This is a genomic window from Chryseobacterium sp. NRRL B-14798 (genome assembly GCF_050470705.1).
Taxonomy (GTDB): Bacteria; Bacteroidota; Bacteroidia; order Flavobacteriales; family Weeksellaceae; genus Chryseobacterium; species Chryseobacterium cupriresistens.
The window spans coordinates 57,187-113,370 of sequence record NZ_JBFLUL010000005.1; the positions used below are offsets into that span (position 1 = coordinate 57,187).

Genomic DNA, 56,184 nt, shown 5'->3' on the forward strand with positions numbered 1-56,184 from the left:
AACAAATTTGCATTACCTGCAGTAAACGTAATTGGATCAAGCAACATAAACGCTACGATGGAAACTGCAGCGAAATTAAACGCTCCTGTAATTATTCAGTTTTCAAATGGTGGAGCTTCTTTCAATGCAGGGAAAGGATTAAGCAATGACGGACAGAAGTCTGCTATCTTAGGAGCTATCGCTGGAGCAAAACATATTCATACGCTTGCAGAAGCTTACGGAGCAACTGTAATTCTACACACAGACCACTGTGCAAAGAAATTACTTCCCTGGATCGACGGATTGATGGATGCTAACGAAGAATTCTTCAAGCAGACAGGAAAATCCCTTTACTCTTCTCACATGTTAGACCTTTCTGAAGAGCCTTTAGAAGAAAACCTTGAAATTTCTGCTAAATATTTCGAAAGAATGGCTAAGCTACAGATGACTCTTGAAGTAGAAATCGGGGTAACAGGAGGTGAAGAAGATGGTGTTGACAACTCAGATGTTGATAACTCTAAACTATATACTCAGCCTGAAGATGTAGCTTATACATATGAAAAATTAAAAGCTATTTCTGATAACTTCACAATCGCTGCTGCTTTTGGTAACGTACACGGAGTTTACAAGCCGGGTAACGTAGTTCTTACGCCGAAAATCCTTGACAATTCTCAGAAATATGTTCAGGAAAAATTCGGAACAGCTGCCAAGCCTATCAACTTCGTATTCCATGGAGGTTCAGGATCTACTTTAGAGGAGATCAGAGAGGCTATCGACTACGGAGTTATCAAAATGAACATTGATACTGACCTTCAGTTTGCATACACAGAAGGTATCAGAGATTATATGGTAAACAATATTGATTATTTAAGAGCTCAGATCGGAAACCCTGAAGGAGAAGAAAAACCTAACAAAAAATTCTATGACCCAAGAGTTTGGGTAAGAAAAGGTGAGGACACATTCTCTGCAAGATTGGTGAAAGCATTTGAAGATTTAAATAACGTAGATACTTTAAAATAAGAACTGTACATTTGTACCAATGTAAAAAGTATTCATAGAAATGCATTTACATTGGTACTTTTTACATTTATACATTAATACAAGCAAAAATGGCATTCGACTGGTTTAAAAGAAAAGCAAAAAACATTACCACTTCTACTGATGAGAAAAAAGACGTTCCCAAAGGCCTTTGGCATCAGACTCCATCCGGAAAAGTAGTGGAACATGATGAACTAAAGAGAAATAACTATGTTTCTCCTGAAGACGGATTTCATGTAAGAATAGGAAGTGCAGAATTTTTTGACATCCTTTTTGACGGTGGTAAATTTACCGAACTGGATGCCAATGTTGAAAGTATTGATATCTTAAACTTCAAAGATACAAAGCCTTATAAAGACCGTCTGAAAGAAGTAAAAGCTAAAACAAAGCTTACAGACTCTATCAGAAACGCTGTAGGAACCGTAAAAGGAACTGAAATGGTAGTTTCATGTATGGATTTTGCTTTCATCGGTGGATCTTTGGGTTCTGTAATGGGAGAAAAGATCAGAAGAGCAGTAGATTACTGTATTGCACACAAACTTCCGTATATGATTATCTGTCAGTCCGGAGGAGCAAGAATGCAGGAAGCGACTTACTCTTTGATGCAGCTGGCAAAAGTTCAGGCTAAATTAGCTCAGCTTTCTGAAGCTGGACTTTTATACATCGCTTACCTTTGCGACCCTACATTCGGAGGAATCACTGCTTCTTTCGCAATGACCGCTGATATTATTATGGCAGAACCGGGAGCACTGATTGGTTTCGCAGGACCAAGAGTAATCCGTGAAACGATTGGTAGAGATCTACCGGAAGGATTCCAGACATCAGAATTCTTACAGGAAAAAGGATTTGTAGATTTCATCGTAAAAAGAACTGAAATTCAGGATACGGTTGCCAAAACAGTTAATTTATTAACTGTAAAAGCATAGTATCTGTAACAAAAACAATACAATCTCTCTCTAATTAGGGAGAGATTTTTATTTATGAGGACTTTTAAGATATTTTTCAATACCATCAGAAGCATGAGTTTTAAAAAGATTATGCGTCTTTTATCACTGATCCTTCCCCATCCTCTTTTCGCTTTACTGAGTTTTTATGCAACAGTAAAAGCGTTTTCCATTGCACAGAAAAAATTCCCTGATACAGCCTCCAACAATGGAATTGGAAACGCCTTCAGACATGCGCTGTGGTGCTGCTTCATTATGATGTACTGCTGTAAAATTTCTTCTCCGAAAAAAGCACTGGATTTCTGCAAAAGAATAACAGATATGCATGAAGAGCTTTTTCCGAATGAACCTTTGGAAACCAAAATGGATCTCCATAACAACAAAATCGGAATGGATTATTTCATGGAACTTTTACCGGGAATTCACCGCCAGTTTTTTGAAAAAAGCTTCTTTGTAGATGCATTAATCAAAAAAATGGATGAAGCTAAGGTTCTGAAAAATCTGGATGATGATTTTGAAGGTCATCTTGTTTACCTGAAGGAGTAAATAAATCATTTTATTTTAAACGCTGAGGATCGCAAGGAAAATTTAAAAAATTTATGCATATTTCCGTCCGCAAGGGCATTTGATTCAGCTATGTTCCATGAATGACGTTCTCTTTGCTTAGTACTAACGCCTTTGCGTGCATTGCGTTAACAATATATTTTAAGATTAGAAGCCATCATTAGTTCTCTTTGGCACCGGAATAACAAAAGACTTTAGTTATTTTTGTGGTTTAAAGTATTTTTGATAAGTTTAAACAATTAAATCAATCAGATGGTTCTCAGCAGAATTTGGTCGGCTTTCATTATCATTGCCATTGCCATTGCCAGTATAAAATACGTTTCGTCAGGTAACTACAAAACCATTTTCAATGATATGGTGGTGGGAAAAGGAGGTGATACAGTAAAGATTGCATCACAACCTATGAGCAGCCTCTCTCCTGTTGTAAGAGACAGCCTGATGAAAAAGAATGATTTTGCAGACAGCAGAATTCATTATAAAACTGATTCTTTAAAACAAAATGTAAATGTTTATCGTGTTCAGGAAGCCGATGGAGTGATCGGAACTTCAGAAACAGCAGTGAAGATCTGTCTTGGTCTTATCGGAATCATGACTTTATTTATGGGATTCATGAGCATTGCTGAAAAAGCAGGTGGCATCAATCTTCTAAGCCGTCTGATTCAGCCTTTTTTCTCTAAGTTATTTCCTGATATTCCTAAAAACCACCCTGCATTCGGACATATGCTGATGAACTTCAGCGCCAATCTTCTGGGACTGGATAATGCAGCAACCCCTTTTGGTTTAAAAGCCATGGAAAGCCTTCAGACCTTAAATCCTAATAAAGATACCGCCAGCAATTCACAGATTATGTTTCTGTGTCTTCATGCCGGAGGTATGACCTTAATTCCCGTGTCAATTATTGCCATCAGAGCCTCAATGGGATCTAAAACCCCTACAGATATTTTCCTGCCATGTATGATTGCCACTTTTGCCGCTACACTGGCTGCAATGATTATCGTTTCTTTGTATCAGAAAATAAATCTTCTCCGTCCGGTAGTAATCGCTTATGTAGGCGGAATTTCGGCTATTATTGCCCTTTTGGTACTGTATCTTGTACAATTGAGTAAAGATGAACTGGATGATTTCAGTAAAGTATTAAGTAATGGTTTAATTCTGTTTATCTTCCTTGCGATTGTATTAGGAGCCGTTTATAAAAAGATCAACGTTTTTGATGCCTTTATAGAAGGGGCAAAAGAAGGGTTCACCACCTGTGTTAAGATTATTCCTTATCTGGTTGGAATGCTGATTGCGATTTCGTTACTAAGAACTTCCGGTGTATTTGATGTAATCATTGATGGAATGAAGTGGGTCGCCAATGTTGCCAATATGGATCCCAGATTTGTGGATGGACTTCCAACTGCATTGATCAAACCTTTATCCGGTTCAGGAGCCAGAGGAATGATGGTAGATACGATGACAACATTTGGAGCTGATAGTTTCCAGGGGAAATTAGCCGCAGTGCTTCAGGGAAGCTCAGATACGACGTTCTACGTGATTGCAGTATATTTTGGTGCCGTAGCCGTTAAGAATACAAGATACACGGTAATTGCCATGCTTCTGGCCGATTTAGTCGGCGTTATGACTGCCATTGCATTAGCTTACTTATTCTTTGCTTAATGAAATCTGCAGGTTGAGCAGATGCTATTAACTTTAAACATTAAACTTAAAACTTTAAATCCATTATGATCACAGATAAAGAATTCACCTTAAGACTCATCCGCCAATTAACCCAGGCATTGGAAAAATTGATTCTGGATAAACCTGAAGAAAGTCTAATGCAGAAAGAACTGGATTTTGACACATTGATGAGAGACATTTTCAAAATGAACTTTACAGAAGTTGCTTCTAAAACCAAGGAAGAAATGATTGCCATCGTCAATGAAAGACAGGAAAGAGATCACAAAGATTATTATGAAATGCTGGGAAATCTTTTCTACTTTAACAGCAAACACGATCAAAACAAAGATTTTCAGGATAAAGCAAAGACATTCTACGAGCTTTATCTTCAGACAAGCGGTATTTTTGCCCTTCCGGTCATCAACAGAATAAATGAATTGAAAAAAGCACTTGAATAAAGTGCTTTTGTATTGTTAGAAGGTAATTTTGTAAGTTCCGGTTGAAGATGTATTGGCTTTTTCTGCTTTTACATATTTCTTAACCCAGGCCACAGATGTGGATGAGACACAAGGATCTGAAATCCCGCCGGCTCTTCTTGCGGATACTACATTCCCTGCTTTATCTACAGTGTAAGCAATGGTAATTGATCCGCTTGCTGTACAACTGTGTGAGGGCTGCGCTCCGCCTCTTCCCATTGTTCCCGGAATATAACCAACCAATTTTCTGTCGATTCCTACTTTACTGTCACCGTTTCCGTCACCGCCTAAAGGATCTCCCGCATTTCCGATACCATCACCGGTTCCCTGGCTTCCGGCTTTAGTTCCTCTGCCTTTAATCAGGTTGCCTATGGCTGCGGTTCCTTTTCCGTCACCATTTCCTGTTTTTGAATTGGCAGTGGTCGCTCCGGATTTTTTAGTATTTTTAGAAGCACTTGTGCTGGTTGCTTCTTTTTTCTCAGCTTTTTTGGATTCCTCTTTTTTAGGAACGGTTGTTTTTGAATTGTTTCCTGTAATAACCTTCTCTTTAACCTCTGTTTTCTTTGGCTCCAGAGTTGGTACTGGTTCTGGTTTTATAACTGTTTTTGTTTCCGGAACCGGAGTTTCTGCAGGCTCGGGTGCCACTTCTTCAGTTGCAGCGGCAAGGCTTCCCGGCTGTTCGGCAGGTTCTTCAATTCCCTTTCCGTTTCTGTTATCTCCAAAGTTCACCAGCATGGTAGTAACCACCTCAGGATCTTTATCCAGTTCAGGTTTTAATTTATACAAAAAAACAAAAAGCAGAATAGCAGCCCAGATGAGAATAGAAAGCAATGCGCTCTTTACTCTGTCTTTATTTTCTTCGTTTCTGTTTGCTGTATAGCTTTTCATCTTAAAACGTAATTCTTTCCGGAAATCCGGATATGTTATTTGTCTTTAACGGTTGCAATAGCAATATTAAATTTATGTTTCTCAGCAATTTCCATCACAAAAACAACATCTTTATGCAATGTGTTTTCATCAGCTCTGATCGTAAATGATTTATTGGTCTGGCTGGCTAATTTATCTACAATAATTTGCTCCAATTCTACTTTATTGGCAGGATTATCATCTACAAAAAATGAACCGTCCGGCTTGATGCTTACCGTTAAAGGATTGGGAATATTATCATCAACTGCTCCGGCTTTCGGAAGATTCACATCGATGGCGCTTTGATTGGCCGCCGAAGAGGTAATCATAAAGAAAATCAGCATCAACAGGATAACGTCTGTCATCGCTGCTAAACTGAATTCCGGATTCGCTTTATTTCTTCTTTGAATTTTCATCGTAAGAAAGATTTATAAAGGTTTGTTGATAAGGTCTAAAAATTCTCCTGACATATTCTGGGCTTTCAGGACAAATTTATCAATTCTTGTCAGTAGAATATTATAACAGAAGTTGGCGGGAATCGCTACAGCCAAACCTACAGCGGTCTGCCCTAAAGCGGTATAAATACCTTCTGAAAGTGTTTTCGGAGAGAATGATCCTGTTGCGTGAGATAGATTAAAGAAAGCAATAATCATCCCGATTACTGTTCCGAGAAGTCCCAGCATTGGTGCGATACTCGGTACGACAGCCAAAAGGTTCAGGTTTTTTTCCATATTGGCAACCTCTACCTGCGCCTGTGATTCCATAGCACTTACAATATCAGAAACGGGACGTCCTAATCTTGAAATTCCTTTTTCTAAAATTCTTCCTTCCGGAGAGTTCTGGGTTTTGCAGTAATCTGCTGCTGCCTCTATTTTTCCGGCCTTGATGAAGTCTTCGATATTGTTCATGAAGTTGGAATCTGTTTTTGATGTCAGCCTTTTGATAAAGAAAAACCTTTCAAAAAACAGGTATAGAGAAAACACTCCCAATAGTAATACAGTGACCATCACTATTTTAGCGAAAGCTCCTCCATGGAACATAATTTTCCAGAATGAGAACTCCAAGTTGTCTGCAGCAACTGCAGGGGTATTGATTTGTGCGAATAAAATCTGAGAAAGTTCCGTTAACAGCATTAAATGTAAATTTTATTAAATTTCAACGACAAATGTAGGAGAATATTATGAATTGAACTCTTAAAAATTGCTTAAAAACAACTTAAAATTTGTTACAGTTTTACAAACAGCAAATTTCTTTCCAAAAATAATTTGAAAAGAAATGTACAGTTAAAAAGGCAGAAGCTCGTTAGTCTTCTTCTACCTCAATATCATCTTGTTTAAATTCGCATTTTAATCTAAAAGGGATCGGTGTATCTGATCCGGTATAGAAATCATCAATAGTTCCTTTCCAGATAACCTGAAGCTCTCCTTCTTCGTTTTTTTCAAAAAGAAGCTCATTATCATAGATATAGGCATCTTCGTCATCAAAAAGGTCTACTTCTGTATAGGTTTCTTCATCAGAGTCATTGATGATGATGGTCTTCCCTTCTATTTCCGCCGATTCGATAGGAAAATCAAAAACTTCAAGTGAAAGCTGCGGAAAGTTGTACTGTAATGAATCATCGTCCACGTGATCCAAACTGTCATCCGTAATCACTTCAACCTCTAAAAAATGTTGCTGGTTGCTGTAAACGGCCTTACAATAAGTATTTCTGATATTGTATTTTAGCGTTTCGTCCGGATGGTAAATTTTTAAAATCCCTTTCATTTTTTCTTAAAAAAGAACTGTAATAATATGATTGTTAAACGTTTTAGACAAAGATAAAAAATTGATTCAAAGTTAAAAGGATTTTGAAAATAATTTTTTAAAATCAATGCATTCAATAAGCATGAATATCCCAATAATACTTACTTTTGTTTTCATAAAGATTGTGAGATGAAAAACATTTTATCAAAAAGTATTCTGGGATTAGGGTTGATGATTGGTCTTGCTTCCTGCAAAAAATCGGATTCTCCCCTTACAAAAGTGACACCCAGCAACCTGGATTCTATCGCTTCGAACTATTATGAGCAATATCTTAAGTTATATCCTTTAGATGCTACAGCACAGGGAGATACAAGATATAACGACCAGCTTCCGATTAATATTGATAAAGATTTTATCTCAGGAGAAGTAACATTCTACAATTCTGTACAGAAACAGCTGGAACATGTAGATTACAAAAGTCTTTCTGATGAGGATAAAGTGGTATATGATGTATTGGATTATACTTTAAAAGATAAAATTGAGGGCTATGCCTATCATCCGGAATATATTCCTTTCACTCAGTTTGGAGGGCTGCCGCTTACTTTTCCATTGTATGGAAGCGGACAGGGCAATCAGCCTTTTAAAACAGAAAAAGACTACAGCGACTGGCTGAAAAGAATGGAAAAATTTCCGGAGTGGATGAATGCAGCTGCGGACAACTTCCGTGAGGGAATCAACAATAAAATAGTGCTTCCTAAAAAACTGGTTGTCAAAATGATTCCTCAGATGAGAGCAGAGGAAATCACTACTTCCGATATGGAAAAGAATATTTTCTACGGACCTATTAAAAATTTCCCTAAAAACTTTACAGAGGCTCAGAAAGAAAAATTCTCAGCACTTTACAAAGATGCTATTACAAAAAAAATCATCCCGGCTTATACTAAAATGGGAACATTTTTAGAAAAAGAATACCTGCCAAAAGCAAGAGATACAGACGGATACAACAGCCTTCCTAACGGCAATGAAATCTACAACTATTATGTAAAAAGCTGGACTACCACAAAGAAATCACCTGAAGAGATCAATAAGATCGGGCTTCAACAGGTTGCAATGCTTCGCGCAGAAATGGAGAAAGTAAAACATCAGGTAGGCTTTACCGGATCTCTGGAAGAATTTATCACTTTTGTTAAGACGGATCCAAAGGCAATGACTTTTAAAACATCTAAGGAAGTTTTAAATGCATTCAACGGGATCTTAACGAAAATTACACCGAAGCTGAAAACAATGTTTAATGTAACGCCAAAAACAAAGTTTGAGATCAGACAGACGGAGAAATTCAGGGAAGCAAGTGCCAGCGCAGAATATATGCCGGGAACTCCGGATGGAAAAAGAGCAGGTATATTTTATGTTCCGCTTCCTGATCCTACCAAATTTAATGTTACTTCGGGAATGGAATCTCTTTTCCTTCATGAGGCGATTCCGGGGCATCACTATCAGGTTTCTCTTCAACAGGAAAATACAAGGCTTCCTAAATTCATGAGATTCGGATGGTTGGGAGCATATGGTGAAGGATGGGCTCATTATTGTGAAACATTAGGCCCTGAATTCGGTTTATATACTGATCCTTACCAGAAAATGGGATATTTAAGCGATCAGATGCTGAGAGCGGTAAGACTTGTAGTAGATACGGGACTTCATACCGGAAAAATGTCAAGAGAAGAAGCGATCAGATATTTCTTAAGCAACATTTCTTATGATGAAGCATCGGCCACTGCAGAAGTAGAAAGATATATGGCGATGCCGGGTCAGGCCTTAGGCTACAAAATAGGGTCTTTAAGAATCCGTGAGCTGAGAGAAAAATATCAGAAAGAACTGGGAAACAAATTCAATCTGGCAAGCTTCCATGATGAAGTTTTAAGCCAGGGATGTCTTCCGCTGGACGTTCTGAACAGAAAAATGGAGCTTTGGGCTCAAAAACAAAAATAGTTTCATATGAAACTATTTTTGTTTTTTTCAGGTATTTTATTGATGGCTTTGAGTTGTCAAAAAGAGCAGAATTTTGGAAATTTTACTGTTGATAGTAGCTTACCTAACCATGATAGTATTCTAGTTCTCTCAAAATATCCGGAACTGAAGCTTTATAATAGTGAAGTTGTTGAAAGCAAAACAAGAACAGCACATATTGTTCAAACTGCAAGTTATTCGGATGGCTTTCGTAAGGGAACGTTTTTATTCAATGATTATAAATGTAAAGCTCAATACCTGAATGACTCTCTTACTATCAAATTGAATAACAATAATGGATATTTTGGAAATGGTATTTTGATTAAAGTTTTTAATAATCAATTTTACATCAGAGATATTGATCCTAAAACCTTAAAAAAGGAAGAAAAATTCATAAAATCTGAAGTTTACAGTCAAAAATTAGTTCTTAACAGCCATAAATTCGCCACAAATGACAGCATATATGGTTTTATAGATTACAAATGCAATATTGACAGTTTGGTTGACAAACACTTTAAAGGATATTTTAAAACTATAATACAATAATAACTGGTATGATCACAGAAAGTCTAAGATCTCTTTACAACAGAGATTTAAATAAGTTAAAAACGGAACTGGAAGCCTATCAAAGCGAAGAAAATCTTTGGAAAACGGATAAAAACATTGCCAACTCTGCGGGTAACCTTGCCCTTCATCTGGTCGGAAATCTTAATCATTTTATCGGAACACACCTTGGAAACACAGGATACGTAAGACAGCGTGACCTTGAATTTTCGTCAAAGGATATTCCCAAAGCGGAACTTATTGAAAAGGTGAAAGCCACTGCGGCAATGATAGATTCGGTACTTTCCCAATTGTCCGATGAAGACCTGAAAAAAGAATATCCATTGGTTGTTTTTGAAAGTGCCATGACAACCGATTATTTTCTGATCCATCTGCTTGCTCATCTGGACTATCATCTGGGGCAGGTTAATTATCACAGAAGGCTGTTGGACATTTAATCTGATTTATTTATTTTTATTAAAACTAATTTATCCTGAAAACCCAATCATTATGAAGAAAATATTTGTTTTATCTTCAAATCCTGAAAAATTTTCTGGTGCCTTAGAACATTATACAGAGAGAAATTTTACACCTGAATTTATTGTCACAGATGAACATTTAAGTTTCACAGAAGGAATACAAAAGGTAATAAAAGAAAGTGATGATGAAGACTATATCATTATTTCAACCTCTCAACATCGGTTTTGTCCTAGTTTTTCACAAGATCATCTTGAAAAATGTATTGAAAAGGTAAAAAGACTTGACGGTAATTTATTGCTTGGAGGTCTCCTAAGCTTTGAAAAAGTGATCGAAGTTTCTGATCATATATTCTGGGTTGATGGTTTCAAGGGATCACAGTTCATGATTATTTTCAAAAAAACATATTCTCTTTTCTTGCAAAGGAATTTCAATACTAAGCTGCCTCTTGATGTTTTTTTATCATCACATCTGGAAGACGTCTTTGTAATACATCCATTCATTTCTCAGTTTGAAGATGACGGAAACCTTCAATCATTCGAAAACACCACTGATTTTCAATATATATATGACAATCCGGAAGTTTTTCTTGATGAACTTTCCCAAATAAAAAAATACTACAGCTATGAGCCATAATAACTTTTCAGAAATTATGATCCCCACTTACATTATCAATCTGAAACATAGAGAAGACAGAAGGGAAAGTGTGTTAAAAGAGTTTGAAGGCAGACCGGAATTTGGCTGCCAAATTGTAGAGGCATGTATGCATGAGAAAGGGAATGTAGGCCTCTGGGAAAGCATAAAAAAAACGGTATCTCTTGCTATTGAAAACGAAGATGATGTGATTATCATTGTAGAAGATGACCATGTTTTTACGGAACATTATGAAAGAGATGCGTTTATAAATAATATTATACAATCTAATGAGCAGGGTGCTGATATTCTGGCCGGAGGCATTGGAGGAGGCTTTAGATTTGTTGTTCCTATTACAGAAAACAGGTTTTGGATCAATCATTTCTGGTGTACCCAGTTTATGGTGGTATACAGTCGTTTTTTTGATCATATACTCAATGCAGACTTTGGCCCGGAAGACACTGCAGATAACTTTTTATCACAACTGTCAGCTCATAAAATGGTATTATATCCTTTTGTCTCCGTTCAGAAAGATTTCGGATATTCTGATATTACTGCAGAGAATAATATTAATGGAAATATTGAACATTATTTTAAAACAGCAGATCTTGCCCTTGGTATCTATCAAAAAAAGTACAAACAATTGGTTTTAAATAATAAAAAAGAGAGAACAATATAAGGTTCTCTCTTTTTCTTTTCATAAAATGATTAGCAACAGATCACTCCTGAAGGTCCACAATAAGCCTCCATACTCCCATGGACTAGACACATCACTGCCTGGCAGTTACATGATGTTGGGCCCGATCCTGCTTTAATAACTCTCATTTCCTTTCTGCTCATGTTATTCTTTATAACATTCATGCTCATTTTTTGTAATTTTTTCATGCTATTATTTTTTAATTAGTAGTACAGTAATTACCAATAAATTCTAGTGGGGCTTACATTATACCTGTTGGGGATTTTTGCAGGTACTTTTTCGGGGTTGTATACTTTTTTAAGCCAAAACATATGAAACATAATTGCCTCATATTTGTTTTTATAAATAACTTTTCCATTATCAAATTTTACTCTCCCCGTATAGCCCTCCATAAGAATAAAATCAAAATGAGTTCTGAGAATTCCTTCTCTTTCAGCATTTTTCATGATATGGGTAAAACTTTCAATTTCTGTTTCAATTTCGAAAATAGGAATACCTTCTGCTAGATCGTCCCAAACAAAATTACATTCATCAAAACAGAAGTGATCCGGCATAGAAAATACCTTTTTATAGTCTTTACTTCTTTTAAAGAATGTATTCATCAGTTCATTATTCCTGTACAGACCAAAGCATCCGGTGGTATAATCATCTCTTACACTGATATAATCATAGCTATCGAGAAATTCATTGGTAAAAAAAGCTCTTATATCTCCGTAAATAAGATCGAGATCACAGTGCCCCCAGAAATCATATCCTTCTATAAGTTCCGGAAACATAAAAGCATACGCAGGCTTAAAATCACACAGCTTATAAGGATAATCTATGTTGATTGGAAACCCAAGTTTATCAGATGTATCGCAGATGATATCTTTCAGATTTTTATGGACTATTTTTACATTTGAGGGTAAGTTTTTTACCTCCTCTGTATTATCAGTTATAATCACAAAATCTACACTTGGATTAAAAGCACAAGAATGCAGATAATAGGGCATATACCATGGATATTTACCATACCAGCATGTAATTAAAACTAAACTTGGTGTATTCATAGGTTAAAAAAATTCTGTAATTGCAGAATTGCAATTACAGAAAAAATATAAGTTATTTTTGATTGATTAGCAGCATTTTGCTGGCCATCCACCGCCACATATAGCTCTCATACCATTCATATAGCAGTACTGTGAGTTACAGTTACAAGTTCCTGGCTCACCTCCTGAACCCGCTTTAATAACTCTCATTTCGTTTCTGCTCATTTCGTTTTTCATAGCATTTAAGCTCAGCTTTTGTAATTTTTTCATAGAAATTTGTTTTAATTTGTTTGCCTACTCTTTAGATTTTCGGCTTCCTCTTTGTATAATTATTATAATAATTTTCTTCTTTTATCTGTATTCAACCTCCAATTCCTTTACAGAATCATGCTGTTCATTCCATTCGTCCTCAATAAGATCCGGCATAAATACTTCTATATACTTTTTATTAAGTCTTACAGGATATGCATAGTCGTTGATAAAGTAATGTGGTGTGAAAAACAGGTTATTCTGTAAATTTTCATAAGAAACAGAAACCAGTTTATTCAGTAGAAAGGTTCTGTTATCAAGAGTTGTACTATATTTTTTCAACCATTTCTCTGCCTGTCTGTGACTATACCAGTCATGAAGAGCTTCAATAAATTTGCCTTCGCCTTTTGTTTGATAAATGTTCAGGAGCTGGATCAACATCTCTTCTACTTCAGCAGTTACGACTCCTGTCATATTAAATCTGATTTTGATGTTGACCTGATTTTTATATTGGTTGTAAATTCTCTGCAAGAAATCATGCGCTTCTCTACAGTATCCGCACAAAGGGCTTGTAATAAAAGTAATTGTAACAGGAGCATTTGGATTTCCCAGCAGGATTGGCTCAGCTTTTAAAACAAGAGGTTCTGTGCTTGTAAGAATATTTTTAAAGTAAGGATAATGCCTTATATATCTTGAGTCAAACTCCGCATCCTTTTTCAGCACTGCATAGGTTATCAAAGCTTTTTTAATAAAAATATAGGTTCCGGAAAAAGCGATCACTACTGATGACAAAAGCAAAACTGTTAGGAGGTCAAGATGTACATTATTCAGTATCTCCGTCATGTTAAATGACAAATAGATAAGCTGTGCATAGATTACTCCTATAATACTCAAACATATTGGACACCACTTCTTTTCTACTTTCATCTGAAAATAAACAGAATATAATGTAAATGGTATACATCCCAGCAGTGAAAAACCAATTAAAAAATAATAATTATTGATAAGCTCCTTATTAAAAACAAGCAGTGAAAAAAGCTGAATCCCAAAAAGAAAAACACTTAGATCACTCAATTTGAACCCTGCAATTTTTCCTTTTTCAGAGTTGATAATCTGGCTGCAGCTTGACTTCTCATTTCCATCACAAAACTGCGCAGAAAAACCAGACTCCAGCCCCAGCTCTGTTTTTATAGCTTCAAAGGCTAAAAGCAACCCCACCATTGTAATCGCACCGAAACCACTTATAAACCAGCCTCCGATAAAATACAACACTACAAATACTGCACAAAAGATGAATGCTGGCAGGAGTTTATTGTAAAAGACATTAGACGGTTTTGTGATTTCTCCGTTATTTTCAGCGGCCAGTACCGCACCAGTCCACAAACTCTCCATTTCAGGAATGGAGATAGTCTTCTGCACACCCTCATGATCTGTATATAAAACCGATTGCTCCTTTTTTTCAATATATGATAAAATCAAATGCCCGTTTCCTATATCTAATATGGTTAGAAATGTTTCCGGTAAATGATCAAAATCCTGAAAATCAATCGTAAAGGCACCATTTGGAATACCAAAAAAACCAAGAGCATCACTAAAAGCCAGAAGACTAGGTGTCTCCGGATGCGATTCTACCTGATAGATGTAATCATTCTTATCAATTTTTACATCAATCGATTTCAGATATAAAAAAACAGCGTTAATTTCTTTTCTTAATTCCATGGTTATAGTTGAATTGTTGATACTATCTTTCGATGGTATTATCGTTTTCCCGGTGATATTTTTTTATTGATTCGGCCTGTTGATTCATCTTATTCATGATTTCCAGACTTTTACTAACATCTGCCATACTTTGCATCAAAACAGGCAAGGGATCATTTATGAAGTTTTCTTTATTTTTAATGTAGGCTTCTTTTGACATCAAACTCTCATCCATTACTGATTCTGTTTGCAATGTAGACCGGACATTTTTTTTACTGCCTTTCAATTTCCATTGATATTCATTATTAGCATCTTTCAGCTCTATAATCAACCCTGGAAGCCCCATAAAAACATAAGGACCATCAAAAACCGGAATATCCTGAGTAAACCATGCTATCCAATGTCTTCCTCCATAATTGGCTTCTGCTTTTTGTACTTGAAAAGTCCCGGTATTTTTTTTTTCCGGTAAAAGCTTCCAATGAAGATCAGGATATTCTTTATAGGAAATAACACCTATAAATAAATCATCTTTCAGAATAACTGATGAATTACCAAGATCTTTTATTACCTTAAAATTCATTGTTCCTAACGATAAAACTGGGGATTGTGTTGTGAAAAGAGAATCAGATTCCCACTTTTCTTTTCGAATGAATACAGACCTTTTATCAAGACTGTCCAGATAGAATATGTCGGTCTTTATCGTCTTATTTTTGGTAGAGGGTTTATAGGTAAGTTCATAATAAAACCGATGAACCTGCCCTTTACAGGCACAGGAATATAAAACTATAAAAAAAACGAAAAGGTTAATTTTTTTCATTTTGATCTTCATGGTACTGAGCCAAATATATCTCTTTTTATGGAAATACAATACTTCTGTAACAATTTACAGTAAAGAAAATTACGAAAAAGAAAACTATTGTCTCTAAATGATATTATAAATCAAGCAGATAAAGTTTTCTTTATGAAATAAAAGAATTATCGTGAAATTTTACAAATATCCTTTATTGGTGAAAAAAAAATTTAGAATTTAAATTATGAGATAAAAAAAAACACTATAAAATAGTGCTCTTCTTGTTCTATTTGTAACTGAAAATAGTTCTTAAAATCCTAAATAATGTTAAATTCTATTTTTCAAATAACATTTTTGTAATAAAATCTTTCTCTCCTTTTCCTCTTGCCGGAGAATATTCTCTTCCGTAGAAAATAATCTGAAGGTGAAGTTTATTCCATACTTCTTCAGGGAATAATTTCTTGGCATCGCGCTCTGTTTCCACCACGTTTTTTCCTGAGGTAAGTTTCCACTGTGTCATCAGACGATGAATGTGGGTATCTACCGGAAAAGCAGGAAATCCGAAACCCTGGCTCATCACCACTGAAGCAGTTTTATGCCCTACGCCCGGAAGGGCTTCCAATTCTTCATAAGTTTGCGGAACGATACCATTATGACGTTCCAGCAGAAGTTCTGCCATTCTTTTAAGGTTTTTGGCTTTGGTATTGGAAAGTCCGATTTCTTTGATGAGTTCTTTGATTTCAAATTCTTCCAGCCTGGCCATTCTTTGTGGAGTTCCTGCCACGGCAAAAAGATCAGGCGTAACCTGGTTAACTTTTTTATCTGTGGTCTGCGCGGAAAGCGCTACGGCCACCATTAATGTATACGGATCGGTGTGATCTAACGGAATAGGTGTAGTCGGATATAATTTATCCAGTTCTATCTGAACGAGCTCAGCTCTTTGTTTTTTTGTCATGTAACCCTTAAATTTGAACAAAATTAAATCATTATGCTGAAAGTTGGAGATAAATTACCTGAATTTGAAGGATTCAATCAAGACGGAGAAACGGTAACCTCATCAAAGTTAATAGGAAAAAAACTGGTGGTTTTCTTCTACCCGCAAGCGAATACCCCAACGTGTACCGTGGAAGCCTGCAATCTGAGTGATAATTATTCCAAGCTTGAAAAAGCAGGATATCAGTTACTGGGAGTAAGTGGTGACAGTGTAAAGAAACAGAAGAACTTTCACAGTAAATTTGCATTTCCTTATGATCTTATTGCTGATGAAAACCGAGATATCATTGAAAAATTCGGGGTCTGGCAGGAGAAAAAAACGTTTGGAAAAACGTATATGGGAATTGTAAGAACGACTTTTATTTTCGATGAAAATGGTGTCTGTACAAGAGTGATTGAAAAAGTAACGTCAAAGACTGCTGCTGAGCAGATTCTGGAAGGATAATTCTTTTTGAAACACAAATATCACAAATGCTTTCACAAATAACACGATTTACGATCTATACGTTATTTGTGAAAGCATTTTTAGAAGTTTTATTCGGTTTCGTAATAGTTGAGTTCTTCGGTTTCGCCTGGAAGTATGACGTGTTTTTTAAACCTCAACCCTAATTTTTCGATCAGTTTTTGGGAAGAAATATTATCCTTTGAAATAATGGCTGATATTTTTGTTAATCCGAAATCATCCATTCCAATAGACTTCACTTTCTGAGCTGCTTCGTAGGCATATCCCCTACCTTCGAACTCTTCCAGCAGAGAATATCCTATATCCACGATATCAAGACCTTCTCTTTCGAAGATTCCTACTGCCCCTACTTTTTCATTGCCTTCTTTGGTTATTAAAAGATAGTTTCCAAATCCAAGTCTTTCAATCTGGGGAGCAAATCTGTTGAGAATATAATTTTCGGCATCTTCAACAGAATTAACATTGCGGTTGCCGATATGTTGAATGAATTTTGGCCTGTTATAAAGGTCAAAGACGAAATCTTTATCTTCACGGGACATGGGACGAAGGATTAATCGCTCAGTCTCATAGATATTATCTGCGTTTGGGTGTTTTTTTAGACTCATCTATCTTGGGTTCTTCTTTTTTTTCGATTTTCAACAATCTTGGGTTATTAGCACATTTTTTATTGTAAAGCTCAATATATGTTCCATTGTCTTTTACATTGCTTACAGTACCTGTAGATTTATTTACAGTGACTGTATAATGTGTTTTCTGGTAAGGACATTCCTTTGAGGTCAGTTTTCCAAGATCCAGATAGTAATTCGATTGATCTTCATGGTAATTGCCGGCAAGATCCTTGAATTCCTCATCCACCATATATCCCTCAGCAGCTAATACAACCGCAGCCTCCTGAGCATTATCAATTCTGTCAACAAACTTCTTCAATCCCACTACATCTGTTACATAATTTACTTTACCTCCTTCTGAGTAAGCAATATAATAAAAGCTGTCTTCACTAGGGAAAAGATTGAATCCTGAGAACTGAGGAGTGTAATTTACCTTACCCGAAGTCTTTATTTCTTCACCTTTACCGTAGCTGTTGTATATCAGCACCCACGAGTCTACTCTGCTTCCTGGGTTGATCTGCTGCAAAACAGAAGGTATATTTGAAAACTTTTTCTTCTCCTGAGAATATCCTAAGATTCCCAGAAGTAAAAATGTAAGAATTGTAAATCGGGTTGCAGTGTTACTCATAATTTAAAAATCAGCAGAAATATACCAAATATTACATGAACTTCTCGCCTTTCTTAAAGTTTTTCAGATCAAGAACATAGTCTTTAATGAGCTGGTCATTATCACGCGGACAGATCAGAAGTGCCTTATCTGTATCTACAACAATATAGTTTTCAAGACCATCAATGATTACGGCCTTGTTATTATTCTTTAAACGGATGATATTTCCTTTTGAATTATAAGCAAGTAAATGTTTCAGTTTTACCGCGTTTCCGTCTTTATCTTTTTCTGTATTTTCATATACGGAAGTCCATGTTCCAAGATCGCTCCATCCCAAATCTGATGGAATCACATAAACATTCTTTGCTTTTTCTAAAATTCCGTTATCAATAGAAATCTTCTGAACCTTCGGATAAATGGTTTCAATACAGCTATTTTCTTTTTCTGAGTTGTACTCACAAGCCATAAAATGCTGCATCATTTCTGGAAGATAAAGATCAAAGGCATGATGGATACTTTTCACATTCCATACAAAAATTCCTGCATTCCAAAGGAAATCACCGCTTTCCAGAAAGCTTTGGGCAATTTCAAGGATAGGCTTTTCTGTGAATGTTTTCACTTTAAAATATTCCGAACCCTTTTTTTCTACAAACTGAATATATCCGTATCCGGTATCAGGCCTTGTAGGGGTAATCCCTAATGTTACCAGATAATCATTTTTTGAAGCCAGCTCAAATGCCAGCTCCACTTTCTCCAAAAATACATCTTCTTTAAGGATCAGATGATCTGCCGGCAATACAATCATCGTTGCATCCGGATTAATCTCAGCAATTTTGTTGGCCATATACAGATTACAAGCGGCTGTATTCTTCATCAAGGGCTCGCCCACAATATTCTCTTCAGGAATTTCCGGAAGCTGCTGATGGGAAACAGGAACATACTCTTTATTCGTAATCACGAATATCTGCTCTTTAGGAATTACCTTGCTGATTCTGTCATAGGTCTGCTGAATCATAGTGCGCCCGGTTCCTAAAATATCCTGAAACTGTTTTGGAAATTTTTGCGTACTCATCGGCCAGAACCGGCTCCCGATTCCTCCCGCCATTATAACGCAATATCTATCTGATTTTAACATTATTAGCTACATTTTTCTACCCTCGCTAAAGGCTTGAAAGAATACTTCCTTCCAGTAGCCAGGTTCTTACAAAGATAGTTTTTTTTAACCAGACCTTCTAATAAATACTTTTCGTTGCGATAGATAAAGAATTCTCCCTTTTTAAGCTCCTCGATAAAATGAAGACTATCATCCTGTTTCTCAGTATGAAAATATCTTACCAGATCAGGGCTTGCCATGAAATTGGCTTTAGGCGATTTTGAAAATTTTATAATGATAGGTTTGAGCTCTTCATCATATATTTCAAGGCTTTCCAGAAGCATATTTCTAAAAGTTTCTTTCCATTCGTTGCCGTGGGGCGAAATTCTCCGTCCATATTTTTCGAAAGCAATCAGATGTGCGAGCTCGTGAGTGAGCACAAAGAAAAAAAGTTGTGGGGTAAGGGTTGAATTTACCGTAATTTCATGCGAATTGTCCGGAAGTTTTCTGTAATCTCCCAGTTTTGAATTTCTGTTTCTTGTAACTTTTATATGTATATAGTAATCTGCAAACCAGATTCTTAAATATTTAAGTGTATTTTGAGGTAAGTATTTTTCTAATGATTGAATTGGCATTTTACAAACTTAATGGAATTCCTGCATAGAAATTCAATAGTTTAAGACTAAAAAGATAATTATATTTTGCCTGCGCTACTGATCCCTGTGCATTTGCATAATTATTTCTCGCCACATTGACGTCGTAGATGGTGGTTCTTCCGGCAGCATAACTTTTATCGGCAAAATCAAGAGCCAGTTTTGAGCTTTTTTCAGCTTCCACTGCAGCCAGATAGGTTTCATAATTGGCATCAGCATCAAACTGAGCTTTCTGAACATTTTGTCTTACCGTCTGTTTCTGTTGTTCTAGTGTATTTCTGGCTATACTCTCATTGACCTTAGACTGTTCTACCTGAAGTTTTGTTTTTCCTTTATTGAAGATAGGAATATTCAATGATAATCCAACATTTTGCCCGAACTGATCTTTATATTGTTCAAAAAAAGTTCCCTGCACAGTACCTGGCATAGGATCAAACTGCCTGTTATAGAAAGTGTTAAGACCCGCACTTGCCGTTAACGTTGGCCAGAATGCTGTTTTGGTTACTTCAGTTTGTGCTTCGGCAGATCTTATCCTGCTTTCGGCTGCTTTGATCTGAGGTTGTATCTCATACGCCGTTGTAAGCACTTCATCCACAGTATTAAGCTGTAAATCAAGTTTTTCCGGAACGTTTACATCTTCCACATCGAAACCTTTGTAATCTGAAAGCTGTAATAGCTGAGCGATGGCAAATAAAGCACGTCCAACATTTACTTCTGCCGTTTTAAGGTTTTGTTTCTCTCTTGCCAGCGCAGCTTCAGCCTCAGCTAGAACCGTCTGGGCAGTTGTCCCAACCTGGGTTGTGATCTTAGCTCTGTCAAACTGTTTCTGGGCATTATCCACAGCACTCTGAGAGATTTTAACAATCTCCTTATTCAACAAGGCTGTCAGATATTGTTGAGCAATCTGAAGAGAGATATCATTTTTAATGGTTTCAATGTCATATTGGCTTGCTTCTACATCAAACTGGGCTTTTCGTACATTTTTCTCTAATCTTCCATTATTATAGAGCAAAATATCGGCTCCCAGACCAACACTGTTATTGAATCTATCGTTTCTAAAACTTCCCGCTCCTAATGACCCTTGCCCGAAACTCACCCCATTCGTCATACTCCCCGATACAGATGGTAAATATTCTTTTTGGGCTGCTTTAAGATTATATTCCTGGTTTTGTTTGTTATACTGATTTTGGATAACCTGAAGATTATGCTCCACTGCATAGCTTACACATTCTTTTAAGGACCATTTCTTCTGAGCGCTTAAACCCAGATAACCTAATCCAAAAACGATGATCCAAACTTTTTTCATATGTATATGTTTATTTGTTTTTAATGGTCATATGGAACCGTGTCATCTTCATCAGTACTGTTATCTGTGAATCACAGCGATTTCATATTAAGATTTTTCAATATTAGACGAATTAAATATAAAAAAGTTACAGATTGAAAAATTATATTTTATTTTAAAAAAACTTTTGGGAATTTTGCACCATGACAAATGAACAATATCAGGAAGCTATCGACTGGCTTTTCGTACAGATGCCCAACTATCAGATAGATGGACAGAAGGCTTATAAACCTGGACTTGATAATATAACAAAGCTTTGTGCTTTTTTTGGAAATCCTCAGGATAAAATAAAGTGTATTCATATTGGCGGCACCAATGGAAAAGGTTCTTCAAGCAATATGCTGGCATCTGTTCTTCAGGAAGCCGGTTATAAAACAGGATTATACAATTCTCCACACCTTATAGACTTCACAGAGCGCATAAAGGTGAATGGAAAAAACTGTAATAAAGAATTTGTCTTTGATTTTATTCAAAAACTGAAAACGATTCCGGAAGACATCCGTCCCTCTTTCTTCGAGTTTACGACCATCATGGCTTTTGAATATTTTTATCAGCAGCAGGTAGATTTTGCCATTATTGAAGTTGGATTGGGAGGAAGACTGGATTCAACAAATATTATCAAACCGTTGATTTCGGCTATTACTAATGTTCAGCTGGATCATCAGAATATTCTTGGAGATACCATCGAAGAAATTGCATCAGAGAAGGCTGGAATTATTAAACAACATATCCCGATTATTTCCGGTGACGAAAATGAAGTTGTCAAAAATATCATTAAAAAGAAAGCTACGAAAGAAAATGCTGCTTTGATAGATGCCACTCTTATCAATACAGATCTGGAATCTGATCTGAAAGGGAATTACCAGAAGAAAAATGTCAGAGTCGTTCTGGCCGCTGTAGAAGAATTAAGGAAACTTAAAGTAAATATTTCTGATGAAGCATTGGAAAAAGGACTTCTCCATGTTCACCAGAATACAGGATTTATTGGCCGTTGGTTTGAATTTTCACAACATCCGCTTACGATTTGTGATACGGGACACAATCAGGCAGGTTTGGAGTATGTTTTTTCACAATTAAATTCAATTGACAGGCACAAGCATATTATTTTGGGGTTTGTGAACGACAAAAAAATAGATGATGTGATGAAATTACTTCCCGAAAATTCTGAGTTCTATTTTGCAAAACCATCCATCAACAGGGGAAGACACCCGGAAGATTATGAAAATCTGCTTCAGGAGGCGAAAATTTTTTATAAAATTTTTGATTCTGTACAGGAAGCGTATCTCTCTGCAAAAGAACGATGTACAAATGAAGAAATGATTTTTATCGGCGGAAGCAACTTTGTAGTGGGAGATTTTTTGGAAAAAAATTTGGAGATTAAAGAATAAGTCGTATATTTGCACCACTCTAAACAAGAGAACAAGTCTAGAGGGTTCTTAGCTCAGTTGGTTCAGAGCATCTGGTTTACACCCAGAGGGTCGGGGGTTCGAATCCCTCAGGACCCACAGAAAAGGAAACGAAACCTTTCAAAAAAATTCGGGTTCTTAGCTCAGTTGGTTCAGAGCATCTGGTTTACACCCAGAGGGTCGGGGGTTCGAATCCCTCAGGACCCACAAAAAATCTCTCAGATTTCTGGGAGATTTTTTTATTTTACCCCTAAGCAATTTATAAAGCTTCTCCTCCACTTTTCCTTATATTTATCTACCTTTGCCTACATCGAATAGCCGAACTTGAAGCAGCTCCACATCATATCATTCAATTATCCCTACCCTCCTTCCTATGGTGGAATCATTGATGTATATTATAAAATCAAGGCCATATCTGATATGGGAATAAAAATTCATCTTCACTGTTTCATAGATCAGATCCCTTCAACCATTGACAGAGAAATTAAAGAGATTACAGAAAATGTATTTTTTTACAAAAAGAAGAAGAATCCTCTGCTTTATTTTTCTTCAACGCCTTTCGCTGCTGCGATCAGAAAATCTGAAGAACTTATTAAAAATCTGGACAGGAATAAAGCTCCCATCTTGTTTGAGGGTTTACAAACCACGCAAATTATACGGTTTTTGAGAGAGAATGACCACAAACTCTACCTCCGTTATCACAATAACGAAAAGGAGTACTATAAAGGTCTTTCCGGATCGGAGAACAACCTATTCAAAAAGATCATCTACTCCATTGAATCTTTAAAATATACAGGATATCAGAAAAAACTTTTAAAGAAATTTGACGCTGTATTCTGTCTGTCTGAGAAAGAATATCATGAAGTTGAATCCTATTCAAAGAATGCACACCTGATTCATATCTTTCACGGTAATGAATCGGTAAAGGAATTGGATCAAAAAGGAAAGTATTTTCTATTTCATGGAGATCTCACCACTGCAGACAATAAAAGAGCATTAAATGAGACTATCGGTTTATTTAAAACGCTTCCACAATATAAATTGATTGTTGCCTCCGATCGTGCCAGTGAAGATATTAAAAACAAAATCTCAGCCGTTGAAAATATCAGCCTTACTCCTATTCAAACCAGAGAGAACCTTTACCGTCTTCTGGAAGGTGCTCATGCCAATATTTTAATTTCTTACCAAAATTCAGGAACAAAAGTGAAGCTTTTCAATACGCTTTACAACAGCCGTTTCGTGATTATTAACGGGAATATTACAGATGATCCGGTTTTAACAAATTTATGCCTGTATGGCGATGATATGAGCCAAATCCGTCAGCAGATTATCATCTCGGCTGAAAAAGACTATGATGACAATGAAAAAAGAAAGAATATTTTAGAAGCAAGTCACTCTGACAAAGCTAAAGCAGAAGAAATAGTAAAGCTAATTTTTAAAAATTAACCCTGTCCACCACTTTCTGGATATTAAATTCTTCAAGACAGGCCCAGTCACCTCTGTAACATTCCTTATCTCCAAAGACAGAACATGGTCTGCAGCTCAGGTCTTTTACCTGAACAACATCTTCCTCACTTTGTCCAAATCCCAGAAATCCTGCATAAGGATGAGTAGCTCCCCAGATAGAAATACATCGGGTTCCCACAAGACTTGCGAGGTGCATATTGGCAGAATCCATAGATATCATCAGTTCCAGTCCGGCAATATAATTGAGCTCTTCCGTAAGATTTAATTTTCCGGCAAGATTTTCTGTATTAGGAATCTCTGCTTCCCATTTTTCTAGAGTTTCCGTTTCTTTTTTACCTCCTCCAAAGAAATACACCGTATGTTTCTGAGCAAGAATTCTTACCAGTTCATACGATTTCGCCAAAGGAAGCATTTTCCCTTTATGCTGGGCAAAAGGGGCAAAACCAATCCCGGATTTTTGCGCCGAAACCGGTCTTAATTGATGAGAGAGTTCAACTTTGAAGCCCATTTCACGGAAAACATCTGCATAACGTTCCACTGTTTTTTTCAGCTGTACCTTTTCCAGATTCCAGATATCTGTAAGATGTTCTTTTTCTTCCTTGCCTTTATCAATTTTAAAGACCTTGAGCCCTTTCCTCCTGTATATTCTGTCTAAAACCTTGGTTCGGATTACATCATGGAGATTGGCAATACAATCCGGATTAAATTCACGGATCAGTTCGTTACTCAGTTTTCTCAATCCGAAAAGACCTTTGTAATCATCCAGGTCAATCCCTTTAAAAGTTACATTGGAAATTCCAGTAAACAACGCCTCAAAATTTTTCCTGGAGACCATAATAATTTCCACACCGGGGTTCTGCTCCAGAAATTCTCTGAAAACAGGTACGGTCATCGCAACATCTCCGAATGCGGAAAAACGATATGCTAAAATTCTGGTCACGGTTATGATTTCAGTTGGTAAGCAACTGCATAAAACTTGATCTGCTTTGTCATCGCCATAAGTCCGTTGGCTCTGGAAGGTGAAAGAAACTCCTGTAGTCCTATTTCTCCGATAAAATCAAAATCAGAATCCAGGATTTCCTGAGTGGAATGTCCACTGTAAATACTTACTAAAAGAGAAACGATCCCTTTTGGTAGAATACCATCAGAATCTGCATTAAAGAAAAGTTTCCCGTCTTTAAATTCAGCATCAATCCAAACTTTGCTCTGGCAGCCTTTAATCAGATTTTCTTCTGTTTTCTTATCTTCAGCCAAGCCTTTCAGTTCTTTTCCAAGATCAATGATGTACTCATACTTTTGCTCCCAATCTTCAAGAAAAGCGAATTCATCTATTATTTCCTGCTGTTTTTCTTTAATGGTCATTTTAAATCAAATTTCTTTTGCAAAGATAACCAATTTTGTAAAAATTATTTACAGGATGCTTTTTCAAAAAGTTGGAGGATTTTTGTCTCTTCATTCTCCCAGCAAAATACATCTGCTGCCTTATTTAATTCGCTCTGATAATAATGTCTTCCTCTCTGAAGAACAAGATTGATTGCTTTTTCAATGGTTTCAGGCTGATGATCCGGAATAACTTCTCCTACATTAAATTGATTTTTTATCCTTTGCATTTCCGGAAAATTAATCATCACAAGCGGTACTCTCGATTGGATATAGTCACAAACCTTATTAGGAAGTGAATAATAGTAGCTTACTCCATTATTTTCTTCGAGACTGAATCCTGCATCAGCGGTTTTTGTTATTTCCCTGAGATTTTCCGGTTTCAGCTTACCCAGAAAAAAGACTTTATCCTGAAGTTTCTCCTGAATAACAAGTTCTTCGTATTCTTTTTTCTTCGGGCCGTCACCTGCAATTTTCAGAACAGCATCTTTAATATGATGCATGGCCACAATCATTTTTTCAATTCCCCTCGACTGATTAATCGCTCCCTGATACAGAATGATCTTTGGATGATTTTCAGGAATTTCCGGTGCTGAAAGAATTTTTCTCGGAATATTTCTAACCACTACCGGATTGACATTATACTGTTCATGAAACCATTCGGCATAGCTTTCACTTTCTGTCATCATCAGTTCCATATGGGGAACCAGCTTTCTTTCCAGCACTCTCCAGAATTTCTGAGAAAACCTGTTTTGAACCGATGGCATTTCCGTGAAAATTTCATGGCTGTCAAACACCAAAGGGATGTTCAGTTTTCTGGCAATGAGATAATTTGGCAGAAGTGCATCAATATCATTGGCATGGAGAATCGTATCTTTGTCCGCTTTTTTCTTCAGTTCTTTGTATAATTTCCAGTTGAATTCAAAATAAGCGGTCTTCAGGCTTTTAGACTTCAATCCTATTCTGGAAAAGGGATAAGGACGTTCCATTTTTTCATTTCCTTCCCAATCGTTACCAATCAGATCTATGGAATACCCGTTATCAAAAAGGGTTTTGCATACCTTCTCTATCCGTTGGTCAGTATACAGATTACTAAAAGCAGAAGTAATAATTTTTTTCCTCATCAATCTTTCTTGTCTAGTATTAAATAATAGATTTGAATGAAACAAATAAGCCCGTTTGGTATGATAACCGGCCAAAGCATTCCATTAAAGATACCATAAATGACAAAACAAATACAGCCAATCATGTTAACCACTCTGATTTTTTTTACATCTTTCAGTATGAAACTCAATACGATAAAAAGAGAAGCAGAATAGCCAATGTAAGTGGTAAGTTCAGGATTCATGGGGAAAATTTAAGGTTACAAACTTAATCATTTTCAATAAGATAATAAATTTTTTTCTGCCATAAAGTCATTAATTGATTTTTGGTAAAATATTTGTAATTTAGATAATGAATAAAAGGTAATGTTGCCTTTGTTCTAATGAGATATATTATGGATTATAAGTTTTCACAAGGTTTGAGCCAGGTGTTCAAACAAAGCAAAAGCGAAGCTAAAAGGCTGAAAAGTGAATTTCTTAATACAGAACATCTACTTTTAGGTATTATAAAAACGGAAAACTCTGCAAAAGAAATCCTTCAAAACCTTAATGCGGATTTAACACAAATCAGAAGAAAAATTGAAACTTTAAATACAGCAAGTCTTAATCCTATTTCTGAGGAGGTTACCAATATTTCTTTCACTAAGATGGCAGATCATGCGATCAAACGTGCAGAGTTAGAATGCCGACAGTATAAAAGCAATGAAATTAATACCGTTCACCTGCTTTTAGGTATTCTTTATAAATATGAGGACCCTACTTCAAATATTCTGGGAGCTTATGACATCGACTACGAAGGAGTTTCAAGAGAGTACCAGACTATGCTTAAAAATTCAGGCCAGTCTCCACAGATGAGTGCTTACGATGATGATGATGAGAGAGAGGAATTTGAGCAAATGAGAAAACCTACAGGAAATCTAGGTTCTGCAAAAAGTAAAACCCCTACATTGGACAACTTTGGTAGAGACCTTACTTCTTTGGCCAGAGACGGAAAACTGGACCCTGTGATCGGTCGTGAAAAAGAAATTGAGAGAGTTTCTCAGATCTTATCGCGTAGAAAGAAGAACAACCCGCTTCTTATCGGGGAGCCTGGAGTTGGTAAATCTGCGATCGCTGAAGGTTTAGCATTAAGAATTCAACAGAAAAAAGTGTCGAGAGTTCTTTACGGAAAACGTGTGATCACTTTAGACCTGGCAAGTTTAGTTGCCGGAACTAAGTACCGTGGTCAGTTTGAGGAAAGAATGAAGGCCATCATGACGGAACTGGAGAAAAACAGGGATGTCATCTTATTTATTGATGAGCTTCATACGATTGTAGGAGCTGGAAGTTCCACAGGAAGTTTAGATGCTTCCAATATGTTCAAACCGGCTTTGGCAAGAGGTGAAATTCAATGCATCGGGGCAACTACCCTGGATGAATACCGTCAGTATATTGAAAAAGACGGAGCTTTAGAAAGAAGATTCCAGAAAGTAATGGTGGAACCTACTTCTATTGATGAAACCATTCAGATTCTGAACCAGATCAAAGATAAGTATGAAGAGCATCACAATGTCATTTATACACCTGAAGCGATTGCGGCGTGTGTCAATTTGACATCAAGATATATAACAGACCGTTTCTTACCGGACAAAGCAATTGACGCAATGGACGAAGCCGGATCCCGTGTTTATATCAAAAACATGAAAGTTCCTACTGAAATTATTGATTTTGAAAAGAAAATCGAAGATATCAAAGAACTGAAACAGAAAGCGGTAAAAGCTCAGGACTATCTTGAAGCAAGAAAACTGAAAGATGAAGAGGAACGTCTTCAGATGGAACTTAACTCGGCTCAGGAAAAATGGGATAAGGATGTAAAAGAGAAAAAAGAAACCGTAACGGAAGAAAATGTAGCGGAAGTGGTTTCTATGATGAGCGGAGTTCCTGTAACGAAAGTTGGTAAGAACGAGCTTGACAAGTTGGCCCAAATGGACGAGAAGCTTAACGGAAAAGTAATCGGCCAGGAAGATGCTGTGAAGAAAGTAGTAAAAGCTATTCAGAGAAACAGAGCTGGTCTTAAAGATCCTAACCGCCCTATCGGTACCTTTATTTTCCTTGGAACAACCGGGGTTGGTAAAACCGAATTGGCGAAGGTAATGGCAAGAGAACTATTCGAATCCGATGAATCTCTGATCAGAATTGACATGAGTGAATACATGGAGAAATTCGCGGTTTCGAGATTGGTTGGTGCGCCTCCGGGATACGTTGGATACGAAGAAGGAGGTCAGCTGACAGAAGCGGTAAGAAGAAAGCCTTACGCAGTGGTTCTTTTGGATGAGATTGAAAAAGCTCACCCGGATGTATTCAATATCCTGCTACAGATTTTGGATGAAGGACACGTTACAGACAGCTTGGGAAGAAAAATTGATTTTAGAAATACCATCATTATTCTGACTTCAAACATCGGAACAAGAGATCTTAAAGACTTTGGAGACGGTGTAGGATTCGGAACTTCTGCGAAGAAAACCACTTCAGACTCAAGAGCGAGAAGTACCATTGAAAATGCCCTTAAAAAAGCATTTGCACCGGAATTCTTAAACAGAATTGATGATATTGTGATCTTCAACTCTCTTGTACAGGATGATATCAAGAAAATCATTGATATTGAACTGAATAAGCTTTATGGCAGACTTGAAAAATTAGGATATAAAGTTGATCTTACTGAAGAAGCAAAAGACTTTATTTCTGAAAAAGGATGGGATAAAGATTTCGGAGCAAGACCACTGAAACGTGCAATTCAGAAATATATTGAGGACTTATTGGCAGAAATGCTGGTAAACAAGCAATTGAGCGAAGGAGAAACCGTAATTCTTGATCTTAATGAAGCAAAAGACGGACTGATCGGGAAAACACAGAAAGCTAAGAAATCGGCTGAAAAGTCTTCTCAATCTTAATTAAATAAATAATTTAATTTCAAATAGAAAATCCCCGGGAAGTTTCCCGGGGATTTTTGTTTTGTAAGCTTTGGCTGAAGCCGGATGAATTTTGTTTTCTGACTAAACGGGTTAAAGCCCGTTCCTCTTGATAAATGAACCTTTAAAGCCCCACCACAAAACCAATAGTCGGGATCAGACCGCTGGAAAATACACTGGAATTCTGTTTCCAAAGCACATTGTACATTAACCCCAGCTGCATGAAGGAATTATTCCCGATCCGCTGCATATATCCTCCTCCAAGGTACAATGCATTTTCTTCCGTATTGTATTTATAATCGTAGTATTTATCCTTGTAATCAACAAAATAATGCTGATAGTTGGCTCCCACGTAAAATGATCTGGCAAAATAATAATTGACAAAAGGACCTACTCCAAACATAGTAGATTTATAGTAATCAGAAGTCTGCCACGAAACACTTCCTACCACACCGCCTTCAAAATCATCTGTAAACCTGTAACCTACTCTTGGTGAAGCCGACAGATTAAAGGCACTGTTGCTTCCAAATCCTAATCCAATACCTCCTCCGAAAGTCCATTTGCTGTTTTCCTGTACCGGTGCACCTACTGAAATTTGGGAAAATGCTGATCCTGAGCTTATCAGCATCATAGAAATAATAAACTTTTTCATATATACTATTTTTGTTTTTAAAGTTATGTTCTCCTCTGTTTCCGTCTGCAGAGAGACTGATAAAAGGTAATCAATATGCTATCGTTTTTATCAATGTTTAAAATTATGGTTTTTTTACGAATTTTTTAATTGTATTTTTGCCGCATCAAACTAAGAACTCCCGTTAAGAGTTTCGTAAAATTGAATACAATGAAAGTAGTAGTAGGCCTCTCTGGAGGTGTAGATTCTAGTGTTACAGCATATTTGCTGCAGCAGCAAGGCCATGACGTAGTGGCTTTATTTATGAGAAACTGGAACGATGCTTCCGTAACATTAGAAGATGAATGTCCCTGGATTGAGGACAGTAATGATGCTCTGATGGTAGCACAAAAACTTGGAATTCCTTTCCAGGTGATAGACATGAGTGAACTTTACAAGGAGCGTATCGTTGACTATATGTTTGCCGAATATGAAAAAGGCAGAACTCCCAACCCTGATGTATTGTGTAACAGAGAAGTAAAATTCGATGTGTTTATGAAGACCGCAATGTCTTTGGGCGCCGATAAGGTAGCAACAGGACATTATGCAAGGGTAAATTCTACTTTTGATGAAAACGGAAAAGAAATTTTCCATCTTCTGGCCGGAAAAGACAACAATAAGGATCAGTCTTACTTTCTTTGCCAGCTAAGCCAGGATCAGCTTTCAAAAGCGTTATTCCCAATTGGAGAACTTACAAAGCCTCAGGTAAGAGAAATTGCAAAAGAAATCGGACTGGTAACGGCAGATAAAAAAGATTCTCAGGGATTATGTTTTATCGGAAAAGTAAGTCTTCCCCAGTTTTTACAACAGCAATTGAAACCAAATGAAGGGGAAATCGTAGAAATTTTCAAGGATTCTCCTCTATTTTCGGAAGAAAAACCTGAATTCTCATCCAAAGTAGAAGAACTTGAATTTTTATCAAGAAAAATCCATTATAAAAAATCTGACGGAAAAGTAATCGGGAAACATCAGGGTGCCCAGTTTTTCACGATCGGACAAAGTAAAGGCCTTGGTATAGGCGGACACAAAGAAAGCTGTTTTATCATCTCCAGAGATATGGAAAATAACATCCTTTTCGTAGGAGAAGGAAGCCATTTCCCGGGTCTTCATAAAAAAGCTTTGAAAATAGACAATTCTGAACTGCACTGGGTTCGTGAGGATTTGAGACTTCAGAACGGAGAATCTATGGAAGTAATGGCCAGATTCAGATACAGACAGCCTTTGCAGAAAGCAACTTTGTATCAGTTTGAGAATGCTTTTTATATTGAATTTGACGAACTTCAGTCTGCTATTGCTGAAGGACAGTTTGCTTCATGGTATATTGATGAGGAGCTGATTGGCAGTGGTGTGATTTCGTAAGAGTTTCGGGTACGGGATTCGGGTGATTGAGATTGTTTTTTTTAAGAAAATATTTTTTTGAAATTTTTCTGTAACGTTTTTTAAGTTATCATACTTACGGAGTAAATAACAATAAAAAATACTACTATGAAAACATCTACAAAAAACCAGTATGCTTATGTAAACAATATTCTGATTGCAGTTGTATCCTCTATTTTCGGTTATAATCTTTATCAGGCCATTGTACATCCGGAAAACTCCAATATCGCGATCAGTCTTATTTTGGTAGTCCTGACTTCCGTTATGGTTCGAAAATATGGCTATCAGCCCGCAAAAGAAGAAAAGAAAGATATTTAATATCAACAACACATAATAAAGCCCGGAACATTTTTGTTTCGGGTTTGTTTTTAATAATAAATTTTATTTTATCTTTTCATTTACATAACCTGAGATAAAAACCAATGTAACAATACCTTCTGCTATTAATATCACAACAAGAAATCCAACAGGTTTTCCCAATATGACACCTCTGATAAGCTTGATAATTCCCAACAAGAAAATAAATCCTGCGAAATAAATTGTCGTTCCCGAAATGGTTTCTTTCAAAGAATTTAGCATAAAAAACGAAGCGTAAAATCCTAGAACCAGAATGACATAGAACTTCAAAAAGTCAGGTCCTTTAAGAATAACCGGATTAAATGTCAAATAGACTGTCATAAGCCATATAAAGCCTATCACAACCGGAACTGAATAAATGATGAGTTTTTTCATAATGATGAGTTTTATTATCCACCACAGCCTCCACATCCACCGCAACCACCGCAGCCGCCTCCACAACCACCTCCTCCACTGCAGCTTGAGCCACCACAACTTCCTCCGTCATTATTTTGCTTATCTTTTCTGTTAGGGTCAGAAACCTCCTGATCTCCTATGATTGAAACGATAGTTCCCAGAATGAAAATAATCCCGAATACAACTCCAGTAACCATTAACCCTGAAAAGTTATCTCCTTCTGTACACGAAAATAAAAGCAGTAACACAAATATGGGAGCAAAGAAGGCCATTTTTCTAAGCCAAGACTGTACTTTTGACTTTTTCTTACTCTCTCTCCAGATTTCTTCGGGTGCTTCTTGCCTGAATATCTGCCGATAACTTGTTAAAGTATCTTCAAACCAGTTCTGATGTCTTTCTTTTTCCGCAGAGCCTCCTTTGGAAGGATGATGATGAAGAGGTCTTTTTAAGATATGGGGACAGAATTCCTCCCAATAATTTTGGGTGTAGATCAGGTGCATATGCCATACTTTATCTACTATTTCGCTGGGAGAAGCTCCATGCGGAAGAATACAGCAGAGATACACGAACTTTTTGTACTCTTCAATTGCTTTTTTGGCGAAATCAAGGCTCCAGAGTTCTTCTTTGGCGAGTTTTTTTGAGAAAGGGAACTCGACCCCGGGAGCATCCAGAGAAAACTCCTGTATCCTTTTCCAAAGGGACTCATCTAGTAATAGCATTTTTGTTTCCATTGTTTTGATTTTTGTTTTCTATTCAAATATCAATGGATTATATAATATAAAAGTCTTTCAAAAATCTTTTTTGGTTTCATAAAAATCTTAAATTAGTCTTATAAAATATATACCATGAAAAAGGAAGATATCCTGCATCTTGAAAAGCTTATGAATTTCTTAAGCCGGCAATTTTTAAAGAAAAACCATTGGGAAGATGTGACCAAAACCGAATGGTCTTATATAAGCGCTGAACTGAATGAACTGATTATCAATGATCATTCAGAAAAAGAGATTAAAAAAGAACCTGATATTCTGGGAACAAATTATCTGTATGAGCATCTGATCATCAATAAACTGAAAAAATTCAAACAGAACGAGAATGCAGTTTTAAGCAGACCCAACCTTGCTAAACTGAGTTTAATTGTCAAAGTTTTGGGATATTCCAATTACATAGATTTCATAAATTCAAATACGGAAGCATTCAATTTTAATGATCTAAGGATTGATATGAATAATACCAATATGAATACCGCTCTTTTAGACCGTTTAGTAGGGTGCTGGTATTCTTATAACAGAAATCTGCCCGATAATCCTTTGATGGCAAAAGAAGACCGCATATGGCGTTCTGCCATGGAAATTTATAAGTCGGAAACCACAGGAGAATATTTTATTGAAAGAAGCGGTGGTGATCATCACAAATACTTTGGAAAAGTAACCGCCTATTCTGATTATGTTTTCATCATCATGAACAGCAATACTTTTATTCGTCAGAGACATTTCATTTCAAGGATAAAGGATATTAAAGAAAAACTTAAGAACCCAGACTATAAACTCCACGAAATCCACTTTATAAGCACCTGCATTAGTTTCAATCAGGAGCCGATTGCTTTATTTGAAATCTTCAGAAAAGCGGACAGAAAAAACTTCATTTCTGATTCCATCAGTTTTCCCATTGACAGTGACGAAATACCTGAATCAATTGTTAAACAACTTGAAGATACCGAATCTAACAGAATAGATTACAGATAGTTAAAAAAAATAAAGATTATCGGACAAAAAATAATTCAACAATAAACATCATCATCAATCTCTATACCATGGCCCCGGAATAAGACTATTTCGGGGTTTATTGTATTTCTCTTATGCCTGGAATATATTTAAACCTTAAAAATCAATTCATTACCGCAATAATTCTCTAACTTGATGGTTCTAAATATAAACCCTTCAATCGTCTTGCTATGGAATATTATGAATTGTATGAAGTTTTGAAAAATCATTTTGATTCCGAAAAAGACAGGGCTGAACTTCAGGAACTGAATGTAAGCATTGAATCAATTCCTTTTGAATCCAAGGTATGTGATCTGCTTTATGGCTCAGAGAAACAACAGTGCAACAAACATCAGCAAACCCTAGAAATCAACAAAAATGGTTATCTCTTGTACAACCAACCTGCTGTAGACATCAAAGATTTTGATATTGAATGCAATAAAAGATTTGAATATCATATCCTGAAGCGGGCAGATATAGAAACAGCCGAAGGAGCTTTGTTTTTTTTCCATGGACTGAATGAAAAGAAATGGGATAAATATTTGCCATGGGCGTATGAATTGGCCCAAAAAACACAAAAGGCCATCATACTGTTCCCTATTGCGTTTCATATGGATCGAGCAGAACCTATCTGGAGTGACCGCCGTCACATGATGGAAGTGGTTAATTTCAGGAAAAAAAAGTATCCGGAAAACATGAATTATTCCTATGTAAATGCTGCGATAAGTTCCAGACTGGAAGCGCATCCGCAAAGAATATTCTGGTCCGGGCTACAGACCTATTCTGATATTACAGAAGTGGTAAAAGATATTAAAAAGGGTAAAATAAAGGGTATTTCTCCAGAAGCAGATCTGGATTTATTTGGGTATTCTATAGGATCATTTCTTGCTTTAATTATCAAAATGGCTGATCCTCATCATTATTTTACCCGATCAAAAGTATTTTGTTTTTGTGGAGGAATGACGATCGACAGGATGTTTCCTATATCCAAATACATCATGGATACTCAGGCAACAGTTAAAATGCAATCTGTTTTTACGGAACTGTTGAGCTCTGATTTTAAGTCAGATTCACGTCTGAAACATTATCAGAATGAAGCATTGCATCCACAGGAAAGCTGGTTCAAAAAAATGCTCCGCTACAATTATTTCCAGAAGGAAAGAGAAGAAAGAATTCAGGAAATCCAATCTCAGATCAAGGCTTATGTATTAGAGAAAGACAGTGTAGCTCCTCCGATAGAAGCACTCAATACGCTGCAGGGTGGCTACAGGAACATCAATGTAGATATTGAAATCAAAGATTTCCCCTTTGAATATTCCCATATGGTTCCATTTCCGCTTACCCACAAGCATTCAAAAGAAGTTACCGACGCATTCCACCAGTTTGTACAATCTGCCAGTGATTTCTATAATGCCTGATGATTAATTTTTCAGGGATAAAATAGAGAGAGAAATAGTTTAAAAATAAATAGAATAAGATCCATGGTGTTTGTTTTTAAGTTAATCTTTATCAACTGACCAACCAGTCTTTAAAATCTTTCACACGGTCTCTGCTGACCGTTATTTCTTCTTCAGGCTGAAACTCAAGGTCCACCTTATAGTAAGGCGAAGTATGGATGTTTTTGATATAATCCGAACTGATAATAAACTGTCTGTTCACCCGGAAAAACTTTTTCTCATCGAGTACATCTTCCAGCTCATCAAGTGTAAAATCTGATGGATAGGTACGGTCTTCCGTCTGAAGATAAACGATTTTATTCTCACTGAAAAAGCAGCTTATTTCCTGAGTCTGAATAATCTTAAGGTTGTATCCTATTTTCACCAGAACTCTGGAAAGCGTAGACTTTTCTTTTCGGATTAACTGTTTGATATCCTGAGAACCATTGGTATCGCTGGCAGGAATGAAAGATTTAAATTTCTCCACTGCTCCTTCCAGATCTTCATCAAGAATAGGTTTCAAAAGATAATCAATACTGTTCAGCTTAAAGGCTTTCAGGGTATATTGGTCAAATGCTGTTGTATAGATAATGAAACCTTTGGTTGGTGCTTTTTCAAAGATATCAAAAGACAGTCCGTCCCCCAAAACAATATCTGAAAAGATCAGCTGCGGATGTTCGTTTTCAGAAAACCAGGCAACACCTTCTTCCACCGATTCTATTTTGGCAACGATCTCTATTTCAGGAAAGTTACTCAGCATTCTCTCCAATTTCCTTGAAGCAGGTTTTTCATCTTCTATAATAACAGTTTTGATCATTGAGTTTAAGTTTTAGTTTTCAGATTTTAGGAAATAAATTTATATAAAAGTGGACAGATTTTAATAATTTATCGTTTTTTTCTCTTTTCTGAGTTCTTTTTCAATCATGTCCTTTTCCCATTCGGAATCAAAGAGAAATAGTTTTGCAGCTTTTACCAGAATTATAAATCCCCAGATTCCAAGGATGGTATATCGGTCAAACCAATGAAAGCTAATCATCTTTTCGCCAAAAATATCATCAGGAATGATCAGAACGGCAAATAAGGCAAATATAAAAAGGCTTTTATAGAATTTTCTGATATTGTTGGTTCTTGTGTGGGCAGTATCGTAATCCATGATATTATAAGTTTTTATGTTATTGTTTATAGTGTTTTTATTTTCTGTTTTTCATCCTTCTCCATCAGTTCTCTGATTTTTCTTTCTTCCCAGCTTTTACCAATTCCGAATACGCTTATGGCATGAAATGCAATTCCTACTCCCCATCCAAGTGCAGGCCATAAAAACCATAAATATCCGGGAGCAGTTACAATATTCAGTATTGCTAAAAAAGGAATAATGATACAGTACGAGGTAAGGTTTCCATAAAATTCTTTCAGGTCTTTCACTCTCCTTGAAGCTTTTCTGTAAGCTATTGTTTCTTTGTCAGGTAAAATTTCCATAATGATTTGTTTAAAAGTTGATTTGTTTTTTCTTGAGTCAAAGGTAGCTCAGGAAAGTGCCACGAATCAATTTTATGTGACCGAATGGTAGATTATGCTGTCTGAACTGTAAAAACCTGTAATTAATAGATAAAAGGGATCAATTTTTTGGTGCTTTTTCTGTATTCAATATATTCATCCCCAAACTCTTCTATCAAGGCCTGTTCTTCAATTTTAATCCTGTAGGCAAAGGCTAAAAACGGAGGAACAAAAGCAAAGACTAATGAAAGCCAGTTATTGAGATACAAACCGAGGCCAAAAGAAGTTAACAGGGAAAAAGTATAGGAAGGATGTCTCAGATATTTATAAAATCCTTCTTTTTTGATTTTATGATCCTGTCTGATGGTTACATCTACTGTAAAATATTTTCCCAATGACCTGATGATCATGTATCTTACAATAATCCCTATAACGATAAAAAGTTCACCCAGATATAAAATCCAGATACCGTCAATTATTGGAAAATGAGTCTGATAAGAAACAAATACTGCGCTTGCAATGGAAAAAGGAATGGCCAGCCATAGGATATTCAGGGTTGATTTATCCTTGTTCTTTTGATCTTCTTTGCCGGACTTCAGCATGTTCTTGTAAAGGAATTCCGTGAGAAACCAAGCAGCCATTGAAATGTAGAACAGCGTTGATAAGGTATTCATTGTAAAGAATTTTTTTAGATTAAAATTTCCTTTTTAGTGATCTTTCTGTTTATCCATCAGTTCCTTGATCTTCTTATCTTCCCATTTCCTGATAAAATTAACCTGCGGCAGAAAAACGGTCACCGCATGGGCTGTAAGCCCTATTCCCCAGAAAGTTGCCGTAAAAAAATTTTTAAACTGAAAATAACTTTCACCAGGCTTCAGGTGCATATAATTATAGACAACGATCAGAGCATTCACTGCGATATAAGCGAATACATGTCCGTAAAATCCACGCAGTCTTTCTACCTGCCTTCTTGCACGTTGATATTCAATATCGTTTTCGTCAAATCTTCCCATGGTCTTATTTTTTTTGTTTGTTCATAATTTCACGAATCTTCTTTTCCTGCCATGATTCTCCTACTCCAAACACCTGAAATGCATGGGAAGCAACGCCTATTCCCCATCCCAGTACGGGAAACCAGAACCAGTGATTTCTGCTGCTTGTAAAAAGATTAATAAAGATTAAAAAGGCGCTTACGGTACAGTATGAAATAAGGTTCATATAAAAACTCTTAATCTCTTTTACTCTTTTTTGTGCCCGTTGGTAAGCTGCAGAATCATCTTCATGTTTTGATATGGAAACTTGTGGTTTAGCCACGAGCATTGGAAGTTTTACTTTAAAATGATCTTCAGATTTTTCGATGAAGACATTTCGCTCTGTAATAAGGGAATAACGCTGTACAATATTGGCCAGACCAATTCCTGAGCTTTCTTTGATCTGTTCTCTTACCTGAAGATTATTTTCAATGCAGAGCGTATTTCCGTCTGAAAAAATTCTGATGATCAGAGGTTTTGATGATGTGGCAAAATTGTGTTTGATACAATTTTCCAACAAGAGCTGCAAAGCCAGTGGAACTACATATTTCTGATAATCCTCTTTAGCAACATCAAAGGTAAAATCCACACTGTCTTCAAATCTTGTTTTCAAAAGTTCACAATAGGTTTTTGCAAATTCTATCTCGTCTTCTACTGTTACCAGTTCTTTATCTTTTTGTTCAAGTACATATCGGTAAATCTTTGACATTGAAGCAGTAAACTTTTGTGCCTGACGAGGATTTTCATCAATCAACGAGCTTAAAACATTCAATGAGTTGAAAAGGAAATGTGGATCCAGCTGGTTCTTTAAACTTTCAAACTGGGCATTTGCAGATTTGGCGATAAGCTTCTGTTCCACCACTTCTTTTCGGGAAGTTTTCTTCAGCTCTTCCATGAAACTTCTGGCATGAAGGAAAGCGGATATCAACAATGCTATATTGATGGTAAACCAATTGAGGAAATTATATTTTCCAAGGAAAAACTCTTCTGTAGTAGCTGCTTTTTGAATAAGTACAAAATTGACATAATTGCAGAAATAGACCAGTACAAAATTGGCGACAATAATTGAAATAATACTGATAACCGCTCTTTTGGTTGTAGCCTCAGACCATGGGACTTTTTTATTCAGAAAACTGTTCAATAGCCCGTTTCCTCCTCCCAATACAAAAGAATAAATAAAAGAGATAAGCAGGGTATATAAAAAGTTTTCAAGATTCTTCTCTTCTGTAAAGACAAAAAAGAAAAACATGGAGACAGCAAGTGATACCCAGAATAGTACGATAAAGTTTTTCCGTTTCATGATCTGTTTTCTTGACTCAAAATTAGTTTTTATTAAAGGTATCAAAAATTAATTGTTACCGAAGGGCTGATTTTTCTTTCCGAATGGTATAAAAAAACCTTCACGAATGAAGGTTGATTAATTTGAAATATAGAAAAAGCTATTTTGTTTTTTCTGCCGGTAAGCTTAAGAAATAGTCTGCTTCTCCTTTTCCCCAGTTAGGGTCCAAAGCTGTTTTGGGTTTGTAGGCTTTAAACTTTGCCTGAGCATCTTTAAACATTTCCAATCCTTTGGTTTTGCTTCCTCCGTACTGTTCGGGAGTAAAATAGACATCTTCTGCTTTGATCAATGCAATTCTTGGGTTTGCCGGGTCTAATTTTTCTGCAATATTAAGTTCATCAGCAGCTCTTGCCCCATCTGTCATATAACGCTGGGCAGGATTTACCATCATTCTGAGAGAATAAGACATTTTTCTCAACAGGTGAATTTCTGCATTATCAATTCCTGCAAGATTCTGAGCCATTGAAAGATGTTTTTCTGCCTGATCTGCAATACCATCCAATTCCTGCATTTTTCCGTCTCTCATAAGGGTTCTTCCTTTTTGGATATAAGAAAATGCGGCATAGTAAGCCGGAAGCCATTTTGTACTTTCTTTACTTCCTATTCTCTGGAAATCATTTGCAAGAGCCTGGAAATCTTCTGAGGTTTTGCAGGTTTCAATTCTGGCTATTTTTTCAGACATTATTTTGTCATAATCTGCCTGTGCAAAAGCTGTTAAGCTCACAAAAGCTAAAGCAAAACTTAAAAGGTATTTTTTCATGATATCAAATTTTAAAAGTGAGTTATGTTTGTTTGTTCTAAGGTATGTTTTTTATAAATTATTATTGATGGCATCATCTGTTTTGTCTACTCCAAAGCTTATAAACGCTCCTATGAAAACAAAAGTATTGACAGGCGGAACAATTGCAGAGCTTCTGGAGCCATTGGCTGAAAAATTATAGCCATAAATATTCTTTGATCCTAAAATATTGCTAATACTCAATACAAATACCGGAAAAGCTTTTGCATCTTTTTTACCGATATTCGGAAGATAATTGACGCTGAAATTCAATGCGTTGTAATCCTTAAGTCTTCCTTCATTCCTGATAAAATTTACAGCTTTTCCATCTTTAAATGTGGAGGCAATGTCATAATAAGGCCGTCCTTTTGCGTAAGTATATGATAAATTGACCCCAAGCTTCCATTCAGTAATAAATCTTTTTGCGACTGCTGAAAGGGTATGTTCTGCTGCAAAACTCGGCTGCAGGCTTACTGGATAATTCAGGAAATCTCTTTTTGAATCCAGATAAGAGTAGCTGATCCAGTAATCGATATTTTCAAATGTCTTTTTATTATCTCTCCAGAAGAATTCCAGTCCTTTTGCATATCCGTAGCCATCATTGTTTAAAGCAGTTTGAATCTGCTGATTTTGCTCTTTGTCCTGGGTAATATTGAACGTCTTAATCAACTGGTCATATTTCTTGTAAAATGCCTCAAAACGTAAAGTTCTGCCCTCTGAAGCTCTCTGAACCTGGAAAATATAATGCTGGGATTTCTGAAAACCGAGATTGGCAGGGCCATTGATGTATTTACTTTCAGGATTCTGATAAAAAATCCCGTACGCTAACGAAGTGGTCCAGTCTTTTGCAAGGCGGTAGGCAATCGCAAAACGGGGCGCAATATTATCCTTTCCTAAAAAAGAAGAATGCTCTGCTCTCACCCCTATTTTCGCTGACAAAGCATTGCTGAAGCCAAGATCAGTTTCTACAAAAGCAGAGGAGATCAAATCTTTATAATGTTTCCGTACCGTTTCAAAATTCAGATTTTCATCGGTATTATTCAGTTCAATTCCTCCTCTTACAGCACTGATTCTGTTTATTTTTCTTTCAAGAACTGTTTTGAAATTCAGATAATTTCCATCGGTAAGAAGCTGGCTTCTGTTGGATTCAACATCATTGGTTTCTGTAGAAAAATGAAGATCCGATCTGTTGTAGGAATAAGAACCGCCCACATTAAGCAGATATTTTCCGAATTTTTGTTTAAAAGAAAGGTTGTGAAATGTATTTTTACCGTTAAGCTTTGCCAGACTGAAATCGGATCCAGGTTCAAGGCTTTCCGACTTTACTCCCATTTTATTGGAATTGAACATTCCGTAATATTTGAAAAAGCCTCCTGATTTTGTTTTAAATCTGAAATTCAGATCTCCGTTGAGACCTTGCGGAGCTTCAACAAAATCTGTATTAAAATTAAAAACTTTCTGCATCAGGCTTAGCAGAGAATATCCTGCCGTAGCTCCGTAAGAATAGTTTTTATTATCTGATAACTTCTGAAAACCGGCATTCAGGAAAATAGGTGAAATCCCAATATTATAAGAAGTTTCATCCGGAAGATCCACACTTTCCAGCATTAAAGCTCCCGAAAGGGCCTGGCCGTACAACGCCGAATAACCACCACTTGAGAAGATATTTCCTTTAAAAAGCGAAGTATTGAACTGATCTCTTCCCGCAATTCCCGGAACTGAATTGGAAAAATAATTGTTGATAAGACTTCCGTCCATAAAGATTTTAGATTCGGTTCCTGTTCCTCCACGGATGAACAAACCTTCCGTTCCTCCTACTTTTTGAACTCCAGGAAGATAAGTCAATGCCGAAGAAATCTGTCCGTCTGCTCCTGCTGTGGTATAAATATCAATGGGAGTGAGTAATGCTGTTGCTCTTTTCTTATCGCTGGCTTCAATAGATCCTGCAGAAACCACCACTGCATCAATCTCACTGATCTGTTCTTTAAGATCAATATTCAAGGTAATATCCTGACTTTCAATAGAAACTGATCTTTCCACATTTTCATATTTCGGGTGGGTAAAAGTAATTGTATGAGCTCCTTTTTCTGAAGTTTCAAAGGTAAAATTACCCTGGGCATCTGTTGTAGTCCCATCATAGGTGTCTTTCAGTGTTACATTTATTTCGGCGACTCCTTTGTTTTTGAAGGATACTTTCCCCGATATTTTCACCTGGGAATATCCCATAATGGAAGTGAGAAGAAGAATCAGAAACAGTATGTTTTGTCCTTGTGTTTTCATTTTTATTGTTTTCTGGAATCAAAAATAGCATGAGAAATGCCTTTCTGTAAAAAAATTATTACTGAAAGGCATTCTTTTGCTCCCGAATGGTAATTAATGAACCGGAATGCAAAAATCCACGATCATTTTTCCTTCCGGATGTTCTTTAAAATTGGAATGATAGATTTCATAAGGGAAGGTTCTTCTCATGGTGTAATTGTTTTCATTCATCCATAAGAACAAAGAAACCCAACATTGTTCAAAATCATCCAATGTCACCTCTCCGCTTCCTACAATGTACTTTCCGCCTTCTAACGTTTCTGAAAATACTTCTCCCTCCTGCTGCTGAAGTTTTTCATCCAAAAGCATGCAGGCGTGAATCCTGACTTTATCGGGAGGTGTGATTTTACAGCTGTCGTGATAAACAGAAATCATTTTAAGATGTTGCCGTGGAAACAGGTTTTTCTTTTTTGCCCAGTCTATCAGGACATTAAAAGAAGGTTCTACGTTGCCCATTCCAAGGCTCATAACGGAAGCCAGATTCATTTCCGGCATTTCTTTTACTTCGATTTTTAAATTCATTTTAGTCCAGTTTAACAGGTTTTCAATATTGCAAATGTATTGGCTGAAAACCGTATCAACTTGTCCGTTCTTGCTTTGTGTTTGTAAAATCCTGTGAAATTTTTCCGGTGCTGATCTGCGAAATTCTGTGGGCGCGAGACCGTAATATTTTTTGAATGTTTTGCAGAAAACAGAATGATTGGAGAAACCAAGATCCCAATAGATCTCCTTGATCTCCATATTTTTATGTACCGCTAAATAGAGAGCACTTTTCTCTATTTTCTTTCTGATAATATAATTCTGAAGGGTTTCTCCCGTAACCAGCTTAAATATTCTGTGAAAATGAAACGGAGAATAATCACTTACCTCTGAAACTTTTTCCAGAGACAGCTCCGCATCAATATGGTTATCAATATATTGAATTGTTCTTACAATCCGTTTTTTATACTCTTCCACTTCAAAATTATTAGTTTACAAAGATATTTTTCCGGAATGAAAGTCTGTTGTCTTTTATTGCTATTGTCTGGAGGTCATTTCGCTTTTTTGTCACGAGATATCTTCTTCAAAACGTTTAAATAAAAGAACATCTTCTTTAATTTTCTGATCTGAAGATGCAATATATCCCTGATACTCTTCATGAATAAAAATTTCTCTGGTAAAAAACTTTTCTTTTTCAATCCTGCATTCGTTATTGATCACTTCAAAAGAATCCAGCGGAAGCATCATCCCTGCTCCATGAGCCTTTATTACAGCTTCCTTTCTTGCCCAATAAGTGAAGAATTCTTCCGTTTTATCCTCAGCATCATGAATTTCCTGAAGCTCTTTGGCCGTCATCTGAAATATAAAATCCTGATAAGTGATCTTCGGATCTCTGAATTCAACATCTATTCCCAAAGGATATTCTGCAATAGCACAGACCGCAAGCTCTTTGGAATGCGATATATTAAAATGAAGATGATGGTCTTTTAAGTAAGGCTTTTTATTGGGAAGAACTCCTGTTTCTACATCAGAAATATTATAATACGTTTTTAAACCATATTGTAAAAGCACCTTTCCCAGTAAAGAAAGCTGCACATCCTGCCATCTTCTGTATCGCAGGATATTCTGATTAACCTCCTGAGAAAAAGCAGGCAGGTATCGGTCTAAACGTGACTGATGTTTTTCTTCGCTAATGAATGTATACAGAATAATCATTTTTCTTTTCTTTCTCCAAGGATCAGATTATACACTGCTTCCCAGCTACTAAAATAAGCTTTTTTCTACCTCGTTTTAAATCAGTAAGCCTCAGAGCTAAGTTTCGGAATTTAAGGTTACAACAGCCTGTATTAAAGCAATCATTTAAACTAAGTTTTTCAAAAAAGAGTGAGATCATAAAGCGCTTTGGAAAATCTTTTTTAAATTTATCGTAAAATCACTATAAATCATTTAAAAAATGAAAGTACAAACATTAGCATTATTGGCGGGATTTGCAGTTTTTGCCGTTTCATGCGGAACCACAAAAACCTATTCTGTAAATGCCAAAAGCGGAACACAGACAGGAGGAACAGCGAAGTTTACTCAAAATGGAAATGAAGTAACAATGAAGCTTGACATCACCAACCTTACTCCTGGAATCCATGCCGTACACATTCATGAAAAAGGAGACTGCTCAGCTGCAGACGGAACGTCTACTGGCGGCCACTGGAATCCTTCGAAGAATGATCATGGTAAATGGGGTGCCGAACATTTCCATATGGGAGATATAGGAAACCTGGTTGCTGATCAGAACGGAACAGCGACATTGACTTTCAAGACAGACAAATGGTGTCTGGGCTGTACAGACGAGTCTAAGAACATTATCGGAAAAGGTCTTATTGTACACGCTGCTGCAGATGATTTCCATACTCAGCCTACCGGAAATGCAGGAGGAAGAGTGGGATGTATAGAAATTAAGTAATCAACTTTATTCAATAAAAAAACCGCTAATCTTTTAATTAGCGGTTTTTTTATGTTTAGGATTTAGCTCCCATGTCTGATACAATATTCATTGCTTCCTGCAGGTAAAGATCTTTTTTCAGATTCTTGATCCACATTTCAGATTTTTTCTTGAAAGCTTCGTCTTTTTTCTCTCTTTCAATTTCACTTGGATACATGATGAACTGAAGACCGTTTTCAAATTTTGTCAAAGCCTTGAACTTTTCAATCTGAGATTTTCTGTTCTTCATCAGCTCATTGAATTTTGTAATATTCAATGTGATATTTTCTTCTTTATCCAGTTTTTCTCTCCACTGAGCAGATTCTAATAGCAACTGATAATTGCTGTTTTTAGCCATTCTGTCTGCACTTGCCTTCTCCAGAGCCTGGATATTGAAATAATTCAGTTTCTGGAATTTTGTAGGCGAAATTTTGTCCCAGGCCAATGCATAATCATCATATCGCTCTCCTACTTCAGCATACGTAAAGAAATCCTTCATCTGAATATCAGAAACGATACCTTTTCTCTGGGTAGATTCTCCCGTTATTCTATAGAATTTCTGGATCGTCAGTTTTAAAGATCCGAAATCATCTTCTGTGTTCAGGAATCTGTTCAGATCCACAAAAGTCTGCACGGTTCCTTTTCCGAAAGACTGCGGAGATCCGATGATCATTGCTCTTCCATAATCCTGCATTACACCAGCAAGGATTTCTGAAGCGGAAGCGGAAAGTTCATTTTGCATAATGACAAGCGGACCAGTCCAGATAGGAGTTTCATTTTTATTTTTAAGCGTCTGTATTTTTCCATTTCCGTCTTTCACCTGAACATAAGGCCCGGCCTCCATGAAAAGTCCCATAATATCGCCTACTTCAGTTAAAGAACCTCCGCCATTATTTCTAAGGTCAAGAATAATTCCTTCAATATTCTGGGCTTTAAGCTTAATAATCTCATTTTTGATGTCATCAGAAGCATTTCTTCCTTTGGCATTTTCAAAGTCAGCATTAAAGCTTGGCAGGTTGATGAAACCGTATTTCTTACCATTTGGAGCATTCACTACAATACTTCTTGCAAATGTATCTTCGATAGCAACCTCTTCACGGATCATGGTTACATCTTTAATAGTACCATCTTTTTTCTGAACAGTTAAGGTTACCGGAGTTCCTTTTTCACCTCTGATTAATCTTACCGCTTCATCAGAAAGCATTCCTACCACATTTACAGCATCTTCTTTCGGTTTTGATCTTACTTTCAGGATTTTATCTCCTTCTGAAAGCTGCTTGGATTTCCATGCCGGTGCACCAATGGTAAGCGCTCCTAAGTAAAGGTTTCCTTTTTTCTCCTGGATCAGGGCTCCGATACCAATTACTTTTCCGGTGAACTGGGTATCAAAATCTTCTTTATCTTTTGGAGAATAATAGTTGGTGTGCGGATCAAATACTTCAGTATACGCATTCATATACACGGTAAACCAATCCATTTTCTTTCTCTTTTTGAATCTCGTGAAAGTATCTTTTACAAGGTCTTTTACCTCATCAGTCGCTTTTTTGATCTTCTCGTCCTGAGTAAGTGGCTTAAACTTGATCGTATCTTTCAGTTTGTATTTCTGAACAGAGTCTTTCTTTTCTTTCTGAGCTTCTTCTTTGCTGTTCATCGACTCAACTTCCTGGAGGATGTTGTATTTGATGAATTTTTTCCACTCATTATACTGTTCCTGTTTGTTGGCAGGTACTTTTTTTAGTTTGGGCTCAAGAGTAAGCGTTTCATCTTCCTGAAGATTGATGGGCTTGCTGAAGATATCCTGTGTGATTTTATCAATCTCATCCACTCTCTGGTAAAGTCTGTCAATGGTAAGCTTATAGAATGTAAGATCACCTTGTCCGATATAGTCATCAAGCTTTGTTTCATGCTTGCTGAATTCATCCATATCAGATTGCAGAAAATATCTTTTCGCTGGATCTACCAATTCGAAATAATGCTTATAAACGTCCTTCGAATAGGCATCATTGATAGATTTCGGGCTATAATGCAGATAAGAAAGTGTGTTTTTTACGCTCACCATTATTGTCTGCATCTTTTCATCGTCATTCTGTGGCGAGTTGAAACAAAACATTAGACTGGTTAATGGAATCAGGAGTAAAAATTTATTCAGTTTGAAATTTTTCCACATAAACTGTCTTTATTTATTAATTTTTTTAAAATAAGTATAGTAATTAGTAGCAGTAAGTTTGGTACTGTTACAAATGATCAAATTTAATACCTTATTTACAAATATCGACAGTTTTGATCATTTTTATTTAAAGAGATTTACAAATAATCAGGACAGTATGAGCCATTTCCTATTATCAGACAGTTTCGTTATAAAGTGATACAGATCAATCCTTTTTTCAAACACACCTAAATTTTTAATTTTTAATCTAAAAACAGAAACACATACCACAAAAATCAATTTTTAGCCATAAAGGCATAAAATATGCAGAGAATTAACCATACAAATTCAAAATATTAAGTCATGAAAAGTTTATTATGGTTAGTAGCAGTCATCTGCATCGTTGTTTGGCTATTGGGAATGCTAGGAGTTGTTCCCGGAATGAGCACAGGTTATTTAATTCACGTTTTACTGGTTATTGCTATTATTGTTATTCTTTATAATATCATTTCCGGTAGAAAACCTCTCGACTAGTTTATTATTTTGTACGACCACTTAACATTAAAATTATCAGGCTTTACAGGTGTTCTTCACAGGATAACAAGAGATTTTCATGGGAGGCACCTGTAAAATTCTGAGTTTGATGAACTAAAATTCATATTAAAATTCCTTCATTTTAGTCAGATATTCTGCTTCTGGCATTTTTCTTTATCGGTGCATTGATCTTCAATCTCTGAAGCAAAAGCAGAAGGATTTTATTTCTATTTCACAACAGCCAATCCCAATCTGGTATTTTATGGCGTCTGATTTTTACCTACATTTGATGTGTTGAAAATCTATTTGTTCAATTCTGAAAATGAACAAACTCACTCTGTTTAAATAAAAAATTAAAGATAATTTATGGAAAGACCACTTATTCTGGTGACTAATGACGACGGAATTACAGCTCCTGGTATCAGAAATCTTGTAAATTTTATGAATGAAATCGGAGAAGTAGTGGTTGTTGCCCCCAATTCTCCTCAAAGTGGAAAAGGCCACGCTATTACCATTAATTCTACCCTAAGCTACGAAGAAGTTACTCTGGATGGCCCGCAGACAGATTTTTCCTGTAGCGGAACTCCTGTTGACTGTGTAAAAATGGCTCTTGATAAAATCCTGACCAGAAGACCCGATATTGTGGTTTCAGGAATCAATCACGGGGCAAATTCTTCTATCAATGTAATCTATTCAGGGACCATGTCGGCTGCAGTAGAAGCAGGTGTAGAAGGAATTCCTGCCATTGGATTCTCATTACTGGATTTCAGCTGGGAAGCAGATTTCACTCAGGCTAAAGAATTTATTCAGAATATTGTAAGAAGAACATTGGAAAACCCAATGCCAAAAGGAGTTGTACTGAACGTAAATATTCCTAAACTTCCGGCGGAAGAGATTAAAGGAGTAAAAGTCTGTAAACAGGCCAATGCCAAATGGGAAGAAAGCTTTGATGAGAGAGTAAATCCTCATGGTAAAAAATATTACTGGCTGACAGGTTATTTCAACAATATGGATGATTCTGAAGATGCTGATGAAACAGCATTGGCCAATGGATATATTTCTATTGTTCCGGTAAAGTTTGACCTTACAGCTTATGAATACATGAAAACATTGGAAGAAGTGATGACTTTTGAAGATGTAAAAGAAGTAAAATAACAAGGAAATAATAAAAGCGTGAAATGAAATTTCACGCTTTGCATTTTATATGGCTAAAATAAAACTTTATCTTCTTTCCTGAGTTCTTCCAGATAAGCCTTTTTTTCATCTCTGTAAAAGAGGTTCATGGTTTCAAAAGGAATTAATTTCAGGTCCTTATTGACAATATGTACGCAAGACTTCTTCACAGCTCTTACATCAAAATCATGAGCATCCATAAAGTTCATGATAATTATTCTGAAAAGGTTATCATAGTCAAGATCCGGAGCACAAACATCCGGCAGGCAGCACAGTAACTGATTGACTTTAGGCTGAACTTTATCTACGGAAATTCCGGTGCTGAAAATATCCAGCAGCTGCATATGCAATCCTTTATCCTGTTCATAAACAATGGTATTCCTTGATTCATTATTCAGAAGATCTGCAGGATTGATATACCGGGTTAAAGGAATTGTTTCGCCCTGCAGTTTCAAGATATATCCCATAGCAAGAGCATCCGGATTACATGGAACGGGAATAATATCATCAGAATTTAATAACGGAAACTGATTGATAATTTCCTGTCTTACTTCAGTTAAGGTAATTTTTTCATGAGCAGAATCTTCCCGGTTTCTTCCGGCAATTTCAACCGGCTGAAAGGTAATTCCTCTTACGCACTTCTGTTTTAGGGCAAATTCTATAATTTTTCCAATTTCATCAATATTTTTATCTTTTTGAAGAACAATAACCAGTGTCGTAGAAAGGTTAAGCTCATTGAGTTTTTCCAATGCTTTCATTCTGACCGCGGTAAGATCCTTCCCTCTGAAATCTTCCAGGACTTCAGGTTTAAATGAATCAAACTGAAGGTAAATTTCAAACTCGGGAGCATAGGTCGCCAATCGTTCAGCAAATCCCGGATCATTGGCTATTCTGATTCCGTTGGTGTTCAGCATCAGATGTTTGATCGGTTTTGATTTGGCAATATCCATAATTTTGAAAAATTCCGGATGGATTGTAGGTTCTCCTCCACTGATCTGCACCACGTCCGGTTCCCCTTCATTTTTTACAATAACATCAAACATAGCCTCAATTTCTTCCAGGCTTCTGTGACTTCCATAGTGGGGTGAGGACATTGCATAGCAGGTTGGACAAGTAAGATTACAACGGTCTGTAACTTCTACGATAGAAAGACAGCTATGCTGTTCATGGTCTACACATAATCCACAATCATAAGGACATCCATATTCCACATCGGTTCCGAAATGAAAGGGCATTTCAGAGGCTTTATTATAGTTTCTTATATTTTTATAATACTGTACGTCAGAAGCTATTTTTGTTTTAAAAAATCCATGATCCGGACATCTTTTGGTCATAAAAACAGTTTCGTCCTCAATAATGATTTTGGCTCCTACCCTTTTAAGACATTCCGGGCAAAGGCTGATTGTATAATCGTAATAGGTATAATTTCTTACTGGCATAGCATTTTTTTTAAAGTCCTCCGCAAATATAACCGCTGATTAATCCACAGATCAGAAGAGAGATCAGCATGGTCTGAATAAATTGTTTTCTGGTGAATTTTTGGTCTCCTTTCCTTTCATAAATAAGTTTTGTAATAAAAGCGACGATGAGGGAAAAAACCAGTGCAGCCAAAATAATTGCACCAATAATCATTATCACTACCCCAGCCAGATTGAGATTGCCTTCTAAAATAGTTAATTTTTTCATCTTGAATTTTTTAAATATAAAGATCCGGTATTTTTTATTTTATAAATGTAGTAAATAATTACACAGATACACACCATTTGAATCGTACCCATATTTCCAATGACTTCTACCCTTGGTTTTATAAAATCCAAAAGAAATCTGAATGTAAAATAGCTGAGCATAAACAGCTGAAAAATAAAACCGGAAGGGTATTTTTTACGATTCTGGATATACTTTAATCCCATCCACAGAAGAAGTAAAAAGGCTATTTCATACAAGGCAACAGGATGTCTGAGATATTGGTCCCCCAAATGCATTCCAAAAACAGAATCAGTAGGAATACCATATGTCTCTTCACCAATACCTGTAAGAAAACATCCTATTCTGCCTATAATCATGGCCAATATCAGAGGGAAAACAATAAGATCTCCAGTACTTTCTTTATGATGTACAATCTTTTTTGCCAGCTCTACTCCCAATAAACCAAAAGCCAGACCTCCTACAATAGTATTGTTTGACCAGACCTTTCTGAAGGAAAAATTTTCAAATAATGCATAAGGGTTTTCAAGATTACCGATCAGCTTGGAACCGATCAAAGCTCCGGCAGTAGCACCAATTAAAACCGCAGCAGAAGTATTGAAAGAAAGTTTTTCTTTAGCCTTACGTTTCAGATAAAAATAATATCTCATGCCCAAAAACATTCCGGCAGCCTCAAAAAGCGGATGCGCAAGGATTGTTTTGCCGAAAATATGAAATGTTACAGGAAAATCCATTATTTCAAAAATACACTATTTCATATTATTCACTACCTTTATTCTGACAAATAATTACAAAATGCGTATAGAATATGACATAAAACTGGGGTTCAAGGATGTAATGTTCCGCCCTAAGCGTTCTACTTTGAAATCCCGTTCGGAAGTTGATTTACTGAGAGAATTTACCTTTAAACATACCAGGAAAAGATGGACAGGAGTCCCCGTAATTGCAGCCAATATGGATACGGTAGGAACTTTTGAAATGGCAGTGGAACTGGCCAAGGAGAAAATTATTACCGCGGTTCATAAGCATTATACTCCTGAGGAATGGAGCAAGTTTCTCAACAGCCAGCCTGAAAGTATTCATCAGTATATTGCACTGAGTACCGGAACCGGAAAAGCTGATGAAGAGAAAATAAAACAGATTCTCAATAAGCACCCAAAAATTGAGTTTCTATGTATCGATGTAGCCAATGGCTATTCTGAACATTTCGTTGAATTTGTGAAGAAAGCAAGAGCCAATTTTCCGGATAAAATTATTATAGCAGGAAATGTGGTTACCGGAGAAATGGTAGAAGAACTTCTTCTGGTAGGTGCAGATATCATTAAAGTAGGTATTGGACCTGGGTCTGTGTGTACGACCAGAGTAAAAACAGGAGTGGGATATCCTCAACTTTCTGCGATTATTGAATGTGCAGATGCTGCACACGGTTTGGGAGGACATATCATTGCTGACGGCGGATGCAAAGTTCCCGGTGACGTAGCAAAAGCTTTCGGTGGCGGTGCAGATTTCGTCATGCTGGGCGGAATGTTTGCCGGACATGATGAAAGTGGTGGCGAAATGATTGAAGAAAACGGTAAAAAATATCGCCTTTTCTATGGAATGAGTTCTAAAACAGCCATGGATAAGCATTCCGGAGGTGTGGCAGAATATCGTGCTTCTGAAGGAAAAACAGTAAAAGTAGCTTATAAGGGTCCTGTTTCAGAAACGGTAAAGGATATTTTAGGAGGTGTACGATCTACTTGTACTTACGTAGGTGCTTCAAAGCTTAAAGAACTTTCCAAGAGAACTACTTTTATAAGAGTTCAGGAGCAGGAAAATCAGATTTTTAACTAAAAAATCAAAGAAATATAAAAAGGCTGCATAAATGATATGCAGCCTTTTTATATTGTTATGTTAACATTCCACCGTCAACGTTTAACGTCTGTCCGGTAATGTATGCAGACATTTCGCTGCCTAAGAATACACATGCATTGGCGATATCCGCTGGCTGACCTCCTCTCTTCATTGGAATTTCTTCTCTCCATCCCTGAACGGTTTTTTCATCCAGAACAGCCGTCATTTCTGTTTCAATAAATCCGGGAGCAATCGCATTACATCTGATATTTCTTGATCCTAATTCCAATGCCACAGATTTTGTAAACCCAATAACTCCGGCTTTAGAAGCTGCATAGTTGGCTTGTCCGGCATTTCCTTTCACACCTACTACAGAAGTCATATTGATGATAGATCCTGATCTTGCCTTCATCATCGGCTTAATTACTGCCTTTGTAAGGTTGAAAACTGAATCTAAATTTACTTTGATTACTTGATCCCAATCTTCTTTGGACATTCTCAACAACAGGTTATCTTTTGTAATCCCTGCATTGTTTACCAAAATATCAATCTGCCCGAACTCTGCCATCACTTCCTCCACCAATTTCTGAGCAGCATCATAATCTGATGCGTCAGACTGATATCCTTTAATTTGGGTTACAGAACTTAAAGCTGCTTCTAATTCTTTTGCTTTGTCTACAGAGCCAGCGTAGGTAAATGCTACTTTTGCTCCCTGCTGAGCAAACATTTCAGCAATTCCCTTACCGATTCCTCTTGTAGCTCCGGTAATTAGTGCTACTTTTCCTTCTAATATTTTCATATCTATTGACAATTATTTTTTTATAACTCGTTCAGCTAGTGACAGCTGCCTCTTCATGTTTCTACAATTCCTTTCTGGAATTAAACGGTTTGCAAAGATATTATAAAATGTTATTCAACCCATTTAAATTGTCAAAATACTAGCTTTTTTTTGATGAATATCAGGATTTTCATTAAAGTTGAACATAATTATTTTTAAATCTGGTGAAATAAATAAAGTCTGTTTTTTTACTTTTATCCAGTCTTAATACCTCTTTCTGCCAGAAATATTTTTCATAAATAATGTCTTTCAAAGGCTCATTCTGAAAATTGGAAACCCCAAATTTTCCTTCTTTTTTAACGACAATTTCATTTTCAGCATTTCCGAATGTGATAATATCTTCGTATACAAACGGTACAATTTCTGTTCCCTTCCCATCCAGGATTCCATAAAAGTTGTCTGTATTTCTGCAGACCAAAGGTTTTGAATACTGATTGAGAGGATTAAAATAGTCAACATCTTCATTTTTAATCTCGCTGATATTTTTCAACTCAGATATAGAATGATCTTTTACAGAAAATCTATAATAGCGGTCCTGCTTTCCAATGATAAGATTGTCGGGATAAAACCCGAAAATCTGAACTCCGTCTCCTACAATATTTTTAAGATCTTTATCTAAGAATTGTTCTTCATTTTCTTTTTTAAGGTAAATAAAATCTTTTCCGGAAATAGTAAAACTTTTGATAAAATCGTATTCCTGAGGAAAAATAATGTTACCCTGCAGGTCTATAATGCCGGATTTTTTTGCTTTATCATTATAAACACTGAACAAATTACCCAATAAAGGATTTACATATTTAAAAGTCTGTGCATACAGCTTTCCGTCTTTCTTACTGAAAACTGTTGTCTTTCCGTTTTTTGTAAGATAGATATATTCTTTTTTGCCAAAATATTCCGGGGTGATATCGTTAAAGATTTCTTCGGCAATCGTATTGTCTTCTGCATCAATCAAACCGTACTTTCCTGTACTTTTATTTTTAGTAATCAGATAAGGATAAGCATTGATGTTTACAACCTGTTTAGAAAATTTATGCAGCGTTTGTCCGTTATTACCAATGATTTCACTTTCTCCATTTTCATTAATGATAAGTGCCCTGTCATCTTCAAAGCTGTAGTCTTCTTTAAATTCCCGCGTGCTGAGCTGTTTCCCGTTAAAATCATACAGAAACCATTTTTTATCTTTTAAAACAAAAAGTCTGTTCTTCCCTGAAAAACGGATTTTTTCCGAATAAGGAATGATTTCCTTTCCGTTAAAATCATAAACAGCTTCTGAATTCTGTTTTGATGAAATAATGCATTCTTCACTCCACCAGGGTGTATTAAATTCCTGATCGTTCAGAGGAATAAGTTCTTTTCCCTTTTCGTCAATAACAGCTGATTTTCTGCCATTTCCTTCCTCAGAATAAAGAATAAACCGGTTTTTGAAAACATGCAGAATACTTCCTTTGTAAGGAGATTCAAATGTAATAGTTCCCAAAGAATCCACAATTCCCTGTTTCTTATAATCAGTATCGTAGAATGTTCCATATCCTTCAGAATAAGAACTGATTTCTTTCCCCGTCTTTTTCGACAGGATCACCTTCATATATTGGTTAGTTTGTGCTGTACAGACTACAGAACACAATACAAAAACTAATTTTTTCAAAGAAAATTAAATAGAATTATTGACAATAAGGACGATCTCTCCTTTTAAAGTTTTACTCTTGGAGAACTCAATTAATTCATTGATTGTTCCTCTTTTAGTTTCTTCAAATTTCTTAGAAATCTCACGGCTTAAGCTTACTTTGGTTTCTTCTCCGAAGAATTCTTTGATCTGTTCCAGAGTGGTATTAATCTTATGAGGGCTCTCGTACAAAACGATGGTCTTTTTTTCTTCTGCAAGCTGCTTCAGTTTGGTTTGTCTTCCTTTTTTCTGCGGCAGAAATCCTGCGAATAGAAATTCATTATTAGGAAGCCCCGAAACAACAAGTGCCGGAATGAGCGCCGTAGCTCCGGGAAGGCAAATCATGTCAATATTATTATCTGCTCCTGCTTTGGCCAGCAAATATCCGGGATCTGAAATACCGGGAGTTCCTGCATCGGTAATAATAGCAATATTCTGCCCGTTTTTAAGGTCTGTAATCACTTTCTCCGTTGCCTGATGCTCATTATGTAAATGATAAGACTTTAAGGGCTTGGAAATCTCAAAATGTTTTAAAAGTATTCCTGAAGTTCTGGTGTCTTCACATAAAATATAATCTACTTCTTTCAGAACATTTACTGCCCTGAATGTCATATCTTCCAGATTCCCAACGGGTGTGGGAACAAAATATAGAATTCCGCTCAAAATTATAAGAATTTATTTTCCACCAATATCCAAAGTCTCTGTGCATATTCATCCACCTTATTCCATTTTCTGTCATAGTACAGATCACTCAGGTATTCTTTGGCTTCTTCCAGTGTTCTGAATTGGTTCAGCTGATAAACGGTATCATTCAGATCTGCCTGGCTTCCTTCAAAAAGCATCTTCGTGAAGGCAAGTCTGTCATTCAGATCCAGCTTAAATTCAGGTTTCAGCTTATCTGCTTCCATGAATTGGGTTGGAATATTGGATTTCAGAATACTTCCTGTATCTTCTTTAACAACAGGAGCTGTTTTTTCTTCCTTGGAAAGTTCCAGGTGGTCGTCATCAAAAAGTGACTGAACAGCCTTCATTCCTTTGATATTGGCTAATTTTATTTTTTTCTCCCGATGGTATTCTTCTAAATTTTCGAAGCTTTCATCGGAACGATGTTTATCTGTTTCTTCGGGAACAGGCTTGTCGATTTCGACAATCTTTCTGCGATCATAGACTTCAGCAAGAATACTTTCTTCTTTTACAGGTTCTTCAGAGTGGTCATTTTTGATCTCACTCAGAATATTTTCTACATTGGAAGTCTCTGTAGCCATTTCTCCCTGTTCTATGGAAATGTTTGAAGCCACAAATTGTTCTTCGTTTTCTTCAATCAGTATTTCATCATCCAGCGTCTCTGTATCAAAAATGCTTGGAATGGTTTCTGTAACGGAAGATTTCA

General features: G+C 36.4%; 61 protein-coding genes and 2 tRNA genes (2 of these 63 cut by a window edge). 24 read left to right on the forward strand and 39 right to left on the reverse strand.

Annotated features, from left to right (window positions below; translation table 11 throughout):
• The 5 genes from fbaA to AB1278_RS00700 form a co-directional block, all read left to right on the forward strand.
• Positions 1-999, forward strand: partial view of a class II fructose-bisphosphate aldolase gene (gene fbaA, locus AB1278_RS00680; RefSeq protein WP_202842072.1) — the 3' portion only. The gene continues 72 nt to the left of window position 1, outside the view; the window shows 999 of its 1,071 coding nt (coding positions 73-1,071); its start codon lies beyond the left edge, outside the window; it ends in the stop codon at positions 997-999.
• Between the two features lie 89 nt (positions 1,000-1,088).
• Positions 1,089-1,943 (forward strand): acetyl-CoA carboxylase, carboxyltransferase subunit beta, encoded by an 855-nt coding sequence (accD, locus tag AB1278_RS00685; RefSeq protein WP_105700341.1) that lies wholly within the window; start codon positions 1,089-1,091, stop codon positions 1,941-1,943.
• A gap of 54 nt (positions 1,944-1,997) precedes the next feature.
• Positions 1,998-2,507, forward strand: coding sequence for a DUF6973 domain-containing protein (locus tag AB1278_RS00690; RefSeq protein WP_395972110.1), 510 nt, complete (start codon positions 1,998-2,000; stop codon positions 2,505-2,507).
• Between the two features lie 270 nt (positions 2,508-2,777).
• Positions 2,778-4,181: a nucleoside recognition domain-containing protein gene (locus AB1278_RS00695; protein WP_202842075.1), complete on the forward strand. Its 1,404-nt coding sequence runs from the start codon at positions 2,778-2,780 to the stop codon at positions 4,179-4,181.
• Positions 4,182-4,246: 65 nt separating this feature from the next.
• A complete protein-coding gene (locus tag AB1278_RS00700; RefSeq protein ID WP_429811787.1) occupies positions 4,247-4,639 on the forward strand; it encodes a hypothetical protein in 393 nt (130 codons plus the stop codon).
• A 15-nt stretch (positions 4,640-4,654) separates the two neighbouring features.
• Here the strand turns inward: AB1278_RS00700 and AB1278_RS00705 are convergent, their stop codons facing one another.
• The 4 genes from AB1278_RS00705 to AB1278_RS00720 form a co-directional block, all read right to left on the reverse strand.
• On the reverse strand, positions 4,655-5,545 hold the full coding sequence (locus AB1278_RS00705) for a ferric siderophore ABC transporter substrate-binding protein (RefSeq protein ID WP_202842080.1): 891 nt from the start codon (positions 5,543-5,545) through the stop codon (positions 4,655-4,657).
• A gap of 35 nt (positions 5,546-5,580) precedes the next feature.
• The gene (locus AB1278_RS00710) at positions 5,581-5,979 is read right to left on the reverse strand and encodes an ExbD/TolR family protein (protein WP_429811790.1); all 399 of its coding nucleotides are present in this window, start codon (positions 5,977-5,979) and stop codon (positions 5,581-5,583) included.
• 12 nt (positions 5,980-5,991) lie between these two features.
• The gene (locus AB1278_RS00715; RefSeq protein WP_202842082.1) at positions 5,992-6,696 is read right to left on the reverse strand and encodes a MotA/TolQ/ExbB proton channel family protein; all 705 of its coding nucleotides are present in this window, start codon (positions 6,694-6,696) and stop codon (positions 5,992-5,994) included.
• Positions 6,697-6,865: 169 nt separating this feature from the next.
• Positions 6,866-7,327 carry a hypothetical protein gene (locus AB1278_RS00720; protein WP_110009008.1) on the reverse strand — a complete coding sequence of 154 codons (462 nt, stop codon included), beginning with the start codon at positions 7,325-7,327 and terminating at the stop codon, positions 6,866-6,868.
• Between the two features lie 168 nt (positions 7,328-7,495).
• Here AB1278_RS00720 and AB1278_RS00725 point away from each other — a divergent pair, with 168 nt between their 5' ends.
• Genes AB1278_RS00725 through AB1278_RS00745 form a run of 5 tightly spaced genes read left to right on the forward strand, consistent with a single transcriptional unit; the run spans position 7,496 to position 11,642 of the window.
• Complete coding sequence (locus tag AB1278_RS00725) at positions 7,496-9,292, forward strand: DUF885 domain-containing protein (protein WP_202842084.1); 1,797 nt, start codon at positions 7,496-7,498, stop codon at positions 9,290-9,292.
• A gap of 6 nt (positions 9,293-9,298) precedes the next feature.
• Positions 9,299-9,856, forward strand: a complete 558-nt coding sequence (locus tag AB1278_RS00730; protein ID WP_146207829.1) for a hypothetical protein — start codon at positions 9,299-9,301, stop codon at positions 9,854-9,856.
• Between the two features lie 8 nt (positions 9,857-9,864).
• Positions 9,865-10,311: a DinB family protein gene (locus tag AB1278_RS00735; RefSeq protein WP_110009005.1), complete on the forward strand. Its 447-nt coding sequence runs from the start codon at positions 9,865-9,867 to the stop codon at positions 10,309-10,311.
• 52 nt (positions 10,312-10,363) lie between these two features.
• Positions 10,364-10,966, forward strand: coding sequence for a hypothetical protein (locus AB1278_RS00740; RefSeq protein WP_202842086.1), 603 nt, complete (start codon positions 10,364-10,366; stop codon positions 10,964-10,966).
• Positions 10,956-11,642: a glycosyl transferase gene (locus tag AB1278_RS00745; protein WP_202842088.1), complete on the forward strand. Its 687-nt coding sequence runs from the start codon at positions 10,956-10,958 to the stop codon at positions 11,640-11,642. Before AB1278_RS00740 ends, AB1278_RS00745 begins: the two co-directional genes overlap by 11 nt.
• A 236-nt stretch (positions 11,643-11,878) precedes the next feature.
• On the opposite strand, the gene AB1278_RS00750 is transcribed toward AB1278_RS00745, so the two are convergent.
• The 5 genes from AB1278_RS00750 to AB1278_RS00770 form a co-directional block, all read right to left on the reverse strand.
• Positions 11,879-12,709, reverse strand: a complete 831-nt coding sequence (locus tag AB1278_RS00750) for a DUF6625 family protein (RefSeq protein WP_202842090.1) — start codon at positions 12,707-12,709, stop codon at positions 11,879-11,881.
• A 66-nt stretch (positions 12,710-12,775) separates the two neighbouring features.
• Positions 12,776-12,958 (reverse strand): TIGR04149 family rSAM-modified RiPP, encoded by a 183-nt coding sequence (locus AB1278_RS00755; RefSeq protein WP_110009001.1) that lies wholly within the window; start codon positions 12,956-12,958, stop codon positions 12,776-12,778.
• Between the two features lie 81 nt (positions 12,959-13,039).
• The gene (locus tag AB1278_RS00760) at positions 13,040-14,656 is read right to left on the reverse strand and encodes a vitamin K epoxide reductase family protein (protein WP_202842092.1); all 1,617 of its coding nucleotides are present in this window, start codon (positions 14,654-14,656) and stop codon (positions 13,040-13,042) included.
• Positions 14,657-14,678: 22 nt separating this feature from the next.
• Positions 14,679-15,452 carry a GLPGLI family protein gene (locus tag AB1278_RS00765; protein ID WP_202842094.1) on the reverse strand — a complete coding sequence of 258 codons (774 nt, stop codon included), beginning with the start codon at positions 15,450-15,452 and terminating at the stop codon, positions 14,679-14,681.
• A gap of 307 nt (positions 15,453-15,759) precedes the next feature.
• A complete protein-coding gene (locus AB1278_RS00770; RefSeq protein ID WP_110008998.1) occupies positions 15,760-16,380 on the reverse strand; it encodes an endonuclease III domain-containing protein in 621 nt (206 codons plus the stop codon).
• Between the two features lie 33 nt (positions 16,381-16,413).
• On the opposite strand from AB1278_RS00770, the gene bcp reads away from it, so the two are divergent.
• A complete protein-coding gene (bcp, locus tag AB1278_RS00775; RefSeq protein ID WP_137904532.1) occupies positions 16,414-16,863 on the forward strand; it encodes a thioredoxin-dependent thiol peroxidase in 450 nt (149 codons plus the stop codon).
• Between the two features lie 89 nt (positions 16,864-16,952).
• On the opposite strand, the gene AB1278_RS00780 is transcribed toward bcp, so the two are convergent.
• From AB1278_RS00780 to AB1278_RS00800, 5 genes are read right to left on the reverse strand one after another with little or no spacing between them, the layout of a single operon-like run.
• A complete protein-coding gene (locus tag AB1278_RS00780; protein ID WP_110008996.1) occupies positions 16,953-17,486 on the reverse strand; it encodes a GNAT family N-acetyltransferase in 534 nt (177 codons plus the stop codon).
• Positions 17,455-18,117, reverse strand: a complete 663-nt coding sequence (locus AB1278_RS00785; protein WP_343643501.1) for a hypothetical protein — start codon at positions 18,115-18,117, stop codon at positions 17,455-17,457. The genes AB1278_RS00780 and AB1278_RS00785 overlap by 32 nt, the downstream gene beginning before the upstream one ends.
• Positions 18,118-18,148: 31 nt before the next feature.
• A complete protein-coding gene (locus AB1278_RS00790) occupies positions 18,149-19,231 on the reverse strand; it encodes a mannose-1-phosphate guanylyltransferase (protein WP_238349672.1) in 1,083 nt (360 codons plus the stop codon).
• Positions 19,232-19,233: 2 nt separating this feature from the next.
• A complete protein-coding gene (locus tag AB1278_RS00795; RefSeq protein ID WP_202842101.1) occupies positions 19,234-19,824 on the reverse strand; it encodes a SprT-like domain-containing protein in 591 nt (196 codons plus the stop codon).
• A gap of 1 nt (position 19,825) precedes the next feature.
• Complete coding sequence (locus AB1278_RS00800; RefSeq protein ID WP_330744787.1) at positions 19,826-21,148, reverse strand: TolC family protein; 1,323 nt, start codon at positions 21,146-21,148, stop codon at positions 19,826-19,828.
• A 182-nt stretch (positions 21,149-21,330) separates the two neighbouring features.
• On the opposite strand from AB1278_RS00800, the gene AB1278_RS00805 reads away from it, so the two are divergent.
• The 4 genes from AB1278_RS00805 (at position 21,331) to AB1278_RS00820 (ending at position 24,039) form a co-directional block, all read left to right on the forward strand.
• Positions 21,331-22,575, forward strand: coding sequence for a bifunctional folylpolyglutamate synthase/dihydrofolate synthase (locus AB1278_RS00805; protein WP_202842104.1), 1,245 nt, complete (start codon positions 21,331-21,333; stop codon positions 22,573-22,575).
• A 42-nt stretch (positions 22,576-22,617) separates the two neighbouring features.
• Positions 22,618-22,692 (forward strand) — tRNA-Val (locus AB1278_RS00810).
• Positions 22,693-22,725: 33 nt separating this feature from the next.
• Positions 22,726-22,800: transfer RNA gene (locus tag AB1278_RS00815), tRNA-Val, on the forward strand.
• Between the two features lie 117 nt (positions 22,801-22,917).
• A complete protein-coding gene (locus tag AB1278_RS00820) occupies positions 22,918-24,039 on the forward strand; it encodes a hypothetical protein (protein WP_343643502.1) in 1,122 nt (373 codons plus the stop codon).
• Here the strand turns inward: AB1278_RS00820 and AB1278_RS00825 are convergent.
• Genes AB1278_RS00825 through AB1278_RS00840 form a run of 4 tightly spaced genes read right to left on the reverse strand, consistent with a single transcriptional unit; the run spans position 24,029 to position 26,788 of the window.
• Positions 24,029-24,952, reverse strand: coding sequence for a glycosyltransferase family 9 protein (locus tag AB1278_RS00825; RefSeq protein ID WP_202844224.1), 924 nt, complete (start codon positions 24,950-24,952; stop codon positions 24,029-24,031). The genes AB1278_RS00820 and AB1278_RS00825 overlap by 11 nt on opposite strands.
• A gap of 50 nt (positions 24,953-25,002) precedes the next feature.
• Positions 25,003-25,422, reverse strand: a complete 420-nt coding sequence (locus AB1278_RS00830; RefSeq protein WP_062672886.1) for a SufE family protein — start codon at positions 25,420-25,422, stop codon at positions 25,003-25,005.
• A gap of 44 nt (positions 25,423-25,466) precedes the next feature.
• Positions 25,467-26,564 carry a glycosyltransferase gene (locus AB1278_RS00835; RefSeq protein WP_202842108.1) on the reverse strand — a complete coding sequence of 366 codons (1,098 nt, stop codon included), beginning with the start codon at positions 26,562-26,564 and terminating at the stop codon, positions 25,467-25,469.
• Complete coding sequence (locus tag AB1278_RS00840) at positions 26,564-26,788, reverse strand: uroporphyrinogen decarboxylase (RefSeq protein ID WP_110008987.1); 225 nt, start codon at positions 26,786-26,788, stop codon at positions 26,564-26,566. The genes AB1278_RS00835 and AB1278_RS00840 overlap by 1 nt, the downstream gene beginning before the upstream one ends.
• A 150-nt stretch (positions 26,789-26,938) precedes the next feature.
• Here AB1278_RS00840 and AB1278_RS00845 point away from each other — a divergent pair, with 150 nt between their 5' ends.
• Positions 26,939-29,473, forward strand: coding sequence for an ATP-dependent Clp protease ATP-binding subunit (locus AB1278_RS00845; protein WP_202842110.1), 2,535 nt, complete (start codon positions 26,939-26,941; stop codon positions 29,471-29,473).
• Between the two features lie 142 nt (positions 29,474-29,615).
• On the opposite strand, the gene AB1278_RS00850 is transcribed toward AB1278_RS00845, so the two are convergent.
• The gene (locus tag AB1278_RS00850; RefSeq protein ID WP_202842112.1) at positions 29,616-30,143 is read right to left on the reverse strand and encodes a hypothetical protein; all 528 of its coding nucleotides are present in this window, start codon (positions 30,141-30,143) and stop codon (positions 29,616-29,618) included.
• Between the two features lie 189 nt (positions 30,144-30,332).
• On the opposite strand from AB1278_RS00850, the gene mnmA reads away from it, so the two are divergent.
• Both mnmA and AB1278_RS00860 read left to right on the forward strand, forming a co-directional pair.
• Entirely contained in the window at positions 30,333-31,520 is a 1,188-nt protein-coding gene (gene mnmA / locus AB1278_RS00855) for a tRNA 2-thiouridine(34) synthase MnmA (protein ID WP_429811809.1), read from the forward strand.
• A 126-nt stretch (positions 31,521-31,646) separates the two neighbouring features.
• Complete coding sequence (locus AB1278_RS00860) at positions 31,647-31,856, forward strand: hypothetical protein (protein WP_062672875.1); 210 nt, start codon at positions 31,647-31,649, stop codon at positions 31,854-31,856.
• Between the two features lie 63 nt (positions 31,857-31,919).
• Here AB1278_RS00860 and AB1278_RS00865 read toward each other — a convergent pair whose 3' ends face one another.
• Together AB1278_RS00865 and AB1278_RS00870 are read right to left on the reverse strand one after the other, a co-directional pair.
• Positions 31,920-32,270: a hypothetical protein gene (locus AB1278_RS00865; RefSeq protein ID WP_429811812.1), complete on the reverse strand. Its 351-nt coding sequence runs from the start codon at positions 32,268-32,270 to the stop codon at positions 31,920-31,922.
• A gap of 14 nt (positions 32,271-32,284) precedes the next feature.
• Positions 32,285-33,022, reverse strand: a complete 738-nt coding sequence (locus AB1278_RS00870; protein ID WP_429811815.1) for a glycine-rich domain-containing protein — start codon at positions 33,020-33,022, stop codon at positions 32,285-32,287.
• 114 nt (positions 33,023-33,136) lie between these two features.
• Here AB1278_RS00870 and AB1278_RS00875 point away from each other — a divergent pair, with 114 nt between their 5' ends.
• Together AB1278_RS00875 and AB1278_RS00880 are read left to right on the forward strand one after the other, a co-directional pair.
• The gene (locus AB1278_RS00875; protein ID WP_343643828.1) at positions 33,137-34,033 is read left to right on the forward strand and encodes a hypothetical protein; all 897 of its coding nucleotides are present in this window, start codon (positions 33,137-33,139) and stop codon (positions 34,031-34,033) included.
• Positions 34,034-34,242: 209 nt separating this feature from the next.
• A complete protein-coding gene (locus AB1278_RS00880) occupies positions 34,243-35,469 on the forward strand; it encodes a DUF6051 family protein (protein WP_202842119.1) in 1,227 nt (408 codons plus the stop codon).
• 91 nt (positions 35,470-35,560) lie between these two features.
• Here the strand turns inward: AB1278_RS00880 and AB1278_RS00885 are convergent, their stop codons facing one another.
• From AB1278_RS00885 to AB1278_RS00930, 10 genes are all read right to left on the reverse strand, one after another.
• Positions 35,561-36,304: a LytR/AlgR family response regulator transcription factor gene (locus tag AB1278_RS00885; RefSeq protein ID WP_429811819.1), complete on the reverse strand. Its 744-nt coding sequence runs from the start codon at positions 36,302-36,304 to the stop codon at positions 35,561-35,563.
• A 60-nt stretch (positions 36,305-36,364) separates the two neighbouring features.
• Positions 36,365-36,640 (reverse strand): 2TM domain-containing protein, encoded by a 276-nt coding sequence (locus AB1278_RS00890; RefSeq protein ID WP_062672865.1) that lies wholly within the window; start codon positions 36,638-36,640, stop codon positions 36,365-36,367.
• Between the two features lie 26 nt (positions 36,641-36,666).
• The gene (locus AB1278_RS00895) at positions 36,667-36,963 is read right to left on the reverse strand and encodes a 2TM domain-containing protein (protein WP_202842121.1); all 297 of its coding nucleotides are present in this window, start codon (positions 36,961-36,963) and stop codon (positions 36,667-36,669) included.
• 122 nt (positions 36,964-37,085) lie between these two features.
• Complete coding sequence (locus tag AB1278_RS00900; RefSeq protein ID WP_395972093.1) at positions 37,086-37,655, reverse strand: methyltransferase family protein; 570 nt, start codon at positions 37,653-37,655, stop codon at positions 37,086-37,088.
• Between the two features lie 33 nt (positions 37,656-37,688).
• Positions 37,689-37,994: a 2TM domain-containing protein gene (locus AB1278_RS00905; RefSeq protein WP_395972091.1), complete on the reverse strand. Its 306-nt coding sequence runs from the start codon at positions 37,992-37,994 to the stop codon at positions 37,689-37,691.
• A 4-nt stretch (positions 37,995-37,998) separates the two neighbouring features.
• Positions 37,999-39,312 carry a 2TM domain-containing protein gene (locus AB1278_RS00910; RefSeq protein WP_395972089.1) on the reverse strand — a complete coding sequence of 438 codons (1,314 nt, stop codon included), beginning with the start codon at positions 39,310-39,312 and terminating at the stop codon, positions 37,999-38,001.
• A gap of 139 nt (positions 39,313-39,451) precedes the next feature.
• On the reverse strand, positions 39,452-40,111 hold the full coding sequence (locus AB1278_RS00915; protein ID WP_343643832.1) for a hypothetical protein: 660 nt from the start codon (positions 40,109-40,111) through the stop codon (positions 39,452-39,454).
• 51 nt (positions 40,112-40,162) lie between these two features.
• Positions 40,163-42,409 carry a TonB-dependent receptor gene (locus AB1278_RS00920; protein WP_395972087.1) on the reverse strand — a complete coding sequence of 749 codons (2,247 nt, stop codon included), beginning with the start codon at positions 42,407-42,409 and terminating at the stop codon, positions 40,163-40,165.
• 93 nt (positions 42,410-42,502) lie between these two features.
• Complete coding sequence (locus AB1278_RS00925) at positions 42,503-43,405, reverse strand: AraC family transcriptional regulator (RefSeq protein WP_202842132.1); 903 nt, start codon at positions 43,403-43,405, stop codon at positions 42,503-42,505.
• 90 nt (positions 43,406-43,495) lie between these two features.
• A complete protein-coding gene (locus AB1278_RS00930) occupies positions 43,496-44,143 on the reverse strand; it encodes a 4'-phosphopantetheinyl transferase family protein (protein ID WP_202842134.1) in 648 nt (215 codons plus the stop codon).
• A gap of 238 nt (positions 44,144-44,381) precedes the next feature.
• Between AB1278_RS00930 and AB1278_RS00935 the strand changes: the two genes are divergently transcribed.
• Positions 44,382-44,885 (forward strand): superoxide dismutase family protein, encoded by a 504-nt coding sequence (locus AB1278_RS00935; RefSeq protein ID WP_202842135.1) that lies wholly within the window; start codon positions 44,382-44,384, stop codon positions 44,883-44,885.
• A gap of 55 nt (positions 44,886-44,940) precedes the next feature.
• Here AB1278_RS00935 and AB1278_RS00940 read toward each other — a convergent pair whose 3' ends face one another.
• Entirely contained in the window at positions 44,941-47,070 is a 2,130-nt protein-coding gene (locus AB1278_RS00940; RefSeq protein ID WP_202842137.1) for a carboxy terminal-processing peptidase, read from the reverse strand.
• Positions 47,071-47,412: 342 nt separating this feature from the next.
• On the opposite strand from AB1278_RS00940, the gene AB1278_RS00945 reads away from it, so the two are divergent.
• Positions 47,413-47,583: a lmo0937 family membrane protein gene (locus tag AB1278_RS00945; protein WP_110008970.1), complete on the forward strand. Its 171-nt coding sequence runs from the start codon at positions 47,413-47,415 to the stop codon at positions 47,581-47,583.
• A 366-nt stretch (positions 47,584-47,949) separates the two neighbouring features.
• Positions 47,950-48,738 carry a 5'/3'-nucleotidase SurE gene (gene surE, locus AB1278_RS00950; protein ID WP_062672842.1) on the forward strand — a complete coding sequence of 263 codons (789 nt, stop codon included), beginning with the start codon at positions 47,950-47,952 and terminating at the stop codon, positions 48,736-48,738.
• Between the two features lie 53 nt (positions 48,739-48,791).
• On the opposite strand, the gene AB1278_RS00955 is transcribed toward surE, so the two are convergent.
• Genes AB1278_RS00955 through AB1278_RS00965 form a run of 3 tightly spaced genes read right to left on the reverse strand, consistent with a single transcriptional unit; the run spans position 48,792 to position 51,194 of the window.
• A complete protein-coding gene (locus AB1278_RS00955; protein ID WP_120232327.1) occupies positions 48,792-50,195 on the reverse strand; it encodes a radical SAM protein in 1,404 nt (467 codons plus the stop codon).
• Positions 50,196-50,205: 10 nt separating this feature from the next.
• Positions 50,206-50,442, reverse strand: coding sequence for a hypothetical protein (locus AB1278_RS00960; protein WP_343643430.1), 237 nt, complete (start codon positions 50,440-50,442; stop codon positions 50,206-50,208).
• Positions 50,439-51,194, reverse strand: a complete 756-nt coding sequence (locus tag AB1278_RS00965) for a prolipoprotein diacylglyceryl transferase (protein WP_202842147.1) — start codon at positions 51,192-51,194, stop codon at positions 50,439-50,441. Before AB1278_RS00965 ends, AB1278_RS00960 begins: the two co-directional genes overlap by 4 nt.
• Before the next feature lie 61 nt (positions 51,195-51,255).
• On the opposite strand from AB1278_RS00965, the gene AB1278_RS00970 reads away from it, so the two are divergent.
• Complete coding sequence (locus tag AB1278_RS00970; protein ID WP_343643429.1) at positions 51,256-52,293, forward strand: GMP reductase; 1,038 nt, start codon at positions 51,256-51,258, stop codon at positions 52,291-52,293.
• A gap of 55 nt (positions 52,294-52,348) precedes the next feature.
• On the opposite strand, the gene fabG is transcribed toward AB1278_RS00970, so the two are convergent.
• The 4 genes from fabG to AB1278_RS00990 form a co-directional block, all read right to left on the reverse strand.
• Entirely contained in the window at positions 52,349-53,092 is a 744-nt protein-coding gene (gene fabG / locus AB1278_RS00975; protein WP_137904546.1) for a 3-oxoacyl-[acyl-carrier-protein] reductase, read from the reverse strand.
• 172 nt (positions 53,093-53,264) lie between these two features.
• Complete coding sequence (locus AB1278_RS00980) at positions 53,265-54,776, reverse strand: WG repeat-containing protein (RefSeq protein ID WP_202842150.1); 1,512 nt, start codon at positions 54,774-54,776, stop codon at positions 53,265-53,267.
• Positions 54,777-54,782: 6 nt separating this feature from the next.
• Positions 54,783-55,457, reverse strand: coding sequence for a 16S rRNA (cytidine(1402)-2'-O)-methyltransferase (gene rsmI, locus AB1278_RS00985; RefSeq protein ID WP_047377914.1), 675 nt, complete (start codon positions 55,455-55,457; stop codon positions 54,783-54,785).
• Positions 55,458-55,459: 2 nt separating this feature from the next.
• Positions 55,460-56,184: the end of a hypothetical protein gene (locus tag AB1278_RS00990; protein WP_343643428.1), read on the reverse strand. 754 nt of this gene lie beyond the right edge of the window; the window shows 725 of its 1,479 coding nt (coding positions 755-1,479); its start codon lies off the right edge, out of view; it ends in the stop codon at positions 55,460-55,462.

Excerpts from the sequence above, each read along its gene's own strand:
- accD (WP_105700341.1), top strand. The coding sequence starts at position 1,089 with ATGGCATTCGACTGGTTTAAAAGAAAAGCAAAAAACATTACCACTTCT.
- AB1278_RS00690 (WP_395972110.1), top strand. The coding sequence starts at position 1,998 with ATGAGGACTTTTAAGATATTTTTCAATACCATCAGAAGCATGAGTTTT.
- AB1278_RS00695 (WP_202842075.1), top strand. The coding sequence starts at position 2,778 with ATGGTTCTCAGCAGAATTTGGTCGGCTTTCATTATCATTGCCATTGCC.
- AB1278_RS00700 (WP_429811787.1), top strand. The coding sequence starts at position 4,247 with ATGATCACAGATAAAGAATTCACCTTAAGACTCATCCGCCAATTAACC.
- AB1278_RS00705 (WP_202842080.1), bottom strand. The coding sequence starts at position 5,545 with ATGAAAAGCTATACAGCAAACAGAAACGAAGAAAATAAAGACAGAGTA.
- AB1278_RS00710 (WP_429811790.1), bottom strand. The coding sequence starts at position 5,979 with ATGAAAATTCAAAGAAGAAATAAAGCGAATCCGGAATTCAGTTTAGCA.
- AB1278_RS00715 (WP_202842082.1), bottom strand. The coding sequence starts at position 6,696 with ATGCTGTTAACGGAACTTTCTCAGATTTTATTCGCACAAATCAATACC.
- AB1278_RS00720 (WP_110009008.1), bottom strand. The coding sequence starts at position 7,327 with ATGAAAGGGATTTTAAAAATTTACCATCCGGACGAAACGCTAAAATAC.
- AB1278_RS00725 (WP_202842084.1), top strand. The coding sequence starts at position 7,496 with ATGAAAAACATTTTATCAAAAAGTATTCTGGGATTAGGGTTGATGATT.
- AB1278_RS00730 (WP_146207829.1), top strand. The coding sequence starts at position 9,299 with ATGAAACTATTTTTGTTTTTTTCAGGTATTTTATTGATGGCTTTGAGT.
- AB1278_RS00735 (WP_110009005.1), top strand. The coding sequence starts at position 9,865 with ATGATCACAGAAAGTCTAAGATCTCTTTACAACAGAGATTTAAATAAG.
- AB1278_RS00740 (WP_202842086.1), top strand. The coding sequence starts at position 10,364 with ATGAAGAAAATATTTGTTTTATCTTCAAATCCTGAAAAATTTTCTGGT.
- AB1278_RS00745 (WP_202842088.1), top strand. The coding sequence starts at position 10,956 with ATGAGCCATAATAACTTTTCAGAAATTATGATCCCCACTTACATTATC.
- AB1278_RS00750 (WP_202842090.1), bottom strand. The coding sequence starts at position 12,709 with ATGAATACACCAAGTTTAGTTTTAATTACATGCTGGTATGGTAAATAT.
- AB1278_RS00755 (WP_110009001.1), bottom strand. The coding sequence starts at position 12,958 with ATGAAAAAATTACAAAAGCTGAGCTTAAATGCTATGAAAAACGAAATG.
- AB1278_RS00760 (WP_202842092.1), bottom strand. The coding sequence starts at position 14,656 with ATGGAATTAAGAAAAGAAATTAACGCTGTTTTTTTATATCTGAAATCG.
- AB1278_RS00765 (WP_202842094.1), bottom strand. The coding sequence starts at position 15,452 with ATGAAAAAAATTAACCTTTTCGTTTTTTTTATAGTTTTATATTCCTGT.
- AB1278_RS00770 (WP_110008998.1), bottom strand. The coding sequence starts at position 16,380 with ATGACAAAAAAACAAAGAGCTGAGCTCGTTCAGATAGAACTGGATAAA.
- bcp (WP_137904532.1), top strand. The coding sequence starts at position 16,414 with ATGCTGAAAGTTGGAGATAAATTACCTGAATTTGAAGGATTCAATCAA.
- AB1278_RS00780 (WP_110008996.1), bottom strand. The coding sequence starts at position 17,486 with ATGAGTCTAAAAAAACACCCAAACGCAGATAATATCTATGAGACTGAG.
- AB1278_RS00785 (WP_343643501.1), bottom strand. The coding sequence starts at position 18,117 with ATGAGTAACACTGCAACCCGATTTACAATTCTTACATTTTTACTTCTG.
- AB1278_RS00790 (WP_238349672.1), bottom strand. The coding sequence starts at position 19,231 with ATGTTAAAATCAGATAGATATTGCGTTATAATGGCGGGAGGAATCGGG.
- AB1278_RS00795 (WP_202842101.1), bottom strand. The coding sequence starts at position 19,824 with ATGCCAATTCAATCATTAGAAAAATACTTACCTCAAAATACACTTAAA.
- AB1278_RS00800 (WP_330744787.1), bottom strand. The coding sequence starts at position 21,148 with ATGAAAAAAGTTTGGATCATCGTTTTTGGATTAGGTTATCTGGGTTTA.
- AB1278_RS00805 (WP_202842104.1), top strand. The coding sequence starts at position 21,331 with ATGACAAATGAACAATATCAGGAAGCTATCGACTGGCTTTTCGTACAG.
- AB1278_RS00825 (WP_202844224.1), bottom strand. The coding sequence starts at position 24,952 with ATGACCGTACCTGTTTTCAGAGAATTTCTGGAGCAGAACCCCGGTGTG.
- AB1278_RS00830 (WP_062672886.1), bottom strand. The coding sequence starts at position 25,422 with ATGACCATTAAAGAAAAACAGCAGGAAATAATAGATGAATTCGCTTTT.
- AB1278_RS00835 (WP_202842108.1), bottom strand. The coding sequence starts at position 26,564 with ATGAGGAAAAAAATTATTACTTCTGCTTTTAGTAATCTGTATACTGAC.
- AB1278_RS00840 (WP_110008987.1), bottom strand. The coding sequence starts at position 26,788 with ATGAATCCTGAACTTACCACTTACATTGGCTATTCTGCTTCTCTTTTT.
- AB1278_RS00845 (WP_202842110.1), top strand. The coding sequence starts at position 26,939 with ATGGATTATAAGTTTTCACAAGGTTTGAGCCAGGTGTTCAAACAAAGC.
- AB1278_RS00850 (WP_202842112.1), bottom strand. The coding sequence starts at position 30,143 with ATGAAAAAGTTTATTATTTCTATGATGCTGATAAGCTCAGGATCAGCA.
- mnmA (WP_429811809.1), top strand. The coding sequence starts at position 30,333 with ATGAAAGTAGTAGTAGGCCTCTCTGGAGGTGTAGATTCTAGTGTTACA.
- AB1278_RS00860 (WP_062672875.1), top strand. The coding sequence starts at position 31,647 with ATGAAAACATCTACAAAAAACCAGTATGCTTATGTAAACAATATTCTG.
- AB1278_RS00865 (WP_429811812.1), bottom strand. The coding sequence starts at position 32,270 with ATGAAAAAACTCATCATTTATTCAGTTCCGGTTGTGATAGGCTTTATA.
- AB1278_RS00870 (WP_429811815.1), bottom strand. The coding sequence starts at position 33,022 with ATGGAAACAAAAATGCTATTACTAGATGAGTCCCTTTGGAAAAGGATA.
- AB1278_RS00875 (WP_343643828.1), top strand. The coding sequence starts at position 33,137 with ATGAAAAAGGAAGATATCCTGCATCTTGAAAAGCTTATGAATTTCTTA.
- AB1278_RS00880 (WP_202842119.1), top strand. The coding sequence starts at position 34,243 with ATGGAATATTATGAATTGTATGAAGTTTTGAAAAATCATTTTGATTCC.
- AB1278_RS00885 (WP_429811819.1), bottom strand. The coding sequence starts at position 36,304 with ATGATCAAAACTGTTATTATAGAAGATGAAAAACCTGCTTCAAGGAAA.
- AB1278_RS00890 (WP_062672865.1), bottom strand. The coding sequence starts at position 36,640 with ATGGATTACGATACTGCCCACACAAGAACCAACAATATCAGAAAATTC.
- AB1278_RS00895 (WP_202842121.1), bottom strand. The coding sequence starts at position 36,963 with ATGGAAATTTTACCTGACAAAGAAACAATAGCTTACAGAAAAGCTTCA.
- AB1278_RS00900 (WP_395972093.1), bottom strand. The coding sequence starts at position 37,655 with ATGAATACCTTATCAACGCTGTTCTACATTTCAATGGCTGCTTGGTTT.
- AB1278_RS00905 (WP_395972091.1), bottom strand. The coding sequence starts at position 37,994 with ATGGGAAGATTTGACGAAAACGATATTGAATATCAACGTGCAAGAAGG.
- AB1278_RS00910 (WP_395972089.1), bottom strand. The coding sequence starts at position 39,312 with ATGAAACGGAAAAACTTTATCGTACTATTCTGGGTATCACTTGCTGTC.
- AB1278_RS00915 (WP_343643832.1), bottom strand. The coding sequence starts at position 40,111 with ATGAAAAAATACCTTTTAAGTTTTGCTTTAGCTTTTGTGAGCTTAACA.
- AB1278_RS00920 (WP_395972087.1), bottom strand. The coding sequence starts at position 42,409 with ATGAAAACACAAGGACAAAACATACTGTTTCTGATTCTTCTTCTCACT.
- AB1278_RS00930 (WP_202842134.1), bottom strand. The coding sequence starts at position 44,143 with ATGATTATTCTGTATACATTCATTAGCGAAGAAAAACATCAGTCACGT.
- AB1278_RS00935 (WP_202842135.1), top strand. The coding sequence starts at position 44,382 with ATGAAAGTACAAACATTAGCATTATTGGCGGGATTTGCAGTTTTTGCC.
- AB1278_RS00940 (WP_202842137.1), bottom strand. The coding sequence starts at position 47,070 with ATGTGGAAAAATTTCAAACTGAATAAATTTTTACTCCTGATTCCATTA.
- AB1278_RS00945 (WP_110008970.1), top strand. The coding sequence starts at position 47,413 with ATGAAAAGTTTATTATGGTTAGTAGCAGTCATCTGCATCGTTGTTTGG.
- surE (WP_062672842.1), top strand. The coding sequence starts at position 47,950 with ATGGAAAGACCACTTATTCTGGTGACTAATGACGACGGAATTACAGCT.
- AB1278_RS00955 (WP_120232327.1), bottom strand. The coding sequence starts at position 50,195 with ATGCCAGTAAGAAATTATACCTATTACGATTATACAATCAGCCTTTGC.
- AB1278_RS00960 (WP_343643430.1), bottom strand. The coding sequence starts at position 50,442 with ATGAAAAAATTAACTATTTTAGAAGGCAATCTCAATCTGGCTGGGGTA.
- AB1278_RS00965 (WP_202842147.1), bottom strand. The coding sequence starts at position 51,194 with ATGGATTTTCCTGTAACATTTCATATTTTCGGCAAAACAATCCTTGCG.
- AB1278_RS00970 (WP_343643429.1), top strand. The coding sequence starts at position 51,256 with ATGCGTATAGAATATGACATAAAACTGGGGTTCAAGGATGTAATGTTC.
- fabG (WP_137904546.1), bottom strand. The coding sequence starts at position 53,092 with ATGAAAATATTAGAAGGAAAAGTAGCACTAATTACCGGAGCTACAAGA.